Annotated in this window: 56 protein-coding genes and 1 tRNA gene (2 of these 57 running past the window's edge); 32 read left to right on the top strand and 25 right to left on the bottom strand. The window is 68.7% G+C overall.

The genetic code is table 11. The annotated features are described in order from the left end of the window. Positions 1-1,055 carry the 3' portion of an ATP-dependent DNA helicase gene (locus ALI44B_RS10730; protein WP_077054660.1) on the top strand. The gene continues 232 nt to the left of window position 1, outside the view, so the window shows 1,055 of its 1,287 coding nt (coding positions 233-1,287); the start codon falls outside the window, past its left edge; the stop codon is at positions 1,053-1,055. Between the two features lie 117 nt (positions 1,056-1,172). Here ALI44B_RS10730 and ALI44B_RS10735 read toward each other — a convergent pair whose 3' ends face one another. The 4 genes from ALI44B_RS10735 to ALI44B_RS10750 all read right to left on the bottom strand — a co-directional run bounded on the left by ALI44B_RS10735 (position 1,173) and on the right by ALI44B_RS10750 (position 3,534). Beyond that, positions 1,173-1,850: a biliverdin-producing heme oxygenase gene (locus ALI44B_RS10735; protein ID WP_077054661.1), complete on the bottom strand. Its 678-nt coding sequence runs from the start codon at positions 1,848-1,850 to the stop codon at positions 1,173-1,175. A gap of 162 nt (positions 1,851-2,012) precedes the next feature. Further along, positions 2,013-2,588, bottom strand: a complete 576-nt coding sequence (locus ALI44B_RS10740) for a hypothetical protein (RefSeq protein ID WP_077054662.1) — start codon at positions 2,586-2,588, stop codon at positions 2,013-2,015. A gap of 51 nt (positions 2,589-2,639) precedes the next feature. Beyond that, positions 2,640-3,050 carry a DUF4383 domain-containing protein gene (locus ALI44B_RS10745; protein ID WP_077054663.1) on the bottom strand — a complete coding sequence of 137 codons (411 nt, stop codon included), beginning with the start codon at positions 3,048-3,050 and terminating at the stop codon, positions 2,640-2,642. Positions 3,051-3,231: 181 nt separating this feature from the next. After that, positions 3,232-3,534, bottom strand: coding sequence for a DUF2470 domain-containing protein (locus tag ALI44B_RS10750; RefSeq protein WP_077054664.1), 303 nt, complete (start codon positions 3,532-3,534; stop codon positions 3,232-3,234). An 89-nt stretch (positions 3,535-3,623) separates the two neighbouring features. On the opposite strand from ALI44B_RS10750, the gene ALI44B_RS10755 reads away from it, so the two are divergent. Then, positions 3,624-4,142, top strand: coding sequence for a DinB family protein (locus ALI44B_RS10755; RefSeq protein WP_077054665.1), 519 nt, complete (start codon positions 3,624-3,626; stop codon positions 4,140-4,142). A 40-nt stretch (positions 4,143-4,182) separates the two neighbouring features. Here ALI44B_RS10755 and ALI44B_RS10760 read toward each other — a convergent pair. Continuing rightward, positions 4,183-4,253 (bottom strand) — tRNA-Gly (locus ALI44B_RS10760). Positions 4,254-4,361: 108 nt separating this feature from the next. On the opposite strand from ALI44B_RS10760, the gene dcd reads away from it, so the two are divergent. After that, positions 4,362-4,967, top strand: a complete 606-nt coding sequence (dcd, locus tag ALI44B_RS10765; RefSeq protein ID WP_077054666.1) for a dCTP deaminase — start codon at positions 4,362-4,364, stop codon at positions 4,965-4,967. Here dcd and idi read toward each other — a convergent pair. After that, the gene (gene idi, locus ALI44B_RS10770) at positions 4,964-5,512 is read right to left on the bottom strand and encodes an isopentenyl-diphosphate Delta-isomerase (protein WP_077054667.1); all 549 of its coding nucleotides are present in this window, start codon (positions 5,510-5,512) and stop codon (positions 4,964-4,966) included. The two genes, dcd and idi, sit on opposite strands and share 4 nt — an antisense overlap. Positions 5,513-5,598: 86 nt before the next feature. Between idi and ALI44B_RS10775 the strand changes: the two genes are divergently transcribed. From ALI44B_RS10775 to ALI44B_RS10835, 13 genes are all read left to right on the top strand, one after another. Then, positions 5,599-6,669, top strand: coding sequence for a polyprenyl synthetase family protein (locus ALI44B_RS10775; RefSeq protein ID WP_077054668.1), 1,071 nt, complete (start codon positions 5,599-5,601; stop codon positions 6,667-6,669). After that, positions 6,666-7,565: a phytoene/squalene synthase family protein gene (locus ALI44B_RS16175; RefSeq protein ID WP_077054669.1), complete on the top strand. Its 900-nt coding sequence runs from the start codon at positions 6,666-6,668 to the stop codon at positions 7,563-7,565. The genes ALI44B_RS10775 and ALI44B_RS16175 overlap by 4 nt, the downstream gene beginning before the upstream one ends. Next, on the top strand, positions 7,562-9,142 hold the full coding sequence (gene crtI / locus ALI44B_RS16180) for a phytoene desaturase family protein (protein ID WP_077054670.1): 1,581 nt from the start codon (positions 7,562-7,564) through the stop codon (positions 9,140-9,142). The genes ALI44B_RS16175 and crtI overlap by 4 nt, the downstream gene beginning before the upstream one ends. Positions 9,143-9,147: 5 nt before the next feature. Continuing rightward, positions 9,148-9,537, top strand: a complete 390-nt coding sequence (locus tag ALI44B_RS10790) for a lycopene cyclase domain-containing protein (protein ID WP_077054671.1) — start codon at positions 9,148-9,150, stop codon at positions 9,535-9,537. Further along, positions 9,534-9,854, top strand: coding sequence for a lycopene cyclase domain-containing protein (locus tag ALI44B_RS10795; protein WP_077054672.1), 321 nt, complete (start codon positions 9,534-9,536; stop codon positions 9,852-9,854). The genes ALI44B_RS10790 and ALI44B_RS10795 overlap by 4 nt, the downstream gene beginning before the upstream one ends. Next, the gene (locus ALI44B_RS10800) at positions 9,841-10,743 is read left to right on the top strand and encodes a prenyltransferase (RefSeq protein ID WP_077054673.1); all 903 of its coding nucleotides are present in this window, start codon (positions 9,841-9,843) and stop codon (positions 10,741-10,743) included. The genes ALI44B_RS10795 and ALI44B_RS10800 overlap by 14 nt, the downstream gene beginning before the upstream one ends. Before the next feature lie 34 nt (positions 10,744-10,777). Continuing rightward, positions 10,778-11,887, top strand: coding sequence for a LacI family DNA-binding transcriptional regulator (locus tag ALI44B_RS10805; RefSeq protein WP_077054674.1), 1,110 nt, complete (start codon positions 10,778-10,780; stop codon positions 11,885-11,887). 193 nt (positions 11,888-12,080) lie between these two features. Beyond that, the gene (locus ALI44B_RS10810; RefSeq protein WP_083709885.1) at positions 12,081-13,796 is read left to right on the top strand and encodes an ABC transporter substrate-binding protein; all 1,716 of its coding nucleotides are present in this window, start codon (positions 12,081-12,083) and stop codon (positions 13,794-13,796) included. Between the two features lie 3 nt (positions 13,797-13,799). Further along, a complete protein-coding gene (locus tag ALI44B_RS10815) occupies positions 13,800-14,780 on the top strand; it encodes an ABC transporter permease (protein WP_077054675.1) in 981 nt (326 codons plus the stop codon). After that, a complete protein-coding gene (locus ALI44B_RS10820) occupies positions 14,777-15,691 on the top strand; it encodes an ABC transporter permease (protein WP_077054676.1) in 915 nt (304 codons plus the stop codon). Before ALI44B_RS10815 ends, ALI44B_RS10820 begins: the two co-directional genes overlap by 4 nt. Further along, complete coding sequence (locus tag ALI44B_RS10825; RefSeq protein ID WP_077054677.1) at positions 15,688-17,433, top strand: ABC transporter ATP-binding protein; 1,746 nt, start codon at positions 15,688-15,690, stop codon at positions 17,431-17,433. The genes ALI44B_RS10820 and ALI44B_RS10825 overlap by 4 nt, the downstream gene beginning before the upstream one ends. Then, positions 17,433-18,299 carry an alpha/beta fold hydrolase gene (locus ALI44B_RS10830; protein ID WP_077054678.1) on the top strand — a complete coding sequence of 289 codons (867 nt, stop codon included), beginning with the start codon at positions 17,433-17,435 and terminating at the stop codon, positions 18,297-18,299. The genes ALI44B_RS10825 and ALI44B_RS10830 overlap by 1 nt, the downstream gene beginning before the upstream one ends. Before the next feature lie 39 nt (positions 18,300-18,338). Beyond that, complete coding sequence (locus ALI44B_RS10835) at positions 18,339-19,511, top strand: glycoside hydrolase family 1 protein (RefSeq protein ID WP_077054679.1); 1,173 nt, start codon at positions 18,339-18,341, stop codon at positions 19,509-19,511. Between the two features lie 142 nt (positions 19,512-19,653). Here ALI44B_RS10835 and ALI44B_RS16185 read toward each other — a convergent pair whose 3' ends face one another. Further along, entirely contained in the window at positions 19,654-22,227 is a 2,574-nt protein-coding gene (locus ALI44B_RS16185) for a glucoamylase family protein (RefSeq protein ID WP_077054680.1), read from the bottom strand. A 148-nt stretch (positions 22,228-22,375) separates the two neighbouring features. Here ALI44B_RS16185 and ALI44B_RS10845 point away from each other — a divergent pair, with 148 nt between their 5' ends. Both ALI44B_RS10845 and ALI44B_RS10850 read left to right on the top strand, forming a co-directional pair. Beyond that, positions 22,376-23,269: a dihydrodipicolinate synthase family protein gene (locus tag ALI44B_RS10845; protein ID WP_077054681.1), complete on the top strand. Its 894-nt coding sequence runs from the start codon at positions 22,376-22,378 to the stop codon at positions 23,267-23,269. A 201-nt stretch (positions 23,270-23,470) separates the two neighbouring features. Then, entirely contained in the window at positions 23,471-25,402 is a 1,932-nt protein-coding gene (locus tag ALI44B_RS10850) for an alpha/beta hydrolase family protein (protein WP_179100255.1), read from the top strand. 171 nt (positions 25,403-25,573) lie between these two features. Here ALI44B_RS10850 and ALI44B_RS10855 read toward each other — a convergent pair whose 3' ends face one another. From ALI44B_RS10855 to ALI44B_RS10880, 6 genes are all read right to left on the bottom strand, one after another. Then, positions 25,574-26,686, bottom strand: a complete 1,113-nt coding sequence (locus tag ALI44B_RS10855) for a LacI family DNA-binding transcriptional regulator (protein WP_077054682.1) — start codon at positions 26,684-26,686, stop codon at positions 25,574-25,576. A gap of 138 nt (positions 26,687-26,824) precedes the next feature. Continuing rightward, positions 26,825-27,865, bottom strand: coding sequence for a galactofuranose ABC transporter, permease protein YjfF (gene yjfF / locus ALI44B_RS10860; protein WP_077054683.1), 1,041 nt, complete (start codon positions 27,863-27,865; stop codon positions 26,825-26,827). Next, positions 27,865-28,965 (bottom strand): ABC transporter permease, encoded by a 1,101-nt coding sequence (locus tag ALI44B_RS10865; protein ID WP_077054684.1) that lies wholly within the window; start codon positions 28,963-28,965, stop codon positions 27,865-27,867. Before ALI44B_RS10865 ends, yjfF begins: the two co-directional genes overlap by 1 nt. Beyond that, positions 28,962-30,512 (bottom strand): sugar ABC transporter ATP-binding protein, encoded by a 1,551-nt coding sequence (locus ALI44B_RS10870; RefSeq protein ID WP_077054685.1) that lies wholly within the window; start codon positions 30,510-30,512, stop codon positions 28,962-28,964. Before ALI44B_RS10870 ends, ALI44B_RS10865 begins: the two co-directional genes overlap by 4 nt. A gap of 80 nt (positions 30,513-30,592) precedes the next feature. Next, a complete protein-coding gene (locus tag ALI44B_RS10875) occupies positions 30,593-31,573 on the bottom strand; it encodes an ABC transporter substrate-binding protein (RefSeq protein ID WP_077054686.1) in 981 nt (326 codons plus the stop codon). A 215-nt stretch (positions 31,574-31,788) separates the two neighbouring features. Next, a complete protein-coding gene (locus ALI44B_RS10880) occupies positions 31,789-32,349 on the bottom strand; it encodes a TetR family transcriptional regulator (protein ID WP_077054687.1) in 561 nt (186 codons plus the stop codon). Between the two features lie 61 nt (positions 32,350-32,410). On the opposite strand from ALI44B_RS10880, the gene ALI44B_RS10885 reads away from it, so the two are divergent. After that, entirely contained in the window at positions 32,411-33,481 is a 1,071-nt protein-coding gene (locus ALI44B_RS10885; RefSeq protein ID WP_179100256.1) for an SDR family NAD(P)-dependent oxidoreductase, read from the top strand. A gap of 31 nt (positions 33,482-33,512) precedes the next feature. Here the strand turns inward: ALI44B_RS10885 and ALI44B_RS10890 are convergent, their stop codons facing one another. Together ALI44B_RS10890 and ALI44B_RS10895 are read right to left on the bottom strand one after the other, a co-directional pair. Continuing rightward, positions 33,513-35,105 (bottom strand): bifunctional phosphatase PAP2/diacylglycerol kinase family protein, encoded by a 1,593-nt coding sequence (locus ALI44B_RS10890; RefSeq protein ID WP_083709887.1) that lies wholly within the window; start codon positions 35,103-35,105, stop codon positions 33,513-33,515. A gap of 148 nt (positions 35,106-35,253) precedes the next feature. Next, on the bottom strand, positions 35,254-35,805 hold the full coding sequence (locus ALI44B_RS10895; protein WP_077054688.1) for a hypothetical protein: 552 nt from the start codon (positions 35,803-35,805) through the stop codon (positions 35,254-35,256). Between the two features lie 41 nt (positions 35,806-35,846). Here ALI44B_RS10895 and ALI44B_RS10900 point away from each other — a divergent pair, with 41 nt between their 5' ends. Together ALI44B_RS10900 and ALI44B_RS10905 are read left to right on the top strand one after the other, a co-directional pair. Beyond that, positions 35,847-36,290, top strand: coding sequence for a GNAT family N-acetyltransferase (locus ALI44B_RS10900; protein WP_077054689.1), 444 nt, complete (start codon positions 35,847-35,849; stop codon positions 36,288-36,290). Positions 36,291-36,401: 111 nt separating this feature from the next. Continuing rightward, positions 36,402-38,093, top strand: coding sequence for a glycosyltransferase family 39 protein (locus ALI44B_RS10905; protein ID WP_077054690.1), 1,692 nt, complete (start codon positions 36,402-36,404; stop codon positions 38,091-38,093). A 65-nt stretch (positions 38,094-38,158) separates the two neighbouring features. Here the strand turns inward: ALI44B_RS10905 and ALI44B_RS10910 are convergent, their stop codons facing one another. Beyond that, positions 38,159-38,947, bottom strand: coding sequence for an ion transporter (locus tag ALI44B_RS10910; RefSeq protein WP_077054691.1), 789 nt, complete (start codon positions 38,945-38,947; stop codon positions 38,159-38,161). Between the two features lie 116 nt (positions 38,948-39,063). Then, positions 39,064-39,471, bottom strand: a complete 408-nt coding sequence (locus ALI44B_RS10915) for a RidA family protein (protein ID WP_077054692.1) — start codon at positions 39,469-39,471, stop codon at positions 39,064-39,066. A gap of 249 nt (positions 39,472-39,720) precedes the next feature. Between ALI44B_RS10915 and ALI44B_RS10920 the strand changes: the two genes are divergently transcribed. Genes ALI44B_RS10920 through ALI44B_RS10930 form a run of 3 tightly spaced genes read left to right on the top strand, consistent with a single transcriptional unit; the run spans position 39,721 to position 42,751 of the window. Further along, entirely contained in the window at positions 39,721-41,019 is a 1,299-nt protein-coding gene (locus ALI44B_RS10920; RefSeq protein WP_077054693.1) for a CaiB/BaiF CoA transferase family protein, read from the top strand. Continuing rightward, the gene (locus tag ALI44B_RS10925) at positions 41,016-42,293 is read left to right on the top strand and encodes an extracellular solute-binding protein (RefSeq protein WP_077054694.1); all 1,278 of its coding nucleotides are present in this window, start codon (positions 41,016-41,018) and stop codon (positions 42,291-42,293) included. The genes ALI44B_RS10920 and ALI44B_RS10925 overlap by 4 nt, the downstream gene beginning before the upstream one ends. Further along, complete coding sequence (locus ALI44B_RS10930) at positions 42,290-42,751, top strand: MaoC family dehydratase (RefSeq protein WP_077054695.1); 462 nt, start codon at positions 42,290-42,292, stop codon at positions 42,749-42,751. Before ALI44B_RS10925 ends, ALI44B_RS10930 begins: the two co-directional genes overlap by 4 nt. Positions 42,752-42,819: 68 nt before the next feature. Here the strand turns inward: ALI44B_RS10930 and ALI44B_RS15935 are convergent, their stop codons facing one another. The 3 genes from ALI44B_RS15935 to ALI44B_RS10940 all read right to left on the bottom strand — a co-directional run bounded on the left by ALI44B_RS15935 (position 42,820) and on the right by ALI44B_RS10940 (position 44,532). Further along, on the bottom strand, positions 42,820-43,002 hold the full coding sequence (locus ALI44B_RS15935) for a hypothetical protein (protein ID WP_143459194.1): 183 nt from the start codon (positions 43,000-43,002) through the stop codon (positions 42,820-42,822). Further along, positions 42,995-43,330: a hypothetical protein gene (locus ALI44B_RS10935; protein WP_077054696.1), complete on the bottom strand. Its 336-nt coding sequence runs from the start codon at positions 43,328-43,330 to the stop codon at positions 42,995-42,997. Before ALI44B_RS10935 ends, ALI44B_RS15935 begins: the two co-directional genes overlap by 8 nt. A gap of 266 nt (positions 43,331-43,596) precedes the next feature. Further along, complete coding sequence (locus ALI44B_RS10940) at positions 43,597-44,532, bottom strand: sulfurtransferase (RefSeq protein WP_077054697.1); 936 nt, start codon at positions 44,530-44,532, stop codon at positions 43,597-43,599. 58 nt (positions 44,533-44,590) lie between these two features. Here ALI44B_RS10940 and ALI44B_RS10945 point away from each other — a divergent pair, with 58 nt between their 5' ends. Further along, a complete protein-coding gene (locus tag ALI44B_RS10945; RefSeq protein WP_238592184.1) occupies positions 44,591-45,088 on the top strand; it encodes a DoxX family protein in 498 nt (165 codons plus the stop codon). 14 nt (positions 45,089-45,102) lie between these two features. Further along, the gene (locus ALI44B_RS10950) at positions 45,103-46,110 is read left to right on the top strand and encodes a LacI family DNA-binding transcriptional regulator (protein ID WP_077054698.1); all 1,008 of its coding nucleotides are present in this window, start codon (positions 45,103-45,105) and stop codon (positions 46,108-46,110) included. Here ALI44B_RS10950 and ALI44B_RS10955 read toward each other — a convergent pair. Further along, positions 46,079-46,375, bottom strand: coding sequence for a hypothetical protein (locus ALI44B_RS10955; RefSeq protein WP_077054699.1), 297 nt, complete (start codon positions 46,373-46,375; stop codon positions 46,079-46,081). The two genes, ALI44B_RS10950 and ALI44B_RS10955, sit on opposite strands and share 32 nt — an antisense overlap. Positions 46,376-46,627: 252 nt before the next feature. Between ALI44B_RS10955 and ALI44B_RS10960 the strand changes: the two genes are divergently transcribed. After that, positions 46,628-48,379, top strand: coding sequence for a RecQ family ATP-dependent DNA helicase (locus ALI44B_RS10960; RefSeq protein WP_083709888.1), 1,752 nt, complete (start codon positions 46,628-46,630; stop codon positions 48,377-48,379). A 67-nt stretch (positions 48,380-48,446) separates the two neighbouring features. Further along, positions 48,447-49,046 (top strand): flavodoxin family protein, encoded by a 600-nt coding sequence (locus ALI44B_RS10965; protein ID WP_077054700.1) that lies wholly within the window; start codon positions 48,447-48,449, stop codon positions 49,044-49,046. Positions 49,047-49,157: 111 nt separating this feature from the next. On the opposite strand, the gene map is transcribed toward ALI44B_RS10965, so the two are convergent. Then, positions 49,158-49,931 (bottom strand): type I methionyl aminopeptidase, encoded by a 774-nt coding sequence (gene map / locus ALI44B_RS10970; protein ID WP_077054701.1) that lies wholly within the window; start codon positions 49,929-49,931, stop codon positions 49,158-49,160. 63 nt (positions 49,932-49,994) lie between these two features. On the opposite strand from map, the gene ALI44B_RS10975 reads away from it, so the two are divergent. Both ALI44B_RS10975 and ALI44B_RS10980 read left to right on the top strand, forming a co-directional pair. Then, positions 49,995-50,294 carry a helix-turn-helix domain-containing protein gene (locus ALI44B_RS10975; RefSeq protein ID WP_077054702.1) on the top strand — a complete coding sequence of 100 codons (300 nt, stop codon included), beginning with the start codon at positions 49,995-49,997 and terminating at the stop codon, positions 50,292-50,294. 55 nt (positions 50,295-50,349) lie between these two features. After that, positions 50,350-51,015 (top strand): aggregation-promoting factor C-terminal-like domain-containing protein, encoded by a 666-nt coding sequence (locus tag ALI44B_RS10980; RefSeq protein WP_077055544.1) that lies wholly within the window; start codon positions 50,350-50,352, stop codon positions 51,013-51,015. Positions 51,016-51,037: 22 nt separating this feature from the next. Here ALI44B_RS10980 and ALI44B_RS10985 read toward each other — a convergent pair whose 3' ends face one another. The 3 genes from ALI44B_RS10985 to ALI44B_RS10995 are packed head-to-tail and all read right to left on the bottom strand — an operon-like array spanning position 51,038 to position 53,344. Further along, a complete protein-coding gene (locus ALI44B_RS10985; protein ID WP_077054703.1) occupies positions 51,038-51,262 on the bottom strand; it encodes a CDGSH iron-sulfur domain-containing protein in 225 nt (74 codons plus the stop codon). Continuing rightward, a complete protein-coding gene (locus ALI44B_RS10990) occupies positions 51,259-52,248 on the bottom strand; it encodes a glycosyltransferase (protein WP_077054704.1) in 990 nt (329 codons plus the stop codon). The genes ALI44B_RS10985 and ALI44B_RS10990 overlap by 4 nt, the downstream gene beginning before the upstream one ends. A gap of 4 nt (positions 52,249-52,252) precedes the next feature. Continuing rightward, positions 52,253-53,344: an iron-containing redox enzyme family protein gene (locus ALI44B_RS10995; RefSeq protein WP_083709890.1), complete on the bottom strand. Its 1,092-nt coding sequence runs from the start codon at positions 53,342-53,344 to the stop codon at positions 52,253-52,255. 164 nt (positions 53,345-53,508) lie between these two features. Here ALI44B_RS10995 and ALI44B_RS11000 point away from each other — a divergent pair, with 164 nt between their 5' ends. Both ALI44B_RS11000 and ALI44B_RS11005 read left to right on the top strand, forming a co-directional pair. Next, positions 53,509-54,498, top strand: coding sequence for an aldo/keto reductase (locus ALI44B_RS11000; RefSeq protein WP_077054705.1), 990 nt, complete (start codon positions 53,509-53,511; stop codon positions 54,496-54,498). A gap of 8 nt (positions 54,499-54,506) precedes the next feature. After that, a protein-coding gene (locus ALI44B_RS11005) for an L-fuconate dehydratase (RefSeq protein WP_077054706.1) crosses the window boundary here: on the top strand, positions 54,507-55,177 show its 5' portion. 658 nt of this gene lie beyond the right edge of the window; the window shows 671 of its 1,329 coding nt (coding positions 1-671); the start codon lies at positions 54,507-54,509; its stop codon lies off the right edge, out of view.

The raw sequence follows: 55,177 nt of genomic DNA on the forward strand, positions 1-55,177 counted from the left end.
TGATCGCCGACCACGATCTCGACCAGCCCGACAACGTGCGCAAACTGCTGAACAGCATCGACACGCTCGTGATCGACGAGGTCTCGATGGTCAACGCCGACCTCATGGATGGCATCGACCGCAGCCTGCGCCAGGCCCGGCAGCGCCGCCTCGAACCCTTCGGGGGCGTGCAGGTGGTGCTCTTCGGCGACCCCTACCAGCTGGCGCCCGTGCCCGGCCGGGGCGACGAGCTCGAGTACATCAACGACAACTACCGCTCGTTCTGGTTCTTCGACGCGAAGGTGTGGCAGGAGACGCCGCTCAACGTGATCGAGCTGGGGCAGATCCACCGGCAATCCGACGACCACTTCAAGTACATGCTGAACGCCGTGCGGCACGGGCAGGTGACGGCCGAGATCGCCGGCGTGCTCAACAGCACGGGCGCGCGCACGCCCCCCGACGACGGCACCATCACGTTGGCGAGCCGCAACGACGCCGTCAACCGCATCAACCACGCCTCGCTCGCCAAGTTGCCGGGCCGCGCGCTGACCGCCAAAGCCGAGGTGTCGGGTGACTTCGGCAAGGGTGCCTACCCGGCCGACGAGGCGCTCGAGCTCAAGGTCGGTGCCCAGGTCATGTTCCTGCGCAACGACGCGGGCGGCGGGGGCGACGGGCAGCGCTGGGTGAACGGCACCATCGGGCAGGTCACCAAGATCGACGCCAACGTCTGGGTGGATGTCGAGGGGCACGAGTTCGAGGTCGAACCTGTGGTCTGGGAGAAGTACCGCTACACCTACTCGGCCGCGACCAAGCAGCTGCGCAAGGAGATCGTGGCGGAGTTCACGCAGTTCCCGTTGCGGCTGGCGTGGGCTGTGACCATCCATAAATCGCAGGGCAAGACGTATGACAGCGCGATCGTCGACCTCGGGGCGCGCGCGTTCAGCCCCGGGCAGACCTATGTGGCTCTGAGCCGCTTGACCGCGCTCGAGGGGTTGTACCTGACGCGGCCGCTGCGTCCATCCGATGTGATCGTCGATAAGGACGTCGAGCGGTTCATGCGGGGCATCGAGCGCTAAGAGCGCGCACTCGGCGCCGTCTAGAGGTGGCCTTCGAGGCAAGCGCGTCCGGCAAGGCCGACACGCGCCACGGCCGTGAGCATGCGTCCTCTGCGGGAGTGGGCGCGGGGAGTGCAGCTAGGCGACGACGGCTTCGGTGGAGGTGCCCTCGCGGACGGCCTTCTGGTCGGCCAGGTCGACGAAGAGCTCGGTGTTGAAGCGGTAGGCGAGCATGACCTCGTCGATGACGCGGTCGCGCTCCACATCGTCCCACGGCACGGCGTCGAGCTGCGCGCGGTAGACGTCCTTGAACTCGCGGGGCTTGGCGATATCGCCGAAGAGGTAGAAGCCGACGCCGTTGGTGTCGAAGCCGAACTGGCGCTGCATGAGCGTGCGGATGATCTGCCCGCCCGACAGATCGCCGAGGTAGCGCGTGTAGTGGTGCGCGACGAAACCGCCGGCCCAGGTGGCGCCGACCTCGTTGATGCGCGCGACGTAGGCGCGGGTCGTGGCGAGCGGTTCGATGCGCTCGAGCCAGTCGTCGCCGATGAGGAAGCGCAGGTCTTCTTCGATGGCGGGCAAGCGCGTGAGCTTGGAGGAGATGAAGGGGGCGGCAACCGGGTCGTTCTTCATCTGTTCGGCCGAACGCTCGATGGCCTCGTAGATGAAGTAGTGCTGCGCCACGAGGGAGACGTAGTCGTCGCGCGTGCCCTTGCCGCTCATGAGGTCGCCCATGAAGTCGGCGCCCTCGCTGGAGGAGTGACCCGTGCGGGTGCGCTCGCGCAGGGCGGCGGAGAAGGGGATTACGGGTGTCATGGCGGCTCCCAGAGACAAAGCGAAGTTAGGTAAGGCTTAGTTTAGTGGGAGGGGAAGTGCCGTTGTCCAGTGGTCGGGCGAAAACGAAGCGGGCGCCATCCTGACCCGAAGTCTGGATGACGCCCGCTGTGCCGGACACCGCGCGGCCGAAACCGCGGATGCCTAGTGGTTGCTATGACCCCCATCGGTCACGTCGAATCCGTGCGAGCCGTGAGGCACGGCGTACTGACCAGCATTCGTGGAGGCCAGCGCCGGCGTGACCATGCCCGAGACGAGCAAAGCGCCGAACACCAGGCCGAGAACGTAGCGGCCAGCCTGGGGCTGACCCGCCGCCGCATCCGCCCACGTCGTCGACGACACGGATGCCGCAGCATCCGATTCGCGATCGAAACGTCGGCGGGCCACGGCGAGCGACCCCGACACATACAGATTCAACAGGGACCCGACTGCCATCGGGAGGAGGGGAACGGTGGAAGCCAGGGATGAACTGCCCGCCACGATCGAAACCGTGAGGAGCAGCGCCCAGAGCGCGACCGGGATGAGTGAGGCCACCATGACGGTGCGCGGCAACACAGTGTGCGCACGAGCCATGATCGACAGGCCCCACACGATCTCGGCCACACCGAAACCGATGAGGAAGATCGCCAGGGGGAGAGGGGAGCCCGCGCCGATGGCGAGGTGCACGAGACCAGCCCCCAAGCTGGCCAATGCCATCCAGATGCGCGTCGTGTGAGACACGGTGACTCCTCTCTCCGTTATTCCTGGCCGAATCGTGATGGTGTGTATCGGTTAGACGGCAACCGAACGGGGCGTGGCCTTGTCGGCGGCGAGACCGACACCGAGCAGCACGATGGCGCTGGCGAGGTGCAGGAAGTGGTCGGCCGTGTTCAGGGCGAGGATGTTGAGGCTGGTGCCGACGAGGAAGAACCCGACGATACCGAGCAGCAGGTAGACGGCACCGATGGTGACGTTGACCGACTTGGCGGCGGCCGTGTTGGACAGACCGGCGATCAACAGGGCGGCACCGATGAGCAGGTGGGCGATGTTGTGCAGCGGGTTGACCTCGAAGATGCCGAGCAGCAGGCCACCCTCGGTGGCGATGAAGCCGACGCCACCGGCGACGACGAAGCCGAGCAGGCCGACGACGAGGTAGACGGCACCGAAGATGGTCGCCACGAGGCGGTTAGGTGATGTGCGCATTTGAGTTCCTCCAAATAACTGAGTGCAACGGTTGTTTGCACATGCTATTCATTCGGAGGACTCACAGAATAGGTTTGGTCCCAAAATACGGGGGGCCTGGCGTGCGCGCGGTAGCGTGTGGTAGGCCTCTGAGAAAAACCCGGTCACGGGATGATTCGGGCACAATCGCCGCGCGCGCTGCTCAGTCGTGCGGGCGGGGCGCGACGCCGAGCTTCTCGCATGCACGGTCGTAGAGGACGACGATCTCTCGACGGATTTCCGAGCGTTCCGTGATAGCGCCCGACCAGGGCACGCGCACGTCGGCCGTGGCCGTGCCCGACCGCACCTGCCAGAGGCCGCCGTCGCCGTCGAGACCCGTCATGGTGGCGCCATCCGCTGCCTCTGTCGCGAAGGCACGTGCGATGAGCAGGTTGTCTTCGGGGTGGTCCTCGTTCATGTGCTTCAGGACGGCATCGACGATCGCGGGCTCGAAGGAGAAGGTCATGGGTGCGATGTTAGCCCGTGGCGGGATGTCGGGGGAGGGTGGCGGTTGTGCGGCGGCGGTGACGCGGCATCCCTTCATAGGGTGTTCGCATGACGATCGAGCCTGATACCAAGAATTGGACCTGGGTGCTGGAGCGGCGGTGCGACGAGTGCGGTTTCGACTCGTCGGCCACGCCCTATGACGACGTGCCCGGCCTCGTGCGCGAGAACGCCCAGGCCTGGCCCGCGGTGCTGCAGCGCGCCGATGTGGCCGAGCGGCCGGATGACGCCACGTGGTCGGCACTCGAGTATGCGGCGCACGTGCGGGATGTTTTTCGCCGGTTCGACACGCGGCTGGCGCTCATGCTCGAAGAGGACGCCCCCGAGTTCGAGGACTGGGATCAGGACCGCACGGCCGTGGAAGAGAACTACGCCGCTCAAGACCCGGCCGTGGTGGCGCGGGAATTGGTCGCGGCGGCCGAGCGCGCGGCGGCCGACTTCGAGCGCGTGCCCGCCGAACTGCGCGACCGCACGGGGCTGAGGAGCGACGGCTCGCGCTTCACGGTGGAGACGCTGGCGCGGTACTTCGTGCACGACCCGGTGCATCACCTGTGGGATGTGACGCGCTGAGAAGATCGCGCTGAAGATATTGCGCAGGCCGAGAAAGATGAGCGGATGACGGGAATCGAACCCGCGCTATCAGCTTGGGAAGCTGAAGTTCTACCATTGAACTACATCCGCGAAGAGTCGGGCCGGGGCCCGGGTTGGCGCTCGCCACGGGGGTGAGCGCTTCCGACATCCTAGCAAGTGTGTCAGCGGGGGCGGCCCGGCCGTCGATAAACTGTGCGCGTGCTGCTATCCGACAGGGACATCAAGACTCAACTGGCCTCCGGGCGCATCGGGCTCGCGCCCTCGGACGACGCGATGGTGCAGCCATCCAGCGTCGACGTGCGCCTCGACCGCTACTTCCGGCTCTTCGACAACCACAAGTACCCGTTTATCGACCCGGCCGAAGACCAGCCCGAGCTGACGCGCCTGATCGAGACGAAACCCGACGAGCCCTTCATCTTGCACCCCGGCGAGTTCGTGCTGGGCGCGACCTATGAACAGGTGACGCTGCCGGATGATGTGGCCGCCCGCCTCGAGGGCAAGAGCTCGCTCGGTCGGCTCGGTTTGCTGACGCACTCGACCGCCGGCTTCATCGACCCCGGTTTCTCGGGCCACGTCACGCTCGAGTTGAGCAACGTGGCGACGCTGCCCATCAAACTGTGGCCGGGCATGAAGATCGGGCAGCTGTGCTTCTTCCAGCTGTCGTCGCCGACCGAGAAACCGTATGGTTCGGCCGAGTACAGCTCGCGCTATCAGGGGCAGCGCGGGCCCACGGCATCCCGCTCGTCGTTCAACTTCCACCGCACCGATGTCAGCGTGACCGACGCGGGAGCGCCGGGAGCCTAAGCCGCGTGCAGGGCCGCCATGACGCCCGGCAGCTGCAGTGTGAGCCACGGGCTGAACGCGAAGGGCGTGGCCTCGACGGCCGACAGCAGCGTGTGCGGCTCGGCCCAGAAGTACTCGGCGACCTCGTCGGCGCTCGGCTGCAGCGCGCTCGCGTCGACGATCGCGCGATAGACGGGGCAGATCTCGTTCTCGACGACACCCGACGCGTCGACCGCGCGGTAGCGGAAATCGGGCAGCACGGCCTCGAGAGAAAGCAGGGCGCCGGCGGGGATGCCGAGCTCCTGTTCGGCGCGACGGTGCACGGCCTCGGTGAGGTCTTCGCCCGGGCCGGGGTGGCCGCAGAACGAGTTCGTCCAGACGCCCGGCCAGGTGAGCTTCGACAGCGCCCGACGGGTGACCAGGATGCGGCCAGCCTCGTCGAACACGTGGCACGAGAAGGCCAGGTGGAGGCGGGTATCGAGATCGTGCACGGTGGCCTTGTCGGCGACGCCGATCGGGGCGCCGTCCTCTGCGAGGAGCACCACTTGTTCGACGGACGAAGTCATACCCCTATTCTGCGCCACGGCACGGGGTGCTCCAAATGGTCAGCCAGCGTACTAATTTCTCAGAACCATGAAGTAGCCTCAAATCTATGGACCATCCCGATCTGGTCGAGAGCTCCTCTCGCGGACTGCAGCACGCGGAAGAGGCGCTGGAACGCTACTTCGTGCTCGCGAAACGCCGCGCAGAACAGTGGGGCGACGGCTACCTCAAACTGTGGAACGTCATCGAGCAGAACACCTCGGGGGGTAAGCGCTTTCGACCCCGCATGGTGATGACCGCGTACGTGTCGCTGGGTGGGGACGACCTGCCCGCCGCGGGACAACTCGCGGCCGCCTACGAGATGCTGCACACGGCCCTCATCGTGCACGACGACGTGATCGACCGGGACTTCGTGCGCCGCGGCATCCCCAATGTCTCTGGCAGCTATCGCGACCAGGCGACGACGGCCGGTTTCGCCACCCCCGCCGCCGAACACCGCGGCATGTCGGTGGCCGTCATCGCGGGCGACCTCGCACTCTCGGGCGCCTATGGCCTCGTCGACCGCACGGGCGCGGATGATGTGACTCGCTTGCGTCTGCGCGAACTGCTCGACGGCGCGGTGTCGGCCTCGGCCGCCGGCGAACTGGCCGACGTGGACTTCTCGCTGCGCCCCGAAGCCCCGACCGTCGACGAGGTCGTCGACATGGAACGGCTGAAGACCGCCGTCTACTCGTTCGAGGCACCCCTGCAATCGGGCGCCGTACTGGCCGGGGCGGACGACGCGACGGTCACGGCCCTCGGCGAGTTCGGCCGACTCATCGGCATCGCCTACCAGATCGTCGACGATGTGCTCGGTGTGTTCGGCGACGAGCGCTCGACCGGCAAATCGACCATCGGCGATCTGCGCGAGGGCAAGCGCACCGTCCTGGTGTCCTACGCCTCGACCTGCAAAGAATGGATGCGCGTGCGCGAACTCTTCGGCTCGCCGGCGCTCGAGGAAGACGGTGCGGAGAAGATCCGCGCGGTGCTCGAGGAGTGCGGCGCGCGGACCTACACCGAGGCCCTGGCGCGCGACTATGCGAACCGGGCCTGGGAGGCCCTGACATCCCCGTCGATCCCCGCCGCGACGCGCGACGAGCTGCGACCCATCGTGGCCAACGTACTGGAGCGCGCGCGATGACGCCGCCGAAGGCCCCTCGCTCGGGCCAACCGCTCACGGGCCGCCGCCTCTACGACGAGGTCGCCGTGCAGACGGCCGCCGTGGTGATCAAGCACTACTCCACATCGTTCGGGTTGGCCACGCGTTTGCTCGGCAAGAGTGTGCGCGTGCACGTGCAGAACATTTATGCGCTGGTGCGTCTGGCCGACGAGATCGTGGATGGCGTGGCATCCGATGCGGGCCTCGACGGTGCCGCGGTGTTGGCCGAACTCGACGCGCTCGAGGCCGAGACCGACCGGGCCGTCGAACGCGGGTACAGCACCAACCTGGTCGTGCACGCCTTCGCGCTCACCGCCCGCCGCGTGGGCATCACGCGCGAGCTGACGGAACCCTTCTTCGCGTCGATGCGCGCCGATTGCTCCGAGACCGAGCACACGCCCGAGAGCTTCGACGCCTACGTCTACGGCTCGGCCGAGGTGGTCGGGCTCATGTGCCTCAAGACCTTCCTGCACGGCCACCGCATCACGCCCGAGCAGGAACGACGGCTCGTGGATGGCGCGCAACACCTCGGAGCCGCCTTCCAGAAGGTCAACTTCCTGCGCGACCTGTCGGCGGACTTCGACGTGCTGGGCCGCAACTACTTCCCGGGCGTGCACCTCGACGCCTTCAGCGACGCCGACAAGAACCGGCTCGTGGCCGACATCGATACCGACCTGGCCATCTCGGCGGCCGTGCTGCCCGAGCTGCCCGACTCGAGTCGCCGTGCCGTGGTGCTCGCGCAATCGCTCTTCGCCGAACTGAACGAACGCATTCGCGCGACCCCCGCCGCCACCCTCGCCAGCACGCGCGTGCGTGTGCCCAACCCCGTCAAGGCCGCGCTCGCCGCGCGCGCCGCGGCCGGAAGGATGCCCCGATGATCGAGATCACCGAGAACGAACGGGTCGTCGTCATCGGAGGCGGCATCACGGGACTCGCCACGGCCGCGCTGCTCGCGCGCGACGGCAAACGCGTGACCCTGCTCGAACGCGGCGACAACGTTGGCGGCCGCGCCGGGCTGCGCGAACGCGACGGTTTTCGCTTCGACGCCGGCCCCAGCTGGTACCTCATGCCCGAGGTGTTCGACCACTTCTACAAGCTGCTCGGCACGACGAGCGCCGAACAGCTCGAGCTGACACCGCTCGACCCCGGGTATCGCGTGTTCTTCGAAGGGCGGGGGAGTGACACCCTCGACATCCGCTCGGATCGGGAGAAGAGCCTGGCCCTGTTCGACGAGATCGAGCCGGGGGCCGGCAAGCGTATGGCCGAATACCTCGACTCGGCGGCCGACACCTACGAGATGGCGAAGAAGCGGTTCCTCTATACGACGTTCCAGTCGTTCCTGCCGCTGCTGCGACCCGACGTGCTCTCGCGCACACCCAAGCTGCTGCGGCTGCTGGCCGAACCGCTGTCGTCGTTCACGAAGCGCTATGTCGAGGATCCGCGCCTGAACCAGGTGCTCGGCTACCCCGCCGTGTTCCTCGGTTCGTCGCCCTATTCCACACCCAGCATGTATCACCTCATGAGCCATCTCGACCTCGAAGACGGCGTCCTCTATCCCCAGGGCGGCTTCGTGCGGCTCATCGAGACGATCGCTGAGCTGGCTCGCGACGAGGGCGTCGAGATCGTCACGAACGCGGATGTCACGGCCATTCTCACCGCGGGCGGTCAGAGCCCGGCCGCAACCGGTGTGGCCTATGTGGATGCCGACGGCGAGGCGCGCACGCTCAACGCAGAGATCGTCGTGTCGGCCGCCGATCTGCACCACACCGAGACGCAGCTGCTGCCGCCGCACCTGCAGACCTACCCCGAGAAGTACTGGAACAAGAAGACCTCGGGCCCCGGCGCCGTGCTGCTCTATCTGGGCGTGCGCGGCGAATTGCCCGAGCTGCTGCACCACTCGCTGTTCTTCACCGAGGACTGGGCCGACAACTTCGGACGCATCTTCGGCGAGCCGACCTCGGTTCCCGACCCCGCCTCGATCTATGTGTGCCGCCCGAGCGCGACCGACGACAGCGTGGCTCCCGAGGGGCACGAGAACCTCTTCGTGCTCATCCCGATCCCGGCCGACCCGAGCATCGGCGGCGCCGGGGATGACCGGGTGCGCCAGATCGGCGACGCGGCCATCCGTCAGATCGCCGAATGGGCGGGCATCCCCGACCTCGAGGAGCGCATCGTCGTGCGCGAAGAGGTGGGACCGGCCGATTTCGAGCGGGACCTGAACTCGTGGAAGGGCGGCGTGCTCGGGCCCGCACACATCCTGTCGCAGAGCGCCTTCTTCCGGGCCGGCAACGTGAGCAAGAAGGTGACCGGGCTGTACTACGCCGGCGGGTCGTCGATCCCCGGCATCGGGCTGCCCATGTGCCTCATCAGCGCCGAGCTGGTGCTGAAGCGCGTGCACGGCGACACCTCGACGGGTCCGCTGCCCGAGCCGTTGATTCGACGCCGACAGCGCTGAACCGAATGGGGCTCATCTACCTGGCGGCGCTCGCCGTCTCGCTCACGGGCATGGTCACACTCGACCGGCGGTTTCACCTCTTCTTCTGGCGCGGGCCCGTGCGCGCGGCCGTGATCCTCGTGGTGGGCGTCGCGTTCTTCCTGGTGTGGGATGTCTTCGGCATCACGTTGGGCATCTTCTTCCGCGGCGAGACGAGCTTCATGACGGGCGTTCTGGTGGGGCCCGAGTTGCCGCTCGAGGAAGTGTTCTTCCTGTGCCTGCTGTGTTACTTCGCGATGAATCTGTTCGCCGGGGCGGGGCTGGCGTTGGCGGCCGCGGCCGAGCGGCGTCGGGCTTCAGGCGCTCCAGGTGCTTCTGGGGCCGACGTGACCGCGCGGCCGGAGAGGTCGCAATGACGTATTGGTTGCTCAACCTGTGGTTTTTGGTGCCGGCGGCGCTGGTGTTCGTGGCAGCCGTCGCGGTGGCGGCGCGACGCGGGGGCGCCGGGCATTTCGTGGGCGCCGTGGCCGGGGCCCTCATCATCCTGCTGGCCTTCACCGCGGTGTTCGACAACGTGATGATCGGCATCGGGCTCGTGGCCTATGACCCGGCGCGCATCAGCGGGGCGTTCCTGGGCGCGGCACCGCTCGAGGACTTCGCCTACGCGATCGCGGCCGGGCTGCTGCTACCGTCGCTGTGGGTGCTGCTCGGGAGGCGCAATGAAAACCGTTAGAACGCTGCTGCTGTCGTCGCGCCCGATCAGCTGGGTGAACACGGCTTTTCCGTTCGCCGCGGCCTATCTGCTGACGACGGGGCGACTCGATGTCACCTTCTGGGTGGGCACGATCTATTTCTTGATTCCCTACAACCTCGCGATGTATGGCATCAACGACGTGTTCGACTACGAGTCGGATATGCGCAACCCGCGGAAGGGCGGGGTCGAGGGTGCCGTGCTCGACCGGCGTCTGCACCGCGTGACGCTCGTGGCCGCCGTGGGATCGAACATACCGTTCCTGGTATATCTCGTGATCGTGGGTTCGCCGCTGTCGTGGCTGGTGCTCGCGGTGAGCGTTTTCGCGGTCGTCGCCTACAGCGCGCCGGGGCTGCGGTTCAAGGAGCGCCCGTTCATCGACTCGCTCACGTCGAGCACGCACTTCGTCAGCCCCGCCGTCTATGCGCTGGCCCTCGCGGGTGCGGATCTCGGCGACCTGCAGCTGTTGTCGCTGCTCGCCGGGTTCTTCCTGTGGGGCATCGCGAGCCACGCGTTCGGGGCGGTGCAAGACATCCTGGCCGACCGCGAGGCCGGCATCGGCTCGGTCGCGACGGTGATCGGGGCGCGGCCCACCGTGCGCATGGCGGTGCTCTTCTACCTTGCGGCCGGCCTGCTTATGCTGCCGACCATGTGGCCCGGGCCGCTCGCCGCGCTGCTCGTGCTGCCGTATGCGGCCAATGCCGCGGTCTTCTGGAACGTCACGGATGCGACGGCCGAAACGGCGAACCGGGGATGGCGGCGCTTCCTCACGCTGAACTACCTCACGGGTTTCCTCGTAACCATGCTCATGATCTGGTACTGGTTCCTCATCACGCCATACGACTTCGCGTTCGTCGGCGGCAAGGGCTGATCTGAGCGGAGAGCGCTCTCGCTAGGATTGCGGGATGGCCAAGGCACCCACCGTCTATGACGTTGCCGCGCACGCCGGGGTGTCGATCGCCACGGTCTCGCGCGTGCTCACGCGGCCCGACGACGTGCGCGCCGCGACGCGCGAGAAGGTGCTCGCCTCCGTGCGCGAGCTGGGTTACGTGCCGTCCGGGGCGGCCCGCGGCCTGGCCGCCCGGCGCACGGGTGTGCTGGGCCTCTATTTCCCGGGCTTCGACGCCATGGACGAGATCGACGACGCGATCTTCACGGGCGTCGAGGATGCCCCGCACGCGACGGGTGCCGAGCTCGTGGACGATATCGGGGGAGCGGCGGAAGTGCGCCCCCTGAACCTCTACTTCGACGAGGTGCTGCGCGGCGCCGAGCTCGAGGCGTGGCGCCGCGGTTTCGTGCTCATGGTCGGAATCGGCCGCGGGGACAACGCCGAACAGACCGTGCGCGATATGGCGGGGCGCGTCGACGGCCTCGTGATGCTCGCTCAGAGTGTGCCCGACGATGTGCTGGCGCGGCTGTCCCGCCGTGTGCCCGTCGTGGTGGTGGCCGGCCCGCGGCGCGACGACTCCTACGACCATGTGTCGGTGGCCAACACCGAGGGCATGCGGGCGCTCACCGAGCATGTCGCCGCGGGACTCGAACCCGACGAGCTGCTCTACCTCTCGGGCCCGGCCGACTCGCCCGACGACGCTGAACGGTGGGAGGGCTTCTGCCAGGCCCTCGAGGCGCGCGGCGTCGACGCTTCGACCGTGCCCATCCTGCGCGGCGATTTCACGCGCGAAGCGGGCCGCTCGGCGGCGGCCGAACTGGTGGCGAGCGAGCGGATGCCGCGCGCCATCGTGTGCGCGAACGACCAGACCGCGCTGGGGCTCATGGAGGCTTTGCAGGCCCGCGGCATCCGCGTGCCCGAAGACGTTCTCGTGACGGGTTTCGACGGCATCGAGGCGGGGGCCCTCGCCACGCCGCGGCTCACCACGATCCGGCAGCCCATGGACGACCTGGGGCGCGCGGCGATCCAGGTGATGGCGCGCCGGCTCGAGGATCGCGAGCAGGCACCGCTCTCGATCCGGTTGCCCGTGAAGGTGCTGCTGCGCGAATCGTCCGAACGCCGCTAGCGATGCGACGGGCCCACGGGTCGTGCAGGTCGCCTCGACATCCGCTCTTGCGTTTCGTCAATGTATGCGCTTACACTCAGTTTTGCGGACGCGCCCCCGAGCGTCCGCCGACAAAAGATCGTCGAGCCCCACAACAGCGCAGCCCCCACGGACTGCCTCGTGACAGAGAAGACATGAGGACGAAACGGTGTCAATGACGCACACACCCCGGCGCGAATCCCGCGCCGACCATCCAGTCCGGTCAGGCCCCCGCCGACCCCGCCGACGCGCGCGTGCCGCGGCCGTCGCACTGCTCACGGCCGTCGCGCTCGTGGCATCCGGCTGCAGCATTCAGATCGAGAGCCAGCCGGACCCGTCGATCCCCGACGACACCATGCTCATCGGCGCCGACAACGGCTCGCCCATGTTCGAGAAGAACTTCAACCCCTACCTCGCGAACAAGCGCATCGGCGCGTTCTACATCTATGAGCCGCTCACGGTCATCAACAATCTCGACGGCAAGGGAACGCCGTGGCTCGCGGCATCCACCGAGCAGCCCGACGCGTCGACCATCGTGTTCACGCTGCGCGAAGGCGTGAAATGGTCGGACGGCAAGGCCTTCACGGCCAAGGACGTCGACTTCACGTTCCAGCTGCTGAAGAAATACCCGACGCTCGACATGTTGGGCGCCTGGCAGTACATCGACACGGTCGAGACATCCGGCAAAACCGTGACCATCCACCTGAGCCAGCCCGACGTGCCCGCGGCCAACCTCATCGCGCAGACCCGCATCGTGCCCGAGCACATCTGGAAAGACGTGAAAGACCCGGGCACGTTCCGCAACCTGGAGCCCGTCGGCACGGGCCCCTACACGCTCGGCAACTTCGCGCCGCAGCAGTACACGCTCGACAAGAACAAGCGCTACTGGCAGGCCGACAAGGTCGCCGCCGAGCACCTCGTGCTGCCCGCGAGCAACACGCAGCTCGACACCGTTTCGAAGGGGTATGACTGGGCCTACCAGTACATCTCCGACGTCGAGGGCACGTGGGGCGCCGCGAATAAGGACAACAAGTACTGGTTCCCGCCGGGCGGCACCATCGCCATGCTGCCGAACCTGACGAAGGCTCCGTTCAACGACGTCAACTTCCGCCAGGGCCTCTCGCACGCCATCGACCGTGACAAGATCGCGGATGCCGCCACCGAGGGCTACATGCAGGGCGCCGGCCAGAACAACCTGCTGCTGCCCAACCAGAAGGACTACCTGAGCCCCGACCTGCCGAACGACGGCAAGGTCACGCAGGACACCGCCCTGGCGCTCGAATACTTCGCGAAGGCCGGCTACACCCCGCGCGACGGCAAACTCGTCGACGCCGCCGGCAAACCGCTCGAGTTCTCGCTCATGACGGCCAACGGCTACACCGACTGGCTGCGCGCCGTGCAGCAGATCCAGAAGCAGCTCGGCGATATCGGCATCACCGTGAAGGTCGTGCAGCCGCAGCCCGCCGCTTACCAGCTCGCCATGCGCAACGGCGAATACGACATGACCATCGGCGCGATCGGCGGAACCGGTGACGTCTACCGCGACTTCAACGGCCTGCTGTCGAGCGAGTTCGTCGTGCCGGCGGGTGAGGAGGCGACCAACAACTTCGAACGCTTCTCCGACCCGGCCGTCGACGACATCCTGGCGAAGTTCCGCGTGGCAATCGACGAGAAAGACCAGCTCGACTACGGCTACCAGCTGCAGAAGGTCATGTACGACCAGGTGCCCGCCATTGGTGTGTACTACGGCGGCTCGTGGGGCCTCTACAACACGACCAAGTTCACCGGATGGCCGACCGCGGAGAACCCCTACGCGTCGCTCATGACCTACGAATCCACTCCCTTGCTCATCTTCACGTCGCTGAAGAAAACCCAGAAAGACGGTGAGTGATCCGTGGCCTACGCACTCCGTAAAGTCGGGCTGCTGCTGCTCACCCTGTGGGCGGCCGTCACCCTGAACTTCCTCCTGCCGCGCCTGATGCCGGGCACCCCGGCCGACGCCGCCATCGCCAAGCTGTCGCAGAACGGCCCCGTCTCGGAGGCCACACGCGCGGCCATCGAAGCCCAACTGGGCCTGCCGACGGGCAACCTGTGGCAGCAGTACGTGGACTACCTGCGCCAGGTCGTCACCCTCGACTTCGGCACCTCGTTCACGTTCTACCCGCAGCCCGTCTCGGAGCTCGTCACGCAGGCGCTGCCCTACACGATCATCCTCGTCGGCACCGTGACCATCGTGGCCTTCGTTCTGGGCACCCTGACCGGTGTGCTCGCGGCCTGGAAGCGTGGCACCTGGCTCGACGCCCTGCCCACCCTGACGGGCACCTTCGCCAGCGCGTTTCCCTACTTCTGGACCGCCCTGCTGTTGCTCTTCTTCGCCGGCTACGTCTTCCACTGGTTCCCGACGTCGGGCGCCTATGGGCCAACGGCCACGCCCGCGTTCGACTGGGCCTTCATCAGCGACGCGCTCTATCACGCGGCCCTGCCGGCGCTCACGATTCTCGTCACCTCGCTGGGCGGCTGGATCCTCGGCATGCGCAACGCCATGATCAACACGCTCGGCGACGACTACGTGACGTTCGCCGAAGCCAACGGTCTGAAGAGCCGCACGGTCGCCCTGCGCTATGCCGCCCGCAACGCCATCCTGCCGAACCTCACGGGCTTCGGCCTGGCGCTCGGCGGTGTCGTGGGCGGCTCGATCCTGGTCGAGCGCGTGTTCAACTACCCGGGCATCGGCTACCTGCTCTACAACTCGGTGGTCAACCAGGACTACCCGCTCATGCAGGCCCTCTTCCTGATGATCACCGTGAGCGTGCTCATCGCCAACTTCCTCGTCGACATCTTGTACGGCGTTCTCGACCCTAGGACCCGCCGATGACCACCACAGAGCAGATCAAGAGCGTGTCGGATGCGCCGGTCGGGCGCCCGAGTCGCTGGAAGACCGTCGCCCGCATCGGCTCGACCCTGTGGTCGAACTGGAAGTCGCGCCTCGGCCTCATCATCCTGGGCATCTTCATCCTGGTGGCCATCTTCGCGCCGCTCATCGCGCCGTACGGTGCCTCGCAGGACGGCTTCGAACGATCGTCGGATGCCTCGGGCGCGCACTGGCTGGGCACCACGGCGGCCGGCGAAGACGTGCTGTCGCAACTGATCTACGGCACCCGTGTGAGCGTGTTCGTCGGTTTCGTCGCCGGGTTCTTCTCCACCGTCGTCGCCGTGCTGATCGGTTTGAGCTGGGGTTATGTGCGTGGCTTCATCGCCGACGTCATCAACTTCATCGTCAACCTGTTCCTCGTCATCCCGGGTCTGCCGCTCATGATCGTCATCGCGGCCTACCTGCAGAACGGCGGCATCGCGATGATCATCGCGGTCATCGTGATCACGGGCTGGGCGTGGGGTGCGCGCGTGCTGCGCAGCCAGACGCAGTCGCTGCGTTCGCGCGACTTCGTGACGGCCGCCCGGTTCTCGGGCGAGAGCGCGTTCCGCATCGTGTTCCGCGAGATCCTGCCCAACATGACGTCGCTCATCGTCGGCAGCTTCTTCGGGGCCGCGACCGCCGCCATCCTCGCCGAGGCCGGCCTCGAATTCCTGGGGCTCGGCGACTCGACCACCGTGTCCTGGGGCACCATGCTCTTCTGGGCGCAGAACTCGAACGCGCTGCTGACCGGCCAGTGGGTGCTGCTCTTCGCGCCCGGCCTCTGCATCGCCCTGCTCGCGACGAGCCTCACCTTGATCAACTTCGGCGTCGACGGGATCTCGAACCCGCGCCTACGAGAGGGTTCCAAATGACGAACACGGATGCCGTGACCACCCCCGCCCCCTCATCCTCCGAGCCGCTGCTCGAGGTGCGCGACCTGTCGGTCGTCTACGAGTCGCACGACTCCGAGCCCGTGCAGGCCGTCGACCACGTGTCGTTCCAGCTGAAGCGTGGCGAGTTCGTCGGGCTCGTGGGGGAGTCGGGGTCGGGCAAGTCGACGCTGGGCTTCGCGCTCACGCGGCTGCAGAAACCGCCGGCACGCACCAACGGCGGGCAGATCTTGTTCGGCGGCGTCGACATCCGCGAATTGGGTGCCGAGCAGCTGCGCGAACAGCGCCAGGGCGGTTTCGCGATGGTGTTGCAATCGGGCATGAATGCGCTCAACCCGGTGCGCACGATTCGCAACCACTTCGTCGACATCTTCAAGGCGCACGGGCATGTGCCGCGCGCCCGCTGGGCCACGCGCGAGGTCGAGCTGGTGACCAAGGTAGGCCTGAAGCCCGAGGTGCTCGACCGCTACCCGGGTGAGCTGTCCGGCGGCATGCGGCAGCGCGTGTCGATCGCGCTCGCGCTCTCGCTCGAACCGCAGCTCATGGTGTTCGACGAGCCGACCACGGCGCTCGACGTGCTCGTGCAACACGCCGTGATGGACACGATCATGTCGCTGCAGAAGAGCGAGAACTTCACGGCCGTGCTCATCAGCCACGACCTGGGCATCGTGCTCGAGGCCACCGACCGCGTTCTGGTCATGCACGAGGGCCGCATCGTCGAGGACGCGCCGTCGATCGACATCCTCGAACGCCCGCAGGATGACTACACGCGCATGCTGCTGAGCCACTACGCCGACCCGCGCGCCGAGGTCGTCGAGTTGCCCGGTTTCGTCGACCTGGCCACGCGCAAGGCCCGCGGAACCACGCGCGCCGATGTGGCCAGCTCGCCCGCCTCGGTGCGCACGCGCGGCGCCCGCTCCGCCGACTCGCCCATCGTGGTCGACGCCGTGTCGAAGGTGTACCCGCCGCCGCGCCGGGGCGAGAAGCCCGTGACGGCGGTGGACAACGTGTCCTTCACGCTCGAACCCGGGCAGTCGCTCGCGCTCGTGGGTGCGTCGGGCTCGGGCAAGTCGACCATCGCCAAGCTCATCACGGGCGTCGAGAAGCCGACCTCCGGGGCCGTGCGCTTCGGCGACCTGCAGATCGACAAGCTCGGCCGCCGCCAACTGCGCTCGCTGCACTCGAACGTGCAGATGGTGTTCCAAGACCCGTATGCCGCGCTCAACCCGCTGCACACGGTCGAGTACACGCTCACGCGACCCGTGCTCAACTTCACCGACCTGCGCGGCGACGCCGCCCGGGCCCGCGTGCTCGAACTGCTCGAGACGGTGGGGCTCTCGCCCGTCGAGCAGTTCGCGGCCAAACTGCCGCACCAGCTGTCGGGCGGGCAGCGGCAGCGCGTGGTCATCGCCCGGGCGCTCGCGAGCGACCCCCAGGTGCTGATCGCCGACGAGCCCGTCTCGATGCTCGACGTCTCGCTGCGCGCGGGCGTGCTGGCCCTGCTCGAAGACCTGCGCGAACAGTGGGGCGTCTCGATGCTCTACATCACGCACGACCTGCTGAGCGCGCGTCTCGTGACCGACAACATCATGGTGCTGAACCAGGGCCGCGTGGTGGAGCGCGGGGTGACGGCCGATGTGCTGCGCAACCCGACCGATCCCTACACGATCGAGTTGCTCGATGCCGTGCCCAACCCGGCGCGGGCGAAGCGGGGTGCTGCGTAGTGACGGGCTTTCGGCAGATCGCTCCCTTCGGGGCGCTCCCGGTCGGCGTGGGCGTCTCCGTCGTCGCGCTCCCGGCTGCGATCGGCGAGCTGACGGCGTTCCACGTGAAACCCACGAGGGCGTCGCGCGGGAAAGTGCTGATCGTGCCCGGGTTCACCGGCTCGAAAGAGGACTTCCGCACCTTCGTGCCCCTACTCGCCGAGCGCGGGTTCGAGGTCTTCGCCTACAGCCAGCGCGGTCAGGCCGATTCGGCGGCGCCCGTGGGCGTCGAGAACTATGCGCTCGCCGACTTCGCGCGGGATGCCGTCGAGGTGGCCGGGCTCGTCGGTGACGGGCAGCCCGTGCACCTGCTCGGTCACAGCTTCGGCGGATGCGTCGCGCGCGCGGCGGCCATCGCCCAGCCCGCGGTGTTCAGCAGCCTGACGCTGCTGTGCTCGGGCCCGAACGGATGGCCGGGGCGACACCAAGATACGACCGACGCCGTCGCCGCGGGGGGCAGCACGGGGCTCTGGTACCGCGACAACCCCGACACGCTCGGGGTGTCCGACGCCGACCTCGACCCCGAGCTGGCGTTTCTGCGGCTGCGCGCCGCACGCACGTCGAGCGACAACCTGCTCGCGGCCGCCGACATCCTGCGCAACGACCCCGACACGACCGAGGAGCTGCGGCGTGCCCGCATCCCGACGCTCGTGGCCCACGGGGAGCACGACGACAAGTGGCCCATCGACTGGCAGCGCGACATGGCCGAACGGCTGGGTGCCCGTTATGCCGTCATTCCCGGCGGCGCGCACTCGCCGCAGGTCGAGGCGCCAGAGGCCACGGCCGACGCCCTCGCAGATTTCTGGGGCGCGCACGCTGCGGCGTGACGTCCCCTCTCGTCCCCAACCATCAGCTCAAGGAGAATCGTGAAGAGCTTCCCGAACGGATTCCTCTGGGGCGCGGCGACCGCCGCGCACCAGATCGAAGGCAACAACATCAACAGCAACTGGTGGGTGATGGAGCACGCCGAGAACTCGAACATGGTCGAACCCTCGGGTGACGCCATGGACAGCTACCACCGCTACCCCGAAGACATGAAGCTGCTGGCCGATGCCGGGCTCAACTCCTACCGCTTCAGCGTCGAGTGGGCGCGCATCGAACCCGAGCGCGGCTTCATCTCGCGCGCCGAGCTCGACCACTACCGCCGCATGGTCGACACCGCACGTGACTTGGGCCTCGACCCCACCGTCACGCTCATGCACTTCACGGTGCCGCGCTGGATGTTCAACGACGGCTTCTGGCGAGCGGATGACGCCGCCGACCTGTTCGCGCGCTACACCGAGGCCGTGCTGCCCATCCTCGACGACGTCACCTACGTGTGCACCATCAACGAGCCCAACATCGCCGCCATGCTGGCCGGTGGCGAGGATGCCTCGAACCTCGTCGCCTTCGGCCTGCCGAACCCCGACCTCGGCGTGGCCGACACGCTGCTCGAATCGCACCACCGCTCGCGCGAGGTGCTTTCGCAGCTGTCGCACGTGAAGAGCGGGTGGACGGTCGCCACGCAGGCGTTCCACTCGACAGGCGAGCCCGGCGCCGACGAGAAGCTGCACGAATACGGCTATCCGCGTGATGACTGGTACCTCGAGCAGTCGGCGGGCGACGACTTCGTCGGCGTGCAGGCCTACACGCGCACGTTCATCGGGCCGGAAGGCCCCCTGCCGGTGTCGGACGAGGTCGAGACCACGCTCACGGGCTGGGAATTCTTCCCGGATGCCCTGCAGATGGGCGTGCGCAGCGCGTGGGAGAAGAGCGACCACACTCCCGTCATCGTCACCGAGAACGGTATCGCCACGGCCGACGACACGCGCCGCATCGCCTACACCGAAGGTGCCCTCTCCGGCCTGCATGCGGCCATGGAGGACGGCGTCGAGGTGCTCGGCTACCAGCACTGGTCTGCGCTCGACAACTATGAGTGGGCCTCGGGCTTCCGCCCCACGTTCGGCCTCATCGCCGTCGACCGCGAGACGTTCGTGCGCACGCCGAAGCCCAGCCTCGCCTGGCTCGGGGATGTCGCGAAGCGCGGCGGTCTCGACTGATCGCGTTCGACTGAGGCCCGGCCTCACGCACATCGGCGGCCGCATCCACCCGGATGCGGCCGCTTCTATGTGCAGGTGGGCGGGCGATCGGATCTCTCACCCGCGGTGCCGCAAGGGTTTCTCGTCGGCGGGGCCGCGGGGGTTAATCGCCTGTGGCACCGTGACGGCGGCGGCCTCGTCGCGCGGCGAGCAGGCCGACGGTGAGCGCGAGGCCGCCGAGTGTGGCGGCGACGGCCAAGACGATCTCGGAGGGGCCGGTCAGGGAGAGGAACGGCCGCCCCCGGTGCGGCCATTCCGTGGCCGGGTGCACGTTCGAAGGGTCGGCAAGGGGGTCTGCGGAGCCGGACCAGGGGGAGACGAGGCCGGGGGTGGATGGGCCGTTCGGGCCCGGCCCGGTGGGTGCGGATGCCGGCGCCGTCGGGTCGTGGGGGTCCGGAGGTGTGGGGGTGGTGGGCGAAGGCGCGGTGGGTGACGGGGTTGCCGTCGGATCGGGTGACGGCTCAGCCGTCGGCTCTGCGGTGGGGGTGCCGGTCGGCGGAGTGGTCGGTGTCGCCGTGGGAGTTGGTGTGGGTGTCGCCGTGGGTGTTGATGTCGCCGTGGGTGTTGATGTCGGCGTTGGCGGCGGTGTCGGTGTGATGGTGGGGGAGGGCGTCGGGCTGGGAACGGGAGTGACCGATGGTGTCGGCGTTGCGGAAGGTGTTGGAGTCGGCGTGGGCGTGGGCGTGGGCGTGGGCGTGGGCTCCGGGGTAGCTGTGGGCGTCGGCCCCGGGGTCGCCGTGGGTGTCGCCGTGGGTGTGGGTGTGGGTGTCGCCGTGGGGACGACCGCGACGAGCGACAGCGGCTCGCCGCGGGCCTCGACACCGTCGTCGGCGCGCGAGCTCAGGGCGACGTACTCTTCCACCCCGCTGGTATCGGCGGCCGTGCACGCCCACGTTCCATTCGGGGCGACGACCGCTCGGCACAGCGCATCGGCCGGGGCCGCGGCACCTCCGGGCGCGGAGCTCGAGCCATCCGAATCGGGTTTCACGCCGCCCGCCCCGGCGACGGGTTCTGGAGTGCCGCCCACCGAGACGATCGCGCCCGGTTCTCCCGTGCCCTCGAAGTCGACGGGCCCGGCCGGGAGAGGACGCCCCTCAGCCGGTGCGGTGAAGGCCGGAGCCTCGGGTTCGGCACTCGAGCCGAAGATCTGCGCCTGCATGAGCGGTCGGATGGCGTTCTCGAAACGCTCGTCGACGAAGTAGCCCTTGAGCGCATCGCCGCGCTCGGCGTTGAGGATGGCGCCCATGATCATCGACTGGTCGAGCGACAGGTAGCGCTTCGCCACGGTGCCGCTGCGCACGGCGACGGCGTCGTAGAAACCGCCCGGACCGTAGGACTCGAACTGCGACCGCAGCCGGCCCAGGTTGTCGAGCACGCCCGCGCGGTCGTAGCCAAGGGCCAAGAAGCTGGCGTGCGGCGTGACGACCCCGTCGCCGAACGTCGGGGCGGGGTTGGCGCCCGTGTTGCAGTCGGCGTGATCCTTGTCGACGTTGGTGCGCTCGCGATCGGAGTGATAGCCGTCGTCCTTGATGCCCAGCTCGTCGACGCCGTATTCGGCGTATCCGCCGAACGGATCGCTCGCGGGCGAGAAGCCCCAGAAACCGTAACCGGCCTCGTCGATGCCGTGTTCTTTCTGGGCCCGCACGGTCAGCGGATGATTGAGCCCCCACGAACGCGGCCCCCACGACGCCTCTGGCACGAACAGGTCGGGCATGAGCGCCTCGAACATGCTGCCACCCCACCCGGGCACGATGCTCATGCCCCGGTAGCGATAGGTGCCCTCGAAGACCGTGATGCCGTCGTAGGTGCGCGAGACGCCGTGTGGTTTGTGCTCCTGCCAGTCGGCGTCGCAGCCCGGCGACATGGTGCGCAACGTGCCGTAGAAGGAGCTCGTCGGCACCTCACCCTTGTCGATGCCGAGGTAGGTCGTCATCCGCGTCTCGCTGACGGTCGTGTCGTAGGCCGAGCAGTTATAGAAGAGCGTCTCGGTCTGGCCGCTCTGGAAATTGCCGGGGATGCTGCACTCGGCCGGCGACGTGGGCCAGAAACCGTTGCGGTTGAGCCCCGTGCCTCGGGCGCTCGCCGCCTGCGGGTCGTAGAAGACCGAAAAGTCCATGCTGTCGTAGAGGGCCGTTGCGCGCGCGGCCAGGGGAGCCTCGGCGCCCACGACCACGCGCAGGGCGGCGGCCAGCCAGGCGTTGTCGACCGAACTGGCGAACGGCGGTTTCGTCGACCCGTCGGGGTTCGTGTCGATCACCGGTTGCCCGTCAACGGGCCGATACCAGTTCCAGAACATGCCGCTCGCGGCGTGTCGCGGCATGGTCTCGAGGGTGCCGAGCGTTGCGGCCAACCGCTCGCTCGCCTCGCCGGGCGTGATGATGCCGAGGTCGCGCGCCGCGATGGTGGACCAGAGGTAGCCGCCCACATTGGTGGTGGACGTGTAGCCAGACCGGGAACCGTGCCCGAGATCGCCCGCGATGCCGTCGGCCGTGAGCCCCGTGCGCTCGTCGGTCATCGCAACGAGCGAGGACCAGGTGTCGCGCGCCGTGGCGTCGAGAAGCGGGTCGGAGAGTGCGCTGCTGCGCGCGTGAGCCGGCCCGGCGGCGAGGCCGAGGATCAGGGCGCCCGCGGCCACCAGGCTCGCGACGCGGCGGGGGAGGGGTGATCTCGTCTTCACGGCAGCTCCTTCGGTTGACCGGCAGTCGGCCGCACACGGGAGGGTGGCGAACCCTAGCGCACGCGCCGATGCTCAGACCGTATCAGCTAACATGCTCGCGCACCAGAATGTGCATATCAGAAGGTCACCGCCTATCGAAGGAGCTGCGATGTTCACCGGACTCAGTGCTTTTGCCCCCACCCCGCTCGCCGAGGCGGCTGTCGACGAAGCGGCGTACGGGCGCCTGATCGCGCGCCTTGCCCGCGCGGGCGTCGACTCGATCGGCGCGCTCGGCTCGACCGGCAGTTACGCCTACCTCGATCGCTCAGAACGGGCGCGAGCCGTGGCCGTTGCGGTGCGGCACGCCGACGAGGTGCCCGTGATCGCGGGGGTGGGCGCGTTGCGTGTGCGCGACATCCTGCACCATGTGGAAGACGCGCAGAAAGCGGGCGCGTCGGCGGTCATCCTCGCGCCCATGACCTATGAGGCCCTCTCCGACGACGAGGTCTTCGCGCTCTATGAAGAGGTGTGCGCGAACCTGTCGGTTCCCCTCGCCGTCTACGACAACCCCGTCGCCACGCGCGTGACCTTCAGCGACGAATTGCACGCCCGGGTCGCGCAGCTGCGGCCCGTCGCCGCTATCAAGCTGCCGTTGCCGGCCGCGGGCGTGGATGTCCTCGCCGCCCGGGTCGCCCGGCTGCGCGCGCTCATCCCCGCCACCGTGGCCGTCGGTGTGAGCGGCGACGACGCGGCCGCCGCGGGCCTCTCGGCCGGATGCGACCTCTGGTTCAGCGTGCTCGGCGGCACCCTCCCGGTCGAATGCCTCGAGCTGGTGCGCGCCGCGCAGGTCGGCTTGGTCGATGACGCGAGCGCGGCCTCCGCACGGCTGCAGCCGATCTGGCAGCTGTTCGCCCGCTACGGCACCTATCGCGTGATCGCGGGCCTCACCGAGCAATTGGGCCTCGTCCCGCGCATGAACCTGCCGCGCCCCGTGCGGCCCCTCGACGCCGAGGGCGTGCGCCGCGTCGCGGAAGCGCTCGCCGTGGCCGACATCTCGCTCTGACCGCGGAAAGAGGGCGAAAACGTGCCGCTGAGGCATCCGTGCACCGGATCGTCGCCGCAGCGCACACTCCGACGATCCGGGCCGAAAGAAACGCACAACCGTGCAGTTCTCGCGGCCTTGCCGCGGTTTTCCGGCGGATAGCATCGACAGGGCGCCGGAAACATGGGCGCGCTCGGAATCAAAGGAGATGCACAGCAGTTCATGGATACCTCATCCGCCGGCCGTTCGGCCACCCCCTCGCGTCGTCACGACGACGCCCCGGCTACGGGCTCCGGCTCGACATCGCCGCTCCCATTCATCCGCCGCAACAGCTTCTGGCTCGCGCTCTCGCTGCTGCTCTGCCTCGTCTCGGCCGTCGGCGCGTTCTTCGTGCAGACCAACGGCGCCACCGTGGCCGTCAAGGACATGCGCTGGGAGACCAGCTCGGGCCGTGAACTCAGCGCCCTGCTGTTCAAGCCAGACACCGCGACCGCCGACAACAAGGCTCCCGTCATCGTCGTCAGCCACGGCTGGTGGAACTCCCGCGAAATGCAGGACGCGAACTACGTCGAGCTGGCCAAGCGCGGCTACGTCGTCATCTCGATCGACATGTACGGCCACGGCAACTCCGACCCGCTGCCCCTCGGTGGCGAGTCCGAGAACGGCACGGGCATGTACGACGCCGTGAAGCTCGCGGCGCAGCTGCCCTACATCGACCCCGCGAAGATCGGCATCGAGGGTCACTCCAACGGCGCCCGCGCGGCGAACTACTCGGTCATCGCCGACAACCAGGCCGAGACGCCCCTCATCTCGGCTGTTCTGCTGGTCGACAACGAGGCGTTCTACTCGGACCTCGAAGACCCCACCACCTACGTCAACAACTACGGTGCCCGGGATGTCGGACTCGTCGCCGACCAGTACGACGAGTTCTTCTTCCGCAGCTACGACGCCGACGGCGCCGCCATCACCACCCCGCGCGAATTCGTCGGGACGCCCAACGCGCAGTCGTTCCTGCACTTCGGCGAGGGTGAGAGCACCGACAAGCGCACGGCCGGCGAGTACTACGAGCAGTCCGTCGACGGCGACGACGCGGTGCGCGTGCTCTACACGCCCGCGCAGACCCACCCGTGGGGCCCGTTCTCGAAGCAGACCACCGAGTACACCATCGACTTCTTCGAGAAGACGCTCGGCGCTCCCAGCCCCCTGGCCGCGGATTCGCAGACCTGGCAGATCAAGGCGTTCTTCAACGCCATCGGCCTGATCGGCTTCGGCATGTTCCTCGTGGCCTTCACCAAGGCCCTGCTCGGCACGCGCGCCTTCGCGGGCCTGCGCCGCACCGAGCCGTTCCAGCTCAACCCGTCCACCCGCAAGGGCCTCTACTGGTTCTGGGGTGCGCTGGTGGTCTCGGCGCTGTTCTCCGGCTGGAGCTACATCGCGCTCAGCCAGTCGACCGCGCTGGCGCCCATGATCTACAACGCGGCCCCGACCTTCATCGTGCAGGGTGCGCCGTTCTTCATCGGGCTGTGGGCAGCCATCAACGGTGTGTTCAGCATCGTCGTCATGGTCGTCTCCTACCTGCTGTTCGGCCGCAAGAACGGGCAGAACCTGCGTGAGGTCGGCATCCTGCCCGGGTGGAAGGCCATCCTGCAGTCGATCGGTCTCGGTCTCGTCGTCGTCGTCGCCGCTTTCGGCATCGTGTTCCTCGTGGACTACTTCTTCAAGACGGACTTCCGCATCTGGGTGCTCGCCGTCAAGGCGTTCACGCCCGACAAGGTGTGGATCGCGGTGCTCTACCTGCCGCTGTTCCTCGTCTACTACGTGGCGAACTCGGTGGCCATCAACAGCTTCAACCGCTTCACGATTCGCAAGAAGGAGTGGGTGAACACGGCGATCCTGGCCCTGTTCAACGCGCTGCCCGTGCTCGTGCTCGTCATCGCGCAGTACTGGACGTTCTTCGTGACGGGCGACCTGATCCCCGGATTCGCCGGCATCTTCGGCATCTGGCTGTTCCCCGTGATCGTGATCCTGGCCGCGGCGGCTGTCATCTCGCGCAAGATCTACCGCGCGACGAACAACCCCTACCTGGGCGGTTTCATCATCGCCTCGGTCGTGACGGTCATCTCGGTGACCAACACGCTGACGGTCGTGAGCTAGCTAGCTAGCTAGCTAGCTAGCCCGCACGCCTCGGCGCTGACGCGAAGCCCCCTCCGGTTCTCCGGCAGGGGGCTTCGTCGTGCTCGGGATGCGGGCAGGCCCGGGCACGCGGTCGCACGGAGGCGCGGTGACGGAATCGCTCAGGCGCGGGGCGGGCGGATGCGGAACGGCTCAGGCGCGCGGACGCGCCGTGGAGGCGCGCACGACGAGTTCGGGCACGCGCGGCGCGGGGTCGCTGGCATCCGTGTCGCCGAGGACCGCCAGCACGGTGGACATGAGGTCGCGGCCGAAACCCGTGAAGTCCTGCCGCAGGGTGGTGAGCGGCGGCAGGAAATGCTCGGCCTCGGGGATGTCGTCGAAGCCGACGATGCTGAGGTCACGCGGGGCCGTGAGTCCCGCCGAGGTGATGGCGTGCACGAGGCCCAGGGCCATCTGGTCGTTGCCCGAGAAGACGCCCGTCGCGCGGTCGAGGGCCGAGGCGCCGGAACGCGCGGTCGGTCCGGTCGGGCTGGTCGCGGGCGCTGAGCCGGTCACGGATGCCGAGGCGTCGCGCGCGATATCCGCGGCCAGCTCGAGGCCGAAGCGATAGCCGCTCGACGGCGTCCAGTCGCCCACCGCGGGTTCGACGACGCGCAAGCGGTGGGCCGCCAATTCGTCGCGCCACCCGCGCACGCGCTCGGCGGCGTCGATGGAGTCGGCGGGGCCGGACAGGTGCCGGATCTCGCGGTGGCCCAACTCGATCAGGTGCCGCACGGCGAGCCGCGCCCCTGAATAGTGGTCGATCGACACGGTGTGCAGCCCCGAGCGGTCGGCCGATGCGGTCGCCACCAGAGGCACGCCGACCTCGATCGACTGGGCTTCGTCGATCATCGAGGTGCGCGCGGCGATCAACACGATGGCCTCGACGTTCTGCCGCACGAGCAGCTCGAGGGCCGAGCGCATCGACGTCGGATCGTGCTCGACGATGCTGGCGATGCTGACGGCATAGCGCGCCTCGCGGGCCGCGCGGTTGAACGAGAGCGAGATGCTCGAGGGGCCGAAGTCCGCGCCACCCGATGTGATCAAACCGATCGTGCGTGACCGGCGCGTCACGAGGGCGCGCGCCGCCGGCGACGGTCGATAGCGCAGCTGCTGGATGGCGTGTTCCACGCGTTGACGCGTGGCGGGCCGCACATTCGGCAACTCGTTGACCACACGCGAGACCGTCTGGTGCGACACGCCGGCGAGTCGCGCGACATCGAAGATCGTGGCAGCCCGCGCCTTGTCTTCGGTGTCGTCGGACATCTGGGACCAGTGCTTTCTGCTCGGAGAGGGGCGACGGCGTTTGACGTGCTGCAACGATTATCGCGGGTGTGGGCCGCCGGCGCGCGGTGACCGGGGCCGGCAGCGCGCCCGCGCCGCGCCCGCAGCACGCCCGCGCCGCTAGGTTCGGCGGCCCGTCAAGATCTTCTGCAGGATGATGAATACGAGCAGCAGGGCCCCGATGAAGATGCGCGTCCACCACGACGTGAGCGTGCCGTCGAACGTGATGAGGGTCTGGATGGTGCCGAGCACGAGGACTCCGAGCACCGAACCGAGCACGAAACCGTAGCCGCCCGTGAGCAGGGTGCCACCGATGACAACTGCGGCGATGGCATCCAATTCGGTGCCGATGGCCGTGAGCGCATAACCCGACAGCGTGTAGAACGTGTAGAGGATGCCCGCGAGACCCGAGCAGAAGCCCGAGATCACGTAGACGAGCACCTTGGTGCGCGCCACGGGCAACCCCATGAGCCGGCCGGACGCCTCGCTGCCGCCGATGCCGTAGACCGTGCGGCCGAGGCGCGTGTAGTGCAGCACGACGACCGCCGCGATGACCACGATGGCCGCGATGACGACGCTCCACGTGATGCTCAGGCGGCCGCCCAACGGAATGCGCGCGTCGGCCAGCGCCACGAAGAACGGGTCGGTGATGGTGATGGTTTTGCTGCTGATCACGTAGCAGAGGCCGCGGGCCAGGAACATGGCCGCCAGCGTGGCGATGAAGGGCTGGATGTCGAAGAAGTGGATCATCGCGCCCACCGCCAGGCCGAGGCCCGACGTGATCAGCAGAATCAGGGGGATGATCACGCCGGGGGACCAGCCGGACTGCAGCAGGCTCGCCGTGATCATGGTCGACATGGCGAGCACCGCGCCGACGGAGAGGTCGATGCCGCCCGTCAGGATGACGAAGGTCATTCCGACGGCCAGCACGATGAGGTAGGAGTTGTCGATCAGCAGGTTGAAGATGATCTGCGGGTTCGTGAAGCCGCGGTACTGCGACGCCCCGAAGATGAACATGCCGACGAGCAGGATGGCCGTGACGATGACGGGTCCGTACTTCGGGTTCGTGAGGCCGCCGCGGAGTGCGGAGGCCAAGCGGGCGGGGGCGGAACGGCGGGCTGGCGCGGGCGCGGACGGCCGGGCGGTGTCGAGGGTGGACATCAGACCGACACCTCTTTCGAGTCGGAGCGGGTGGGGGTGAGGGGTCCTGAACCGGTGCTGGAACCTGAGGCTGCGTCATCCACGAGCCGTTTTCTCCGAGCCCGCCGGGCGCGAGCGGCCGCGATCATCTCGGCCGAGCGGGGCGATTGCAGCAGGCACACGGCCGTGACGACGGCTGCCTTGAACACCATGGTGGCGATGGGCGGGATGCCGACCGTGTAAACCGTGGTGACGAGGGTCTGGATGACGAGCGCCCCGATCAGGGTTCCGAAGAGCGAGAAGCGGCCACCGGCCAGTGACGTGCCGCCGATGACGACGGCGAGGATGGCGTCGAGCTCGATGAAGAGGCCCGTGTTGTTCGCATCCGCCGACGTCTGGTTGCTCGTGAGGATGAGGCCCGCGATCGCCGCGCACACGGCCGTGAAGACATACACCGCGAAGATGAGCCCCTTCGACCGCACACCGGCCAGGCGGCTGGCCTCGGGGTTGATGCCGACCGATTCGATCAGCAGCCCGAGTGCCGTGCGCCGCGTGAGCAGGGCCGCGAGGCCCAGGATGACGGCGGCGAGCACCACGGCGACCGGGATGCCGAAGATGAACCCCGAGCCGAGCACCTTGAAGGGGTCGCTGCGCACCGTGAGGATCTGGCCCTCGGTGATGAGCATGGCGATGCCGCGGCCGGCGGTCATGAGGATGAGGGTCGCGATGATGGGCTGGATCTTGAGCACCGAGACGAGGAACCCGTTCCAGACGCCCAGCACGAGCGAGATGAGCAGGGCCGTGCCGATGGCGACCACGACGGTCCCCACACTGCCGGGGTCGGGCGAGCCCAGGATGATCGAGCACGCGACCGCCCCCGAGATGGCGCACACGGCACCCACCGACAGGTCGATGCCGCGTGTGGCGATGACGAGCGTCATGCCCACGGCGATGATGAGCGTGGGCGCGCCGTTGCGCAGGATGTCGACGAGGCTGCCGAAGAGGTGGCCGTCGCGGATCTGGATGGAGAAGAAGCCGGGGAAGGCGATCAGGTTGACGACGAGCAGCGCCGCCAACATCACGATCGGCCAGAACAGCCGGTTCGACATGAGCTTGGTCATGCGGGGGTTCCTTCCCGGGAGCCATCGGCGATGATGGCGAGGAGGTTGTCGGTGGAGAGGTCGTCGTTCTCGATATCGGCCACGAGCGAGCGGTCGCGCATGATGGCGATGCGGTGGCTGAGGCGCAGCACCTCGTCGAGTTCGGCCGAGATGAAAACAACGCTCATGCCGTTCTCGGCCAGGTCGGAGACGAGCTTCTGGATCTCGGCCTTGGCGCCGATGTCGATGCCGCGCGTGGGCTCGTCGAGGATGAGCAGCCGCGGGGCGATGGCCAGCCAGCGGGCCAACAGCACCTTCTGCTGGTTGCCGCCCGACAGGTTCTTCACGAGCGCGTCGGGGTTGGCGGGCCGGATGCCGAGTGCCTGGATATAGCTCTCGGCCAGCTCGTCCTGCCGCTTCTTGGGGATGGGGCGGAACCATCCGCGGTCGGCCTGCAGCGCCAGCGCGATGTTGTCGCGCACCGACAGCTCGTCGACGATGCCCTCGGTGCGGCGGTTCTCGCTCGAGTAGACGACCCGGTTCTTGAGCGCCTGCCGCGGCGTGCGGAAACGGGTCTTCTGCCCGCGCAGGCGGTATTCGCCCGAATCGGGTCGATCGACGCCCGAGATGAGGCGTGCGAGTTCGGAGCGCCCCGAGCCCAGCAGCCCGGCGAGGCCCACGACCTCGCCCTCGTAGATGCGCAGGTCGACGGGTTCGATGGTGCCCTTGCGGCCGAGACCGATGGCCTCGAGGAACGGCACGTCGCCGCGGTGGGCGTCGTCGCCGTCGTCATCCGTCGTCGCCTTGGTGCGCTTCTCGAGGTCGTCGAGCACCGTGAGCTCTTTGCCGATCATCTTCTGCACGAGGTCGATGCGCAGGATCTCTTCGGTCAAGTATTCGCCGATGAGCGTGCCGTTGCGCAGCACCGTCAGGCGGTCGGAGATCTCGTAGACCTGGTCGAGGAAGTGCGAGACGAACAGGATGGCCGTGCCCGAATCGCGCAGCGAACGAATGATGCGGAAGAGCTCCTGCACCTCGTCGGCGTCGAGACTCGAGGTGGGTTCGTCGAGGATCAGCACGCGAGCATCCACGCCGACGGCGCGGGAGATGGCGACGAGCTGTTGCACGGCCAGGGAGTGCGAGCCGAGCAGCGACGTGGGGTCGATGTCGAGGCCGACGCGTTCGAGCAGCTCGGCCGCTCGGTTCCGCGTTGCCCTCCAGTCGATGGTGCCGAAGCGGCGGGGCTCGCGGCCCAGCATGACGTTCTCGGCGACCGTGAGGTTGGGCAGCAGGTTGACCTCTTGATAGACGGTGCTGATGCCACCCGCCTGGGCTTCGGCGGTCGAGGCGAACGACACCTCGCGGCCGTCGACCCGGATGCTGCCGGAGTCGATCTGGTAGACGCCCGTGAGCGCCTTGATGAGCGTGGACTTGCCGGCGCCGTTCTCCCCCATCAGGGAATGGACTTCGCCAGGAAGCATCCGGAAATCGACGCCGTCGAGGGCTTTGACTCCGGGAAAGGTGATCGAGATGCCGCGCATGTCGACGACGGGTGACTGCTCTGTCATGTCTGATTCTCTCGCGAGGGGTGGATGCCGGGGTGAGGCGGCGAGCGGATACCGAAACATCCGCTCGCCGCGCTCGGGTGTTAGTACTTGCGGTCGGGAAGGGCCTCGACGGCTTCTTCCTGGGTGAAGGTCGTCTCTTCGGTGATGATGCGCTTCTCGACGTCGTCGCCGGCCACCACGCTCTTCACGATGTCGACCAGCTGCGAACCGAGGAGCGGCGAGCACTCGACGATGTAGTTGATCTTGCCGTCGGCCAGGGCCTGCATGCCGTCCTTGACCGCGTCGACCGTGATGATCTTGATGTCCACGCCCGGCTTGAGGCCGGCCGCTTCGATCGCCTCGATGGCGCCGAGACCCATGTCGTCGTTGTGGGCGTAGATCACGTCGACGTCGGGGTTCGACTTGAGCATGGCCTCGGTGACCTGCTTGCCGCCGGCGCGCGTGAAGTCACCGGTCTGAGAGCCGACGATCTCGAACTTGTCGTCGGCCTTGATGACATCCGCGAAACCCTCGGCGCGGTCGATGGCGGGAGCCGCACCGGTCGTGCCCTCGAGCTGATAGATCTTCACGGGGTCGGAGGAGTCCTTGTACTCCTCGGTCAACCATTCGCCTGCCTTCTTGCCTTCTTCGACGAAGTCCGAGCCGAGGAACGAGACGTAGAGCGATTCGTCGGCCGAGTCGACCGCGCGGTCGGTCAGCACGACGGGGATGCCCGCATCCTTGGCCTCTTTGAGCACGCTGTCCCAGCCCGACTCGACGACGGGGGAGAAAGCGATGACGTCGACGCCCTGCTGGATGTAGGAGCGGATCGCCTTGATCTGGTTCTCCTGCTTCTGCTGCGCGTCCGAGAACTTCAGCTCGATGCCCGCATCCTTGAAGGCTGACTGGATGTCCTTCGTGTTGGCGGTGCGCCAGCCCGACTCGGCGCCGACCTGCGAGAAGCCGACGATGATGTCGCCGGGGTCCTTGGCGCCGCCCTCGGATGATCCGCCTCCGCCCGCGCATCCGGCAAGGCCCAACAGTAGGGCTCCGGCTGCGGCGAGACCGATGATTTTCTTCATACCAAACCTCCTTGTTCAGTGAGCCGGCGCCGCAAATGCTGTGCGAACTCTTGGAGCCGGGGCCAGTTCATCCTGACTGCTTCGGATGTTAGCGCTCACAAAACGCGTGTGGCAAGTGCGAGTTTCGAGCAGTTACCTGTTCGTGATGTGGCGACGGAGGCCGATGTGGCCGGGGGAGGGCTTCGTTGCTGTTAGCGCTCACACGCGCGGGCGGGTCAGCCGGGGAGGGCGAAGGCGGCGCGGAACAGGCGGCGGCCGCGCGTCGCGACGTCGGGGCGGTCGCGTTCGTCGGTGCGTGACAGCAGGACGGCCAGCATGGCGATGGCGAGGAGGACGTCTTCCGTCTCGACGTGGTCGGCGATGCGGCCGGCCGCCTGGTCGCGCACGAGGAGCACCTCGACGATGGCCGTGGCGCGCGTGCGCAGCGGTTCGGCGAGCGGGTCGTGGCGATGCGTGGTCATGACCTCGACGAGGGCCGTCGAGGCGAGGGCTTGTTCGGTGAGGGCGTCGAACAGGGTGCTGACCGTGGCGTCGTCGTCGGCCACGAGCACCTCGAGTTCGGCGATGTTGTCGTCGAAGACCGCCACCGCGAGCGACAGGCGATCGGGGAAATGCCGGTAGAGGCTGCCCTGACCGACGCCGGCCCGGCGTGCGATGGCCGAGAGCGGTGCCGCGAAGCCCGATTCGGCGAATACCTCGCGCGCGGCCGCGATGAGCGCGCGGCGATTCTCGGGGCCCGCGCTGGGGCCGCGATTCGCTTTCGGCGTGGAGGGCATCGGTGTAGCATAACAACCGGACAGTGCTGTCCGGTATGACTCGCTCCACCGAGACGAAGGAATGATCGTGACCCAGAACGCCCCCCACCTCACCGCCGAGACCACCATCGCCGACTGGCTCGACGACCCGATCGGCGGCGCCCTCTTCGCCGAGCTGCTCGCGCAGGGCGGCCAGACGCCCGACTCGCTGCGACCCGTGCGCAACCTCACGCTCGGCCGCCTCGTGGCCATGAGCCAGGGCGCGTTCCCGCAAGAAATGGTCGACGTGCTCGTGGCCCGTGCCGCGGCCGGCGATCTGCCCAGCACCGAAGGGGCAGCGGCCGCAGCACCGGTGCCCGCTCAGCCCGCACGCCCCCGTGCACCCCGCGTCGACTGGGTCGAGAAGGTCACCGAGGGGCGCTTCACCGGCAAGACCGTCGTCGTCACGGGGGCCGGCTCGGGCATCGGGCGGGCCGTGGCCTCGCGGGTCGCGCGCGAGGGCGGCCGGGTTGTCGCCGTCGACATCTCGACCGAACGCCTGAATGACTTCGCCGCGAGCCTGCCCGACGCCGACATCGTGTCGGTCGCCGGCGACATCACCGACGACGCTTCCGTCGCTGCGATCGTCGAGGCCGCGGGCGACCGCATCGACGCCCTCGCCAACGTCGCCGGAATCATGGACGACATGACACCCGTGCACGAGATCTCGGACGACATCTGGAACCGCGTCTTCGCCATCAACGTGACCGGCACCATGAAGCTCATGCGCGCCGTCGTGCCCGTCATGCTGCCGCGCGGCACGGGTTCGATCGTCAACGTCGCGTCCGAGGCGGCGCTCCGCGGATCAGCCGCCGGTGCGGCTTACACGGCGTCGAAGCACGCGGTGGCGGGACTCACGAAGTCGAGCGCCTTCATGTACACGGGCACCGGCATCCGCGTGAACGCCGTGGCCCCCGGGCCCACCATCACCAACATCGAGGCGCGTTTCGGTTCGGAGCTCGGCGCCGAACGTGTGCGCCTGGCCATGGCCGCGATGCCGGATGCCGTGGAGCCCGACGCGCTGGCCGCTTCGATCACGTTCCTGCTGAGCGACGACGCCGTGAACCTCAACGGCGTGATCCTGCCCTCCGACGGCGGCTGGTCGGCCGTCTAGTTCCGCCCGCACGCTGAACGCCGCCGCACCGTCACTTCACGGTGCGGCGGCGTTTGCGGTCGCTGCGGTAGATGCGGAGCTGACCCGGAACCGTGACGATCGACACCGGGAAGCCGGCGGGCGCCGCCTCGCGCACCTCGCCGTCGTGCGCGAACGCCACCGATGCGTCGACGCGGAAATCCATGGTCGTGCGCGTCTCGGTATGCACGGCGAGCAGTGTTCCCACGCCGGGGACCGAGCGCAGCCACGACGAGAGATAGCTGCCGAGCGCGAGGTTGGCGAACACGCGCAGGCGGGAGGCCGAGACATCCGCTCGAATCGACCGGATGTCGAGCAGGTTGTCCGAGAGCGACCGCCGCGACAGCGGGATGATGTTGCGCGGGTGGTAGCGGTTGACCCCCACGAACAGCGTCCACGACCGGACCGGCCCGTCCTGGCGACGGAACTCGACCGGCTCGCTGCGCCGCAGCACCTTGTGCCCGGCCACGAGTGCCGCTGGCCATTTGCCGATCTTGTCCTCTAGCTTTTCTCGCTCCTCGACGAGCTCGGGGTAGACGCCGATCGACGCCGTGTTGAGCACCGTGATCGGGTCGTCGCCGTCGATGCGTGCCTCGGCGACGTCGACCGTCGTGCCCTCGCCGCGCTGCACGGCCTCGATGGTGTCCGCGAAGCTGTCGATGCCCGCGGCGCCCGCGAAGTGGTTGAGGGTTCCGCCCGGGAAGACCACGAGGGGGAGGTCGGCCGTGCGCGCGGCGTGCGCCGCCACCGCGACCGAACCGTCGCCGCCCGACATACCGAGGGCGAGCACACCGGGCTGCTTGGCCGCCTCGCGGAAGAGACCCGCCAGGTCGTCGCCTGGTGTGAGCACGTGGATGTCGGCGCGGGGGAGTGCGCGCCGGATCTGCTGCTCGGGGTCGGGGTCGAGCGCCGCCGACGCGCGGCCGGAGCCGGACGACGGGTTGACGACGACGAAGAGACCGGCGCCCTCGTCGAGCACGGGCAGCGAGACGCGCGGGCCCGGGTCGCGGCGGCGCAGCTGGTGACGCGTCGGCACGAGGGCGCGGCCGACGAGGGCGACCCCGATGCCGATGGCGAGACCGCCCACGACATCCGAGGCCCAGTGGGCGCCCGTGTGGATGCGCGAATAGGCGACGGCGGCTGTCAGGGGCGCGACGACGGCGCTGGCGGCGGGTGACTCGAGGGCGACGCCCGTGGCGAAGGCGGCCGCGCTGGCCGAGTGGCCCGACGGGAACGACGGGGATGTGGGGGTGCGGCGCAGGCGTCGGCCGACGGGCACGTCCGAGAGGAGGGGGCGATCGCCGCCGAAGAGGCTCTTGCCGACGAGGTTGCTGACGGCACTCGCCACCGCGAGACCCGCGAGACCGCGCACGGCACCGCTGCGCGAACGCCCGCCGACGAGAAACAGGACGCCCCCGATGGCGAACCAGAGCTTGCTGTGGTCGGCCGCCTGCGACAGGCGGGAGAGGGCTGTGTCGACCGCCGCGGGGGTGGCGTGGGCATTGATGCGCGAGCCGATCGTGCGGTCGAGGCTCAGCAGCCAGTCCGGCAGCACCCGCGCGCGGCGCTGGGCGTGGATGGGGCGGAGGACGCGCGGCAGAAGCATCCACCCAGGGTAAGGGGGGCTGCCTCGATCACGCTGCGGGTTGCGGAGAGTGCGCGGGCCTGCTGGAGTCCCTGGCGAGGCGAGGCGAGGCGAGGCCGAGACGTGCCTGCGCCTGCTCGAGACGAGTCCGAGGCCCGCGCGAGCCGACTCAGTTGGCGCCGGCCGGCGGATTGACCGCCAACTCGACGCGGTCGGCGAGGTAGGCCGAAAAGGGGGTGGCGGTGTCGGCGGTGGCGCGCGGATTCCAGCGCACGAGCGCCGCGCCGTCGTGCAGGAACAGGGGGCCGCCGGCGTCGTGCAGCGCCCCGGCCGTGAGCTCGATGACCTCGGCGTCGTAGTTCACGCTCTCGCCCTCGGTGAACTTGCCGCGGGAGGCGGCCGCCCGGTATTCGCGCCGCGTCTCGGCCGAGAGCGACTGGTATGCGGGTCGACCCGGCTCGACGGCGCGCGTCAGCGAACCCGTGCGGTAGAGCGTGCCATCCTCGCCCAGCAGGAAGACGCCCAGGCGCCAGACCCGCCCGATGGGCGTCATGACCGCATTGCGCTTGATCAGCATGGTGCGGTGCTCGGGCACATACTGCGCGAGCGCCTCGGTGCGGGCGTCGGCGGCGCTCAAACGCTCGACGGCGGCCGCGATCGTCGCGCGCAGCTCGTCGATCACCCTCTCGTCGAGGGCCCTCTCGTCGTCATGCTGAGTCACCCTCGAAGTTTAGGCGCGCGCCGGGCGCATACGATCGAGGGATGACCGTCATCGTGAAGGAAGCGGCGCTCGCCGACCTCGATTCCCCCACCCTCTACGCCATCCTCAAACTGCGGGTCGACGTGTTCATCGTCGAGCAGCAGAGCGCCTACCCCGACCTCGACGGGCTGGATGCGGCATCCGACACTCTGCTCGTGTGGGCCGAAGACGAACAGGGTCACGTGCTCGCCACCATCCGCGTGCTGGGGCTGGGTTCGCCGGTGCAGCGCATCGGGCGGGTGGCGACGGCGGCGGATGCCCGGGGCCAGGGTCTCGCGGCCGTGTTGATGCGCCGCGGCCTCGAGCTCACGGCCGACGCCGAAACCGTGCTGCTGGGCGCGCAATCGCACCTCGAGGGCTGGTACGGCCGATTCGGGTTCGCCCTCGACGGCGAGCCCTACGACGAGGACGGCATCCCGCACATCCCGATGAGCTTGAAGCGGTGAGCCTCGGCGTCGTTCCCCGAACGTTCACCGGCAATCCGCCGAGCGGTTGCCGCGCACGCCGGCCCGATTCACCCGGCTCCGGCACAGTGGGAACGTCGGGAGGAGTTTGTCGTGAGCACGTCGCCTCTCACCGAACCCACCACGACGGTGGGTGCATCCAGCGCTGCTCGCCCGCTCGACGCCGCTGATGCGCCTCGGGCGACCCGCTCGGCAAGCGGACGCCTGGGCCTCCGCGATCCCGGCACACCCGCTCGGGTCCGCACGGTCCTCACCCGCCGCACCCTGATCCCCTGGGCGATCGGGTTCCTCGCCGCCGTCGTGTCGGCCGCCGGATCGGGCAACGCGTCGTATTGGGGCGACGAGGCCGCGAGCGTCATGTCGGCCGAGCGCAGCATCCCCAACCTCTTCGCCCTGCTCGGCAACATCGACGCCGTGCACGGCAGCTACTACCTGTTCCTGCACTTCTGGACCGGTCTCGTGGGCACGGGCGAATTCGCCGTGCGCCTGCCGAGCGCCGTGGCGGTGGGCGTCGCGGCGGCGGGAACCGTCATGCTCGGCCGACAGTTGCTCGGCGGCCGGGCGGCGATCGTGGCCGGGTTGCTGTTCGCCGTCATCCCGCAGGTCACCATGATGGGGCAGGAGGCGCGCTCCTACGCTTTCGGCATGGCCGCCGCGGTCTGGCTGACCAACTGGCTCGTCGCCCTCGTGCGCCGCCGGCAACTCAGCCCCCGCACCTGGGCACTCTTCGGGGTGGCCGTCGCCGCCTGCCTCTACCTGTTCCTCTACCTGGCGCTCCTCGCCCTCGTTCACGTCGCCGTGTTCGTGGCGTTCAAACCGGGCGCGCGGATGTGGCGTGCCTGGGCTCGTTCGCTGGTTTTCGCCGCGGTGCTCGCCGCCCCCGTCGTCGTCTTCGGCCTGGCCCAGCGCGGACAGATCGGCTTCCTCGCCCGCCGCAACTACGCCACGCTCGATTCTGCGGTCGTGGGCCAGTGGTTCGGTTCGGCCGGATTCGCCGTCGCGGCGTGGGCGCTCATCGTCGTCGGGCTCGTGGCAGCCATCCGCTCGGGGCGGCGGGCAGCCCTCGTGCTCGGGGTGTGGGTCATCGCGCCGACCGCGCTGCTGTTTCTCGGCAATGCCCTGATCACGCCCATGTACAACCTGCGCTACGTGGCCTTCTGCACGCCGGCCGTGGCCCTGCTGATGGGTTTCGGCGTCACGGCGCTGGCGGCCTTCGCTCGCGGGCGTCGAGACTCAGCAGGCGCGGCGGCTTCGGTCTCGGGGGCGTCTCCGCGGTCGGTCGCCACGTCTCGCCGCGCGGCCACGGCGGGCTGGATGCTTCCCGCCCTCGCCATCCTGGTCGTCGCCGCGCTCGCCGCCCCCGGCTACCTCGCGCAGCGCGGCCCGTATGGCAAGGACGGCGGCAGTGATCTGCGGCAGGTTGCCGACACCATTCAGCGCAATGCATCCGCGGGTGACGCCGTCGTCTTCGCCGAGGACATTAAACCGTCGCAGAAACCGCGGCTGTCGATCGACCTCTACCCCGACCGTTTCGCCGGGTTGAGCGATGTGGCCCTCGTGACCCCTTTCACGGCGCGCGACCAGCTGTGGGATGTCGTGCGCCCCCTGCCGGAGGCCGCTCCCGCGTTGCTCGAGCACGACACCGTCTGGGCCGTCGAACGTGAGGGGCGCTCACTGGAGGACATCGCCGAGCTTCAGCGCCTGGGCTTTTATCCGCAGCAGGTGATTCAGGTCAACCGCAGCGTCATCTATCGCATGGTGCGCACGCCCGCCGAGCTGCCCTGACCGGATACAGCCGAGCCGACGTCTCGCCGCCGGAACTGCGGCCCGCTTCTCGACAGGAGCGACGATCAGTCATCCTCATTCGTTGGGTCGGGCACGTGGCGGATGCGATCCGACAGGTAGGACACGACCGTGCCGGAGACGACGCCAACGATGATGATGCCGCCGATCATGAGCAGCACGGCGCTGAATCGGCCGGCCGTCGTCACGGGGTACATGTCGCCGTAGCCGACCGTCGAGAGGGTTTCGCAGGCCCACCAGATCGCGTCGCCGAAGTCCTGGATGCGGGCGCCCGGTGCGTCGCGTTCGGCCTGCAGCGTCGACAGCGACAGGAAGTACACGTAGAACACGGCGTAGGCCGCCGCGACGATGATGATCCGCGTGCGCACGGCGGCCCCGCTGCGGCGCTGCAGATAGGGGATGTCGCGCAACAGGTCGAGCACGCGCAACGCCCGGAACACGGGCAGCAGGACCGACAGGAGATCGACGACGTTGTGGCGGACGAACATCCATTTGTGGCCCAGGGGTGTGAGCACGAGGCGCACGACGTAGTCGACGAAGAAGCAGATCCAGGCGAGCGCGAGGATCGCGAAGATCGCGCCGTGCGTTTCGGGCGGGAGATCCTCGGCGAGCACGTACACCGAATAGCCGACGACGAACGCGAGGCCGAGCGCGACGAGCGGCCAGCGCGCCGCATTCTGCCAGCGCGAACGCAGGCGCAGGCGGCGGGCCGCCGCAGCCGTCGGCGTGGGGCCGCCGGCCGGCTCAAGGGAATCCGTCGTTCGGCTCGCGGCATCGACCGGGTCGCGGTGTTCAGCGCGATCGGGTATGCCGGCGGGTGGATCGGTGGCGGCCATGGCTACATCAAACACGACGCGAGGTCATCCGTGCTCTCGTGGAGTGGTTCGACACGCCGTGACGCCGTGACGCCGTGTCGCTGTGTCGCTCTGACGCCGCCGCGAAGATGCGGAGTTCAGCGCGCGACGGCCGCCGTCGCCTCGATCTCGACCAGCTGGTCGTCGTAGCCGAGAACCGTTACGCCCATGAGCGTGCTCGGCGGCTGGTGCGGCGCGAAGGCGTCGCGCACGACCTGCCAGGCGGTGACGAGGTCGGCCTGGTGTGAGGAGGCGACGAGAACGCGGGTGCTGACGACATCCGCGGGGGTCGCGCCCGCTGCATCCAGCGCGACGACGAGGTTCTCGAAGGCCCGGGCCGCCTGCGCCGCGTGATCGCCGGGCGCCACCGTCGCGCCGGCCGCATCGAGCGGGCAGGAGCCGGCGAGGAAGATGAGCCGGGCGTCGGCCGGGACCGTCGACGCGTAGGCGTATTCGGCCATGTCGGACAGGCGATCGGTATGGATGAGCGAGACGATGCTGGTCATGTCTTCCTCGATAGTGGGGCGTGCGGTGCGAAGGGATTCGCTCGAGGATCGGTCTCGAGCGCGGACGGGCCTGCGAGCGTCACGGGTCCGACTTCAGCTTAGAAGTCGACCGCTCGTGGCGGCGGAGCGGCCCGCGACAGCCGCCCGGCGTGACGACCGATTGCGCCGGGCCGGGGCTCGCGCTACTGTGTGAACAAACGTTTGATCACCGCCATCCACCGCTCGCAGCGTCGCGAGAAAAGAGAGAACATGTCCGACGATTTCGTCAAACCGCTCGAGGGCGTGCTCGTGCTCGACTTCAGCCAGTTCCTGGCCGGGCCGGTCGCCGCCATGCGCCTCGCCGACCTGGGTGCGCGCGTCATCAAGATCGAGCGGCCGAAGGGCGGCGACATCGGCCGGACCCTCGCCTTCGCCGGTCGCACGGCCGACGGCGACACCATCTCGTTCCACGCCATGAACCGCAACAAAGAGGGCATCACCGCGGACCTGAAGAACCCCGACGACCTGGCGCGCGTGAAGGAACTGGTCGCGCAGGCAGACGTCATCATCCAGAACTTCCGCCCCGGCGTGATGGAACGCATCGGCCTCGATTACGACTCGGTCGCCGCCATCAACCCGCGCATCGTCTATGGCTCGGCCAGCGGCTACGGCGACGGCGGCCCCTGGAAGGACCGCCCCGGCCAGGACCTGCTCGCCCAATCGGTGTCGGGCCTGCCCTGGCTCTCCGGCTCGGCCGACGACGGCCCCGTGCCCGTGGGCCTCTCGATCGCCGATCACCTCACCAGCTGCCACATCGCGCAGGGCGTGACGGCGCTGCTGTTCCGCCGCGAACGCACGGGTCGCGGCGGCCACGCCCAGACGAGCCTGCTCGAGGCCATGCTCGACCTACAGTTCGAGCTGCTGTCGACGCGGCTCAACGACCCGACCGTCACCGTCACGCGGGGCGGCGCTCACTCGGCCCACGCGTTCCTCTCGGCGCCCTATGGCACCTACCCCACGGCCGACGGCTACCTCGCGCTCGCCATGAACCCCATCCCTGTGATCGGAGAACTTCTCGGCATCGACGAGCTCGTGGCGCTCACGGACCCCGACGCGTGGTGGTCGCAGCAGAAAGAGATCGAAGCCCTGCTGGCGGCCCATTTCGCGACGCACACGACCGAGCATTGGCTCGACATCCTCGACCGGGCGGATGTCTGGTGCGCCCCCGTGCTGACCCTCGACGAGCTGGTTGAGCACGACGGGTTCGCGGCCGTGCGCATGACGCAGAACGTGGTTCGGGATGCCGCGCACACCGCCTCGGGCGTGGACCTCTCGCTCACCACCACGCGCAGCCCCATCCGCATCGACGGCCGCATCTTGACGAGCAAGACCCCGGCTCCCAAGCTCGGGCAGCACAACGATGCCGTGCGCGCCGAGTTCGCGACCGGTGGGGGTGGCCGTGCTGCGAACCCGGCTTCATCGGACGCTTCTGGCGCTGCCGCTGCCGCTGCCGTCGCCGGCGGCGCCCCAGGCGCAGTTGCACCGCAGCCGGCAGGGGCTGCGCGATGACGGTCATCCTGCGCGGCATCACGTGGGAGCATCCGCGCGGCTACGACTGCCAGGTCGCCTGCTCGACGGCTTTCGGGCTGCTGCACCCGGACATCGTCGTGCGCTGGGAGTACCGCTCGCTGCAGGCCTTCGCCGACGCGCCCATCGAGGACCTCGCCGAACGCTACGACCTGCTGGTGATCGACCACCCCCACATCCCGCTCGCCGCCGCGGCCGGTGCCTTCGCGCGCCTCGACGGCGCCGGGTTCGACGACGAGTTGGCCGCGCTCGCCAACCAGAGCGTGGGTCGTTCGCACGAGAGCTATGCGCACGACGGACACCAATACGGCCTGGCCTCGGATGCCGCGGCCCAGGTCTCGGCGCACCGCCCCGACCTGCTCGCCGCACCGCCCACGACCTGGGATGAGGTGCTCGAGCTGGCCGCCGACGGGCGCGTCGTCTGGCCGCTCAAACCGATCGACGCCTATTCGAGCCTCATCACGATCGCCGGCAACCGCGCGTCGACGGGACACGGTGAGGCGCCGACATCCCGGCCCGGTCATTTCTTGGCCGAGGAGGACACGCTCGCGGCGCTCGCCGATATGCGGCGGCTCGCCGAGCTCGTGCCGGCCGTGAACCTCGGGCAGAACCCCATCGAGGTCGCCGAGATGTTGGTCTCCGACGACCCGTCGGCGTATTCACCACTGCTGTTCGGCTACTCGAACTACTCGCGCGTGACGTTTCGGCAGCACCGGTTGCAATACGGGGACATCCCGACGATCGCGCCGCATGTCGCCGGGACCGCCGGCGCCGAGGGAGGACAGGTCGCCGACGGAGCGGACGCGCCGCCACGCCCTGTCTCCGGATCGCTGCTGGGCGGCGCCGGAATCGCGGTATCGGCGCACACCTCGCACCCCGACGAGGCCCGCCGCTATGCGTTCTGGGTGGCCTCGGCTCATGCCCAACGCTCGGTCTACTTCGACGGCGGCGGGCAACCGGGCAACGCCGCGGCCTGGGACGACGACCGACTCAACCGCGAGACGCTCGACTTCTTCCGCCGCACGCGCCGCACCCTCGAAGCCGCCTACGTGCGGCCGCGCACGCCGGGCTACATCGAGTTCCAAGACCGCGTCTCGCCGTGGGTCACCGAAACGATAGCCGGTCGGACGCCGGAGGCAACCCTCGCCCGTCGCCTCAACGAGGCCGCCGCCGAACTGCTCGACGTCGCCGCGGCCTCGCCAAGCCTGCTCGACCAGCCCGCCCCGACCGACCTGCCCCTGGAGGCATCCCGATGAACACCGTCGACCGCTACTTCGAGGACTACGAAATCGGCGAGACGCGCACCTCGGTGGGTCGCACGATCACCGAAACCGACATCGTGCTGCACGCCGGCCAGACGGGCGACTTCTTCCCGCACCACATGGACGCCGAGTGGACGGCGACGCAACCGTTCGGCCAGCGCATCGCCCACGGAACGCTGATCATGTCTGTCGCCGTGGGCATGACCGCGGGAGACATCAACCCGCAGGCGATGAGCTATGGCTACGACCGCGTGCGATTCATCCGCCCCGTCTTCATCGGCGACACCATCACGGTGACGGCCGAGATCACCGAGAAGACCGACCACACCAAACGCCCCGACACCCTCGGCTATGTGCACGAGAAGGTGAGCGTCGTGAACCAGACGGGCGACACCGTGCTCGTGCTCACGCACCTCTACCTCAGCAACAAGCGCGCGCTCGCCGCGGACTAGCGCCAGCGGGCAGCCAGCGGCGAGCAGCCAGCACCGAGTCGTCAGCAGCGACTCGAGCTGGCGTGGCGCTACCGCGCGGAAGCGAGCTCGTAGCGTTCGCTCTGCAGCAGACTCGGTTTCGCGTGGCGCGGCTCGCCGAGCGCGCTCACGAAACGGCCGCTCGTCGTCTGAGCGGACCCGGCCAGGCTTCTCAGCACCTTCGCCTGGATCGATCGAGCGTGCTGCAGAGCCACTTCTGTGTCTTTACTCATCGACTTCTCCTTCGTATTCGTTGCGGGCGATAACAGCGCTTGCGATGGCGAGAGCTATGCGCTTGTCTTCCTCGGACAGCCAGGGCATGTCCACCAGTGCATCCATCATCGCGAGGCCCATCTCCCGTTCTGCGGCGTTGTCACTGAGTGCTTTTTCGATGGTCCACGACCAGCGGGTCCACGTCTGTTCGCGGGCCGTCAAGCGATCGATACTCTTGCGCGACGACGAGCCACTCAGGGCGGTTGCGGCGATCGAACCGACTCCGATGATGCTCGCCAGTACCGCCGCCCAGAATGTCGCTAGTGCCTCCGCCGACCATGTCGTCATTCGCCCCCCATCGTGCATCGCCTGCGACAGCGCCTTCGTGTCTGCCGTACTCCGTTACGGTAGCCCGCGCGGCGAGTGACATCGCCGCCGGAATCGTCCCAGCGCGGCCGGCGCCACCGACGGTAATGAGGATGTCTTCACGGCCGGGTCGAGGAGCCCCGCAAAGCCGCCGAGGCCGCCCTCCCGAACTCGTCGCGAAGGGCCACGGAAACGGTTCGTTCGGTTTCGCGCCCCACGGCGTGTCTGGCCAGCCGGCCGCGGCGGCGTCAGTGGGGCGCGTCGCCCGTGGCGGCGGCGCGGTCCGAATGATTGGACCATTCGCTCCACGAGCCGGGGTAGAGCGCGGGGTTGAAGCCCGCGAGCGTGAGGGCGACCGCATTGTGCGCGGCGGTGACGCCCGAGCCGCAATAGGTGGCCACGGGCGTGTCTTCTGCGATGCCGGCGGCCGCGAAGCGCTCCCGCAGCGCGTCGGGCGAGAGGAAGTGGCCTTCGGCATCCACATTGGCCGCGGTCGGTGTGCTGACCGCCCCGGGGATGTGCCCGGCGCGGGGGTCGATAGGTTCGACATCTCCGCGATAACGCTCGGTAGCGCGCGCGTCCAGTAGCGTGCCCGACGACGGCCAGCGGGACGCCTCCTCGATGTCGATTATGGGCAGGTGCCCGGGGGAGAGTGTCACGCCACCGCGGAGCGAAGTCTCGCGGTGCGACGTCTCGCGACGCGACGCGCCCTGCTGCGCGGCATCCGTGTCGTTGTCACCGTCGCCCGCGAGCCCGGTCTCGAGCGGAAGCCCGGCAGCGGTCCACGCATCCAGCGCCCCGTCGAGCAGCCGCACATCGGCCACCCCGGCCCAGCGCAGCAGCCACCACGCGCGCGCCGACGACATGTTCTTCAGGTCGTCATAGACGACGATCGCGTCCCCGTCATCCACGCCCCAGACGCGGGCCGATGCCTGCAGTGCCTCGATCGACGGCAGCGGATGGCGACCGTCGACGGGTGCCTGGCCCGCGGGCACATGTGCGGCCAACTCGTTCTCGAGGTCGACATAGACGGCACCCGGAATGTGCCCCGCCGCGAAAGCCGGGCGGCCGTCGGGCCGGTCGAGTCGCCAACGCACGTCGAGAACGCGCACGGGGGCGCCGTCGAGGGTGCCGGCGTCGAGCGCGGTGGCGAGTTCGGGGGCCGTGATCAGGATGTTGCGCATATGTTCCACTCCACCAGTTTCTCGCGCGCCAGACGCTTCGCGGTGTGAGACTGAAGGAATGTCACGTACCTCGAAGAAAGCGGCCGTCGCCGCGCGCGAATCGACCCGCTCGTTGGGTGCCACGGTAAAGGCCGCGACCGCCAATCCTCCGCGCACCGTTCCGCGCCTGCTCGGCCGCCTCGTGCTGGGGTCGTTCCTGCTGTTCGCCGGCATCGGCCACCTCACGTTCGTGCGTGAGGAATTCCGCGCCCAGGTGCCCGAGTGGCTGCCCATCGACAAGGACACGGTCGTGGTGGCATCCGGCATCGTCGAAATCACGCTGGGTGGTGCGCTGCTCGCGCTGCCGGGCAAACGCGTGCACGTGGGATGGATCGTCGCGGCGTTCTTCGTCGTCATCTTCCCCGGCAACATCTCGCAGCTCGTCACCCGCACCGACGCATTCGGCCTCAACAGCGACGCGGCTCGCGGCCTGCGCCTCATCTTCCAGCCCGTGCTGGTGCTGTGGGCGCTGTGGTGCACGGGCGCGTGGCGCGCCTGGCGTAACCGCTCGCGCTGAGCCAAACTGACCACATGGCAACACTGAGTGACGTGGCGGCGCTCGCCGGGGTATCGGTGTCGGCGGTCTCGCGCGTGCTCTCGAACGCGCCGGCCACCCGCGTGAGCGACGACACTCGCGAGCGCATCCATGCGGCGGCGAAAACCCTCGACTACCGGCCCAATTTCGCCGGGCGCGCGCTGAAGACATCCCGTTCTCAGGTGATCGCGCTCGTCGTGCCCGACTTGACGAACGCCATCTTCACCGAGCTCATGCGCGGGGTCGAGGACGCGGCCATCGCGCGTGACTACATGGTGTTGCTCGGCCGAGCCGAAGACATGCAGCCGGGTGGCGCCATGATCGAGCGCCTGATCGGCGAGGGGCGCGTGGATGGCATGCTCGTGCAACTCGCCGAAGACGTCACCTCGGCCGATGTCGACCGGCTCATGGCGGGCCGCGCGCCCGTCGTGCTCATCAACTCGGTCGAGGCGGGGCATCCGGGTTCGGTCGTGCTCGACGACGAGCGTGCCGCGCGACTCGGCACCGAACACCTGCTGAAGCTCGGGCATCGTCGCCTCGGCCTGATCACGGGTGTGCCCGAATCGTTCAGCGGGCAGCGGCGCGCCGACGGTTTTCGCCTGGCGATGGCCGCGGCATCCATCGATGTCGACGAGGCGCTCATCACGTGTTTGGGCTATGAGCCGCGCGCCGGTCGCGAGGCCTTCCGCACACTCATGACGGCGGATGACGCGCCCACCGCCATTCTGGTCGCCAACGTCAACGCGGCCATCGGGGCGCTCGCCGAGGCCCGGTCGCTCGGCATCTCGGTGCCCGACGACGTCTCGGTCGTCGCCCTGCACGACGCCTGGACCGCAGAGAACACGTGGCCGCCGCTCACGACCGTGCGCATGCCGCTTTACGAGCTGGGTCGCCGCGCGGCCGAGGCGGTCTTCGCGCGGATGTCGGGGGGAGCCGTCTCAGACGTGACGGTCGCGGATGTGGCGCCCGAGCTCATCGAGCGGGAGTCGACGGCGTCTCTCTGAGATCGTCGCCGCTGCCGCTGCCGCTGCCGCTGCCGTTTTCGTCGCCGTCGCCGTTACCGCTTCCGTCGCCGTTCTTGTGGCCGTCTTCGCCGCCGCCGTCCATATCCGGCAGGATCACCGCGTGGATTTCGACGGCCCGATCGAAGTGCGCGAAGGCATCCGCAAAGCCGGCATGACCGGTCGCAACCGTCTCGATGCCGTCGGGCCCGCGCTGGCAGATGCCGAGGGGCTCGTCGTAGTCGTCCCGCTCGGGCACGTCACTCACGCTGCGTCATCCTCCGAGACGGGGAAACCGTTTTCGGGGTCGCGAATGCGCCCCCAGCCCCGGTCGTGCGCCGTGCCATGGATCTCACCGGCGTCCCTTTCTGCGTGTTCGTCTATTTCAGCGGAAGACGCCCCCGGGTGTCGAGTCCGTTGACACTTCCGGGGTAAACCGTTGACACTTCTCCTCTGACAAACGCATGCGGATCGCGCAAGCCCCTTGGCCTCTCGCGGGTCTCGGGCTTGGGTTGATCACGTGAATGATCGTCAAGTCTCGCGCCGCGACCTGCAGCGTATAGCCGCCCGGCGCTTCGGATGGGAGCACCTGCAGACCGGCCAGCTGGAGGCCGTCGAGGCGCTCGTCGGGGGCCGCGACGTGCTCGCCGTCATGCCCACCGGTTACGGCAAATCAGCCATCTACCAGCTGACCGCGGCCACGCTGGGTGGCGTGACCGTCGTGGTCTCGCCGCTCATCGCGCTGCAGGCTGATCAGGTGGCGGGCCTGGCCGATGCCCCGGATGCCCCGGCAGCGGTCGCCATCAACTCGAGCGTGCGCGCGGCCTCGGTCGAGGCATCCTGGCAGCGCGTGGCCGGGCCGGGCGGCGGCATCGTGTTTCTGGCGCCCGAGCAATTGGCGAAACCCGAGACCGTCGATCGGCTGCGCGAGCTCGGCGTCACCCTCTTCGCGGTGGATGAGGCGCACTGCGTGTCGTCGTGGGGCCACGATTTTCGCCCAGACTACCTGCGGCTCGGCGACGTCATCTCCCAGCTCGGGCACCCGCGCACCGTCGCCCTCACGGCCACGGGTTCGTCGCCCGTGCGCCGCGAGATCGCCGAGCGGCTGCATCTGCGCGATCCCCTCGTGCTCACGCGCGGATTCGACCGGCCGAATCTCTGGCTCGAGGTGACCCGCCACGTCGACGACGCCGAGAAGGAACACGCCGTGGTCGAGCGCGTCGTCGAACTCGCGAAACCGGGCTTGCTCTACGTGTCCACACGCGCCGACACCGAGCGCTATGCCGCGCTTCTCGCCGAACGCGGCCTGCGCACGGCCGCCTATCACGGGGGTTTGCGCGCGGCCGACCGTCGCGCCGTGCACCGCGATTTCCATGAAGACGAGGTGGATGTCGTGGTCGCCACGTCGGCGTTCGGTATGGGTATCGACAAACCCAACGTTCGTTTCGTAGTGCACGCCGCCGTGCCCGAATCGGTGGACGCGTACTACCAGGAGATCGGACGGGCCGGGCGTGACGGCGAACCGGCCGCCGCCGACCTGCACTATCGCAGCGAGGACCTGGGGCTGCGCAAATTCTTCGCCGCGCGCCGTCCCGCCGTTGGCGCCCTCGCGCGAACCTACGCCGCGATCACCGCTGCCGGCAGACCCGTCGGAGCCGCCGAGGTCGCGGCCGAACTGGGAATTTCGACGCGCGCCGTCACGGGCCACGTGAACGCGCTGGCGGATGCGGGCGTCATCAGCACCGACCGCCGGGGCAGCCGCGTTCTCGACGAGATCACGCCCGAGGAAGCCGCGGCGCGGGCGGTCGAACGCATCGAGGAACGCGAACGCATCGAGGCATCGCGTCTCGAGATGATGCGGGGTTACGCCGAGACCACGGACTGCCGTCGCCTGTTTTTGCTCGGCTATTTCGGTGAGCAACACTCGGAGCCCTGCGGCAACTGCGACAGATGTCGCCGCAACGGTGAAATGTCGAGCGAGGACGATGCCGACACGCAGGCTTCGTCGACGCCGAGCGACGCAGCGGGTGACGCGACCGGGCCGCGCCGCGACCGGGGCGAGTCGGACGGCGGCGCGTCAGACGCCCCGGGGCGCGAACCATCCGACCCGCTCTTCACGCCGCAGGCCGCCGTCGTGCACGCCGAATGGGGCACCGGCACGGTCATGCGCGTCGAGGACGATCGCGTCACCGTCTTTTTCGAGACCGAAGGCTACAAGGTGTTGTCGCGCGACCTCGTCCTCGACCGCGCCCTGCTCGAACCGGCATCCTGAAAAATCAACCACTGGTGGGCGGCCGAGCACATCCGTAGCGTGGCCGACACCTCACGAAAGGACAGAAATGCTCACCGCAATCGCCCTCAACTGCACCCTCACGCCGTCGCCCGCCGCGTCGAGCACCGAGAAGCTCGCCACCGAGATGCTCGATGCTCTCGCCGAACACGGCGTCACCGGAACGCAACTGCGCGTCGTCGACTACAACGTCACGCCCGGCGTCGAGAAGGACATGGGCGAGGGCGACGACTGGCCCGGCATTCGCGAGAAGGTTCTGGCGGCGGACATCCTGGTCTTCGTGACACCCACGTGGGCCGGCCAGATGTCGAGCGTGGCACGCAGCGTGATCGAGCGACTCGACGCCGAGCTGTCCGAACAGGATGCCGCGGGCCGCCCGATCCTGTTCAACCATGTCGCCATCGTGGGCGTCGTCGGCAACGAGGATGGTGCGCACGGAATCGTCGCGCACGCGTTCCAGGCCCTCAACGACTACGGCTTCACCATCCCGGCGCAGGGCGCGACCTACTGGAACGGCGAGGCCATGCACACCACCGACTACAAAGACCTCGACGAGACCCCCGAGGCCGTCGCCAGCGCCACGTCGACGGCCGCCCAGAACGCCGCGCACCTCGCCGCCCTGCTGAAGGAACGCCCCTACCCGGCGTGACCCGAGCGCATCGCTTCGCTACCGGGGCCCGATGGGCGACTGGAAGCGGAGCAGGTAGCCGTCCGGGTCGGTGACGAGGAACTGGCGCACGGACCCCTGTGGGTGCAGTCGCTAGCCGCGCGGCACCGTGAGGATCTGCGCGCCGTCGTCGGTGATCGCGATGGTGTGCTCGGAGTGCGCCGTGCGGCAACCGGTGGCGCTCTTCAGGGTCCAGCCATCCGTGTCGGTGATGAGCCGGTCGGTGTCGGCCATGACCCACGGCTCGATGGCGAGCAGCATGCCGGGGCGGAGCGTGAAGCCTCGTCCCGGCCGGCCGTTGTTGGGCACGGACGGGTCCTGGTGCATGGTGCTGCCCACGCCGTGTCCGCCGAATTCGGTGTTGACGCGGTAGCCGGCGGCCTCGAGCACGCCGCCGATGGTGTGCGAGATGTCGCCCATGCGCGTGCCCGGGCCAGCTATGTCGATGGCGGCCTGCAGGGCGTCGGATGTCGCGGCGATGAGCTTCTCGTCCTCGGGCCGTTTTGTGTTGCCCACGATGAACGAAACGGCCGCGTCGGTGACGATTCCGCCCAGCGAGGCGGCGAAGTCGAGCGTGACGAGGTCGCCGTCGGCGAGGCGGTAGTCGTGCGGTTTGCCGTGCAGCACGGCGTCGTTGACCGAGGTGCAGATGGAGTGGCCGAAGGGGCCGCTGCCGAAGGACGGCGCGTAGTCGACGTAGCAGGAGGTGGCCCCGGCCTGCGCGATCATCTGCGCGGCGAGACGGTCGATCTCGAGCAGGTTCATGCCGACGGTCGCGCGGTCGCGCAGGGTGCTGAGCACCTCGCCGACGAAGTGACCACTGGCCTCGGCGCGCACGAGCTCGGTCTTGTCGAACAGTTCAATCACAGGGCATCCCTCACGTTTCGAATAACAATACCGGTAATACTATCCCGTGATTAGAATCGGGGTATGGTTCGAATTCCGCTGGGTCCCGAAGAGCTCGCGCGCGGCCGAGAGATCGGCTCGATTCTGCGCGCCGCCCGGGGCGAGCGCACGATGGTCGGCATCGCCACGGCCGCCGGCATCTCGCCCGAGACCCTGCGCAAGATCGAGACGGGCCGCATTGCGACCCCCGCGTTCTCGACGATCGCCGCCATTGCGAGCGTGCTTCACCTGTCGCTCGACGACCTGTGGGCAACGGTCGACACGCGCGTCGATGCGAGCATCGAGCCCGCCTCCGACGAGCCCGGCTACCGGCGCGCGTCCTAGCGACGCGCGCGCAAGGGGTGGCGGAGCCCGTCGCCCGGTCCTAGGGTGAGTGACCGTGGGTAAACACGTCGCGGCTCAGCAGGTTCTCGTCCGACCATCCGGTCGCACGCACCAGCGTTTTCGCCGACCCGTGTCCCGCGGGCGCAGCGTCCTCTCGGTGTTCGCCTTCGCGGCCGTCGGTGCCGTGTGCGTCGTCAACGTGGTCGACCCCACTGCGGGCGCCATCGCATCCCCGTACTTCCAGCCCGCTGGCCGGTTCGACGGCGAGTCCGCGCAGACCGTGACGGCGACGGATGGTTACGAGACCACGTTTGATCGCGACGGCTACGAGGTCGTGCTCGCGCCCAAGCCCGTCATCACGGCCCCGCCCGTCGACGCCGCGGGGGCGCCGGGTGCCGGCGGACCCGTCATCGCTCCCGACCCCGGTTCGGCCAAGGCTCTCGCCCGCGAGATGCTGGCCGCCCGCGGAATGGGTGACGACCAGTTCTCGTGTCTCGTGTCGCTCTGGAACAAAGAGTCCGGATGGCGCGTCACGGCCGCCAACCCCTCTGGTGCCTATGGCATCCCTCAGGCGCTGCCCGGCCGCAAGATGGCCACGGTCGGCGCCGATTGGCAGACCAACCCCGTCACCCAGATCACGTGGGGTCTCGGCTATATCGCCGCCCGCTACGGCAGCCCGTGCGGGGCGTGGGCACACTCGCAGGCCAAGAACTTCTACTAAACCTCGCGAGCGAGAGCACGGGTCAGGATGCCGCGTCGGGCGTCTCCGTGCGAAAACCGATGAGCTTGTGAGTGCCGTCGCAGAACGGTTTGATGGCCGACACCCCGCAGCGGCAGAGCGCGACGGTCTTGCGCTTCTGCGTGATGGGCTCGCCGTCCCCGTCGACCAGGTCGATCGGGCCGCGCACGAGCAGGGGCCCGTTGGGGCAGGCGAAGATCTGGGTGGGCGCGTCGGGGGAGGGGCTCATCGTGACTCTACTTTCTGGGGTGGAAGCGCTGAGAGGCGGCGCCGCAGCGCGCGTTCGGAGTGCGCGGCGCGAGCGATGCGCCCGGCCGAGTAGTGCGGGCCGCCACGCAGGGTGAGCAGCACGGCCATCCACACGCAGGTGCCGCGTTCGAGCAACCACACGGGAGCCCAGACGGCCCCGTCGGCGGGGAAGACGCGGGAGCCGCCGCGGCGGCGTCGGCCGCGTTCGGCCAGCGCGACGGCGGCCAGTATGCCCGCGGCGAGAGCGACCGGGTTGCGCCGCAGCGCCACGGCGGCCGCGGGCAACAGTGCCAGTTCGGCGACGAGCCGCGCGGGCTGGGCGAGATCGTCGTAAGCCTGCCGCACGCGCTGTCCGAGGAAGTGGCGAGCCGTTGGCGGGCGTCGCCCCACGAACACGTCGTCGCGCCGCAACTCGCGCCCGCCAGCGGCGCGAACGGTGCGGATCAGCTCGAGGTTCTCGAACAGCACATCGCCGTCATATCCGCCCGCTTGCAGCAGCCGCGATCGGCGCACCCCGAGCGTGCCCGGGTAGTCGGCGCCGAGCGCGCGGTTGAGCAGGCTGCGGGCCGTGTCCCACCGCGCGTGCCACACGGGTTCGGTGAAGTAGTTCTGCGGCCGGACGATGTCGGCGCGCTCGAGCGACGCGACGACGGCCTCGAGGGAGTGGTCGTCGTAGCGCACGTCATCGTCGGCGACGACCACGCGATCGTGCGGCGAGGCGAGGATGCCCGTCATGACACCGGCGACCTTGCCGTTGCGGCCGGGCCAGCGCCCCGGAGCTACGTGCCGAACGTCGGCGGGCAGGCTCGCGGCGTGCCGGGCGAAGAGCGCGGCATCCGACCCGTCGACCAGGATCACGTCGATGCGCGAGGCCAGCCAGGACAGATATTCGAGGAGTTCCGGCCAGCCGGAGTCGTCTGCCCAGCGCAGGGGCAGAACATACTGCGCGTCGAGGCGGGTCGTCACGATGTCACCCGGCGTCGGGCAGCGGCGTGCGCAACGACGAGCGACCCGCGGTCCACGATTGGTAGAGGTGCTCGGCGGCCCAGCCGTCGACCGCCAGGCAGGAGGCGGCGCCGAACAGGATGTCGGGCAGCAGCTCGGGGTGATCTTCGGCCAGCGCCCCGGCCAGGTCGCGCCCGGCGATCTGCTCGTGCACGGCATCCGCCTCGACGTGTTCGTCGAAGTAGTCGGTCACGTCATCGCCGAAACCGTTGCGCCGAAAACCGCGCGCGTAGAGGCCGTTGGGGATCGACGATGTCATCTCGAACGCCGCGAGGTGCCCGACGACGGCGCCGCGCAGCCGACGGTTGAGGCCGAACATCGACATCTGGTTGAGCGAGGCGAGCGTGATGGCGGGCACGTTGTCGACGTAGCGCCCATACGTGTCGTCGAGTCCCAGGGCGCGCATGGTCGCGGCGAAGATGCTCGCGTGCACGCGCTCGGGGCGCCCACCGCCGTATTCGTCGGCCTGGATCTCGACGAGGGCCGCTTTCGGGCGTCCGCTCAGGCGCGGGATGCCCCAGGAGTGCGGGTCGGCCTCCTTGAGCGTGTAGATCGAGCGCTGCACGATGAGCTCGGTGAGCTGGTCGCGCGTGGCTTTCGAGGCGATGTAGCGGGACAGGCTGGGCCCGCCCTCCTCGCCCGTCAGCTGGAACAGCAGGTCGGCGACGGCCTGGGCGCGGGGTTCGAGCGCGGCGTGCTCGGGCACGGGCACGACCGCGCGCAGGGTGGCCTCGAAGTGCTTCTCGATCGCCAGGCGCGCCGCCACGAGCGCGGGGTTCCATTCCCACTCGTCGTCACGTTCGACTACATCGCCGTAGTGGATGCCGTACAGCACGAACAGCGTCAACTGCACGTCTTCGTCCCGCAGCAGATCGTCGGATGCCGCGGCCACCGTGTCGGCTTCGGCCACGAACGCGCGCAACGCGTCGTCGGCGTCGCTGCCGGTCTCGGGCGGAGCATCCTGCAACAACCGCAGCAGCGCGGAGCTGAGGGGGCCTCGGGGTTCGAATGTCGTGGTGTGGGTGTCGTCCTCGTGGGTCGACAGTGTGTTCTGCATGGTTCTACTGTGCCGAGACGCGCCGCCGATCGGCAGGGCTTGACAGTCCGCGCCATCCCTCTTTCAGGGGGGCTGCGCAGATGAGAACGACGGGATGCTGCGAAACATCCGATGAATCCCGTACTGTAGGAGCAGCACTCACCCCGAGACGAAGGAGACACGAGGTGAAGCAACGCACGACGCGCGGCGGGATCCGGCTCAGCGAGATCGGCCTCGGCACGGCCCAATTCGGCAACCTCTACCGCGAAACGACGGATGCTGAGGCGGCAGGAGCGGTCGAAGAAGCCTGGGCTCGCGGCATCCGCTACTTCGACACCGCGCCCCACTATGGCCTCGGGCTGTCGGAACGACGGCTCGGCGAGGCGCTTCGGCAGCACCCCCGCGACGAGTACGTCCTGTCGACGAAGGTCGGACGATTGTTGGAGCCCAACCCGGGCGGCGAGAACCAGCGCGACGACGACATCTTCGAGGTGAACGCCGCCACGCGCCGCCGCTGGGACTTCAGCGCCGACGGTGTGCGTCGCTCGATCGACGACAGCCTCGAGCGCCTGGGTTTCGACCGCATCGACATCGTCTACCTGCACGACCCCGACGACCATGGCCGGCAGGCCATCGACGAGGCCATCCCGGCGCTCGTGAAACTGCGCGACGAGGGTGTCATCGGCGCGGTCGGCGCGGGCATGAACCAGTCGGCGCTGCCCACCGAATTCGTGCGACGCACCGACATCGACCTCATCATGCTGGCCGGCCGCTACACGCTGCTCGACCAGGGCGCGTCGGCCGATCTTTTGCCGGCCGCGCTCGAACGGGGCGTGGGCATCGTGCTCGCGGGCGTCTACAACTCGGGGCTGCTCGCCACCGAGCATCCGCAACCGGGCGCCACCTTCGACTACGCCGAGGCGCCCGCATCCCTCATCGAGCGCGCCAACGCGATCGCCGCCGTCGCCGAGCGACACGGCGTGACGTTGCCCCAGGCCGCCATCGCGTTCGTGCTGCGACACCCGGCCGTCGTGTCGGTGCCCATCGGCGCGCGCACGGCCCGCCAGGTGGCGAGCAACGTCGAGCGCTACGACGCGCCCGTGCCCGAAGACCTCTGGCAGGACCTCACCGACGAGGGCCTGTTGCCTCCCGACGAAACCACCCCACAGAACTGAGAAACCCTATGACAACCATCACTGCCGCCGAGGTCGTCGACGTGCGCTTTCCCACCTCGTTGACCGCAGACGGCTCCGACGCCATGAACAAGGACGGCGACTATTCGGCGGCCTACGTCATCCTGCGCACCGACGACCCGGAGCTGTCGGGCTTCGGTTTCACCTTCACGATCGGTCGCGGCAACGACATCTGCGTGCTCGCCGTCGAGCAACGCGCGCTGCCGCTCATCGGCCTCAGGGTCGAGGATGTCGTGAGCGACCTCGGCGGAACCTACCGATCGCTCAAATCCGACTCGCAACTGCGCTGGCTGGGGCCCGAGAAGGGTGTCGAGCACCTGGCCATGGCCGCCGTCATGAACGCCGTCTGGGACCTCGCCGCGCGCGTCGCCGGCAAACCGCTCTGGCGCCTGCTCGCAGACATGACCCCCGAAGAGCTCGTCGACGTCGCCGACCTGCAATACCTGTCCGATGCGCTCACCCGCTCCGAGGCCGTCGCCATGCTCACCGAGCTGCAGCCCACGCGCGAGGCCCGCATCGCCGAACTCGAGGCCACGGGCTACCCCTGCTACACGACGAGTGCCGGATGGCTGGGCTACTCCGACGAGAAACTGCGCCGCCTCTGCCAGGAGGCCGTCGACGCCGGCTACCGCCACGTGAAGTTGAAGGTGGGGGCGAACCT

This window comes from Leifsonia sp. ALI-44-B (assembly GCF_001984125.1).
Lineage (GTDB): Bacteria > Actinomycetota > Actinomycetes > Actinomycetales > Microbacteriaceae > Okibacterium.

Excerpts from the sequence above, each read along its gene's own strand:
- ALI44B_RS10735 (WP_077054661.1), bottom strand. The coding sequence starts at position 1,850 with ATGACACCCGTAATCCCCTTCTCCGCCGCCCTGCGCGAGCGCACCCGC.
- ALI44B_RS10745 (WP_077054663.1), bottom strand. The coding sequence starts at position 3,050 with ATGCGCACATCACCTAACCGCCTCGTGGCGACCATCTTCGGTGCCGTC.
- ALI44B_RS10750 (WP_077054664.1), bottom strand. The coding sequence starts at position 3,534 with ATGACCTTCTCCTTCGAGCCCGCGATCGTCGATGCCGTCCTGAAGCAC.
- ALI44B_RS10755 (WP_077054665.1), top strand. The coding sequence starts at position 3,624 with ATGACGATCGAGCCTGATACCAAGAATTGGACCTGGGTGCTGGAGCGG.
- idi (WP_077054667.1), bottom strand. The coding sequence starts at position 5,512 with ATGACTTCGTCCGTCGAACAAGTGGTGCTCCTCGCAGAGGACGGCGCC.
- ALI44B_RS10775 (WP_077054668.1), top strand. The coding sequence starts at position 5,599 with ATGGACCATCCCGATCTGGTCGAGAGCTCCTCTCGCGGACTGCAGCAC.
- ALI44B_RS16175 (WP_077054669.1), top strand. The coding sequence starts at position 6,666 with ATGACGCCGCCGAAGGCCCCTCGCTCGGGCCAACCGCTCACGGGCCGC.
- crtI (WP_077054670.1), top strand. The coding sequence starts at position 7,562 with ATGATCGAGATCACCGAGAACGAACGGGTCGTCGTCATCGGAGGCGGC.
- ALI44B_RS10790 (WP_077054671.1), top strand. The coding sequence starts at position 9,148 with ATGGGGCTCATCTACCTGGCGGCGCTCGCCGTCTCGCTCACGGGCATG.
- ALI44B_RS10795 (WP_077054672.1), top strand. The coding sequence starts at position 9,534 with ATGACGTATTGGTTGCTCAACCTGTGGTTTTTGGTGCCGGCGGCGCTG.
- ALI44B_RS10800 (WP_077054673.1), top strand. The coding sequence starts at position 9,841 with ATGAAAACCGTTAGAACGCTGCTGCTGTCGTCGCGCCCGATCAGCTGG.
- ALI44B_RS10805 (WP_077054674.1), top strand. The coding sequence starts at position 10,778 with ATGGCCAAGGCACCCACCGTCTATGACGTTGCCGCGCACGCCGGGGTG.
- ALI44B_RS10810 (WP_083709885.1), top strand. The coding sequence starts at position 12,081 with ATGACGCACACACCCCGGCGCGAATCCCGCGCCGACCATCCAGTCCGG.
- ALI44B_RS10820 (WP_077054676.1), top strand. The coding sequence starts at position 14,777 with ATGACCACCACAGAGCAGATCAAGAGCGTGTCGGATGCGCCGGTCGGG.
- ALI44B_RS10825 (WP_077054677.1), top strand. The coding sequence starts at position 15,688 with ATGACGAACACGGATGCCGTGACCACCCCCGCCCCCTCATCCTCCGAG.
- ALI44B_RS10845 (WP_077054681.1), top strand. The coding sequence starts at position 22,376 with ATGTTCACCGGACTCAGTGCTTTTGCCCCCACCCCGCTCGCCGAGGCG.
- ALI44B_RS10850 (WP_179100255.1), top strand. The coding sequence starts at position 23,471 with ATGGATACCTCATCCGCCGGCCGTTCGGCCACCCCCTCGCGTCGTCAC.
- ALI44B_RS10855 (WP_077054682.1), bottom strand. The coding sequence starts at position 26,686 with ATGTCCGACGACACCGAAGACAAGGCGCGGGCTGCCACGATCTTCGAT.
- yjfF (WP_077054683.1), bottom strand. The coding sequence starts at position 27,865 with ATGTCCACCCTCGACACCGCCCGGCCGTCCGCGCCCGCGCCAGCCCGC.
- ALI44B_RS10865 (WP_077054684.1), bottom strand. The coding sequence starts at position 28,965 with ATGACCAAGCTCATGTCGAACCGGCTGTTCTGGCCGATCGTGATGTTG.
- ALI44B_RS10870 (WP_077054685.1), bottom strand. The coding sequence starts at position 30,512 with ATGACAGAGCAGTCACCCGTCGTCGACATGCGCGGCATCTCGATCACC.
- ALI44B_RS10875 (WP_077054686.1), bottom strand. The coding sequence starts at position 31,573 with ATGAAGAAAATCATCGGTCTCGCCGCAGCCGGAGCCCTACTGTTGGGC.
- ALI44B_RS10880 (WP_077054687.1), bottom strand. The coding sequence starts at position 32,349 with ATGCCCTCCACGCCGAAAGCGAATCGCGGCCCCAGCGCGGGCCCCGAG.
- ALI44B_RS10885 (WP_179100256.1), top strand. The coding sequence starts at position 32,411 with ATGATCGTGACCCAGAACGCCCCCCACCTCACCGCCGAGACCACCATC.
- ALI44B_RS10890 (WP_083709887.1), bottom strand. The coding sequence starts at position 35,105 with ATGCTTCTGCCGCGCGTCCTCCGCCCCATCCACGCCCAGCGCCGCGCG.
- ALI44B_RS10900 (WP_077054689.1), top strand. The coding sequence starts at position 35,847 with ATGACCGTCATCGTGAAGGAAGCGGCGCTCGCCGACCTCGATTCCCCC.
- ALI44B_RS10910 (WP_077054691.1), bottom strand. The coding sequence starts at position 38,947 with ATGGCCGCCACCGATCCACCCGCCGGCATACCCGATCGCGCTGAACAC.
- ALI44B_RS10915 (WP_077054692.1), bottom strand. The coding sequence starts at position 39,471 with ATGACCAGCATCGTCTCGCTCATCCATACCGATCGCCTGTCCGACATG.
- ALI44B_RS10920 (WP_077054693.1), top strand. The coding sequence starts at position 39,721 with ATGTCCGACGATTTCGTCAAACCGCTCGAGGGCGTGCTCGTGCTCGAC.
- ALI44B_RS10925 (WP_077054694.1), top strand. The coding sequence starts at position 41,016 with ATGACGGTCATCCTGCGCGGCATCACGTGGGAGCATCCGCGCGGCTAC.
- ALI44B_RS10930 (WP_077054695.1), top strand. The coding sequence starts at position 42,290 with ATGAACACCGTCGACCGCTACTTCGAGGACTACGAAATCGGCGAGACG.
- ALI44B_RS15935 (WP_143459194.1), bottom strand. The coding sequence starts at position 43,002 with ATGAGTAAAGACACAGAAGTGGCTCTGCAGCACGCTCGATCGATCCAG.
- ALI44B_RS10935 (WP_077054696.1), bottom strand. The coding sequence starts at position 43,330 with ATGACGACATGGTCGGCGGAGGCACTAGCGACATTCTGGGCGGCGGTA.
- ALI44B_RS10940 (WP_077054697.1), bottom strand. The coding sequence starts at position 44,532 with ATGCGCAACATCCTGATCACGGCCCCCGAACTCGCCACCGCGCTCGAC.
- ALI44B_RS10945 (WP_238592184.1), top strand. The coding sequence starts at position 44,591 with ATGTCACGTACCTCGAAGAAAGCGGCCGTCGCCGCGCGCGAATCGACC.
- ALI44B_RS10950 (WP_077054698.1), top strand. The coding sequence starts at position 45,103 with ATGGCAACACTGAGTGACGTGGCGGCGCTCGCCGGGGTATCGGTGTCG.
- ALI44B_RS10965 (WP_077054700.1), top strand. The coding sequence starts at position 48,447 with ATGCTCACCGCAATCGCCCTCAACTGCACCCTCACGCCGTCGCCCGCC.
- ALI44B_RS10975 (WP_077054702.1), top strand. The coding sequence starts at position 49,995 with ATGGTTCGAATTCCGCTGGGTCCCGAAGAGCTCGCGCGCGGCCGAGAG.
- ALI44B_RS10985 (WP_077054703.1), bottom strand. The coding sequence starts at position 51,262 with ATGAGCCCCTCCCCCGACGCGCCCACCCAGATCTTCGCCTGCCCCAAC.
- ALI44B_RS10995 (WP_083709890.1), bottom strand. The coding sequence starts at position 53,344 with ATGCAGAACACACTGTCGACCCACGAGGACGACACCCACACCACGACA.